Below are 55,984 nucleotides of genomic sequence, written 5' to 3' on the forward strand. Positions count from 1 at the left end.
AATCGCTTTCCGCGCGTCATGGGTATGCGTTCAGGCTATGACCCCGCCGAAGTCGACGCCCTGATCGGCCGGATCGAGTCGACCCTGGGCAGGGGCATGCCCACTGTGGAGCCCGTCACCGCGGACGACGTGCGGCGGGCCACGTTCCGAGCCAAGCGTGGCGGCTATGTCGAGACCGCCGTCGACTTCGCCCTGGAGGCGTTCGTGGTGGCGCTGGAGACCCAGGCCAAGCGGCCGGTACGCCTCGCCATGGCCGAGCCGACCGGCGAGATGCTGCGCGAGGAGTGGTTCGAGACCCAGGCGGCCCGCGTCGAACGGGTGGCCTTCCGCCCGGGTCGCATGGGCACCGGCTACAACGAGGACGAGATCGACGCTTTCCTGGACCGCATCGTGGCCACCCTGCGCGGGACGACCGACTTCCCGGTGACGGCCAAGGAGGTGCGGGCGGCGAAGTTCTCGACCGTGCTGTTCCGCTCCGGCTACCTCATCGCGGACGTGGACTCCTTCCTGGCCGGCATCGCGGACGTGCTGGAGCAGCGCCGTTAGGCGTTCTCGACCACGGAGAGCAGCCCGCCGAGGTCGGGCAGCACCTGCTGGACGACCTTCTCGTCGGCGGGCCGCTCGCCCTGGCGGTTGATCCACACGCGCGGGATGCCGAGGCGGTGCGCGGGGACCATGTCGTGGAAGTAGCTCTGCGCCACATGCACCCATCGCGCCGGCTCGTACGAGCGCCTGAACGTCTCGAAGTGGGCGTCGGCCGGCTTGTACGCGCCCACGTCCTCCGACGTCAGCACCGCGTCGAACGCCACGGGCAGCCGCCGCCGCGTCTCGGCGACGAGGTCGCGGTCGCAGTTGGTGAGCAGCGCCAGGCGCCAGCCCGCCCCGCGCAGCGCCGACAGCTCGGCGCCCACCTCGGAGAACACCGGCCAGTACGGGAGCGTCGTGCCCAGCACCGAGGCGTCGTCCTCGTTCAGCTCCACCTTCTCGTCGGCGCAGGCCCTGCGCAGCGCCTCGGCCAGCACGTGGCGGTAGCGGAGCGTCGGGGACTCGGCCTGCACCACGTGCTCGTGCCGGTTGTACGCCTCCAGCAGCCGCGCCCCCTGACCCGGCGCGATCAGCTCGGCGCTGGTGCGGATGCCGTGCCGCCAGTCGACAAGTGTTCCGAAGCAGTCGAACGTTACCCATCGCATAGATCTCATAATGAGGGACATGGCGATATCCGTGCGTCCCATCGAGCCGCAAGATCTCGCGAACGTGACCCGGGTGCTGACCGAGAGCTGGGGCGGCTCGACCGTGGTGGCCCTGGGCCGCGGGGAGCTGGTCGACGCCGCCGCGCAGCCGGGGTTCATCGCCGAGCTCGATGGCGAGCTGGCCGGGATCATCACGTACGGGCGGCGCGGCGACTCCGTGGAGATCATCACGATCGACGCGGTGATGCCCGGCAGGGGGGTGGGGGCGGCGCTGCTGGACGCGGTGCGCGCCGTCGCGGCCGAGGGCGGGGCGGCCAGGCTCTGGCTGATCACCACCAACGACAACACGCGCGCCCTGCGGTTCTACCAGCGGTACGGCTTCGACCTGGTCGCCCTGCACCGCAACGGCGTGGACCGGGCGCGGGACCTCAAGCCGGGCATCCCGGCCGAGGCCGACGGCATCCCGATCCGCCACGAGCTGGAGCTGGAGCTCCTCCTCTGACGTACATCGGGGTCAGTGGAGGATCTGGTGGAGGGCGGCAGCCAGGCGGGTCGCCGGGTCGTGCTCGCCCGCGGGGTCGTCCGAGCGCCAGGCCACGTAGCCGTCCGGGCGCACCAGGACGGCGTCGCAGCCGTACCGCGAGTCCCAGTGCCCCTCGACGTCGACCAGCTCCGACCCCACCCGGTGCACCCGCACCCCCTCGACCGCCGCCCGCGCCCACTTCTCCCCGCCGGGCCCGCACAGCAGCACGAACGAGTCGTGGAACAGGTCGTGCACGCCGATCCGCCGCCCGTCCAGGGAGAGCCAGAGGTGCGGGGCCCGGGTGCCGGGACGGGCGTCTCGTGGCACCCCGTCGCCGAACACCGACTCGGGCGGGGTCCCGGCCATCGCCGTGGACGCGTACCGCTGCCCGAGGACGCACGTGACCGGGTCGACCGGGTCCTCCTCCGGGGCGGAGCTGAACCTGGCGGCCTGGCTGCGCACGGTCAGGTCGGCCAGCTCCAGCGCCACCGGGCGGCGCTCGGCCTCGTACGTGTCGAGCAGCGCGTCCGAGGCCCGCCCCGCGAGCACGGCGGCGAGCTTCCAGGCCAGGTTGTGCGCGTCCTGGACGGCCGAGTTGGCCCCCAGCCCCTGGGCCGGCGGCCACACGTGCGCGGCGTCCCCGACGAGGAAGACCCGGCCGGAGCGGTAGCTGTCGGCCACGCCCACCGCCTCGGTCCAGGACGCCTTGCTGACGATCTCGACCGGTACGTCGCGGCCGATGACCGCCTTGGCCGCGGCGACGCAGCGCTCGTCGGTGAAGTCGTCGGGGGACTCCTGGTCCGGGTCGTAGATCAGGGACAGACCCCAGTGGTCGCGCAGCGCGTGGGAGATGAAGGCCGCCGAAGGGGTGACCCCAGGTTCGCCGACGATCCAGAACAGGGCTCTCTTGGTGATGATCTCCGACAGGTCCGCCTTGATGACGAAGGTCACGAAGTGGCGCACGGCGCCGAGGCCGGTGCGGGCGATGCCGAGCCGCTCCCTGGTGGCGCCGCCGTAGCCGTCGGCGCCGATCACGTACTGGGCCCTGATCGTGTGCCGCTCGCCGGTGGTGCGATTTTCCACCACGGCCGTCACGCCGTCGGCGTCGGGCTCGATCGACTGGCACTGCGTGTCGAACCACAGCTCCGCGCCCCTGGCGCGGGCCGCCTCGATCAGGATGGGCTCGACCGTGCTCTGGTCGGCCAGGCAGAACTCGCCCGCGGTCAGCTCGGGCAGCGCCCGCGGGGAGTCGTTGTCGAACAGCCACTGCCACTCGCCCGCCAGCGTCGCGCAGCGGGCCAGGCCGGCATCCTCGTCGAAGGGCCGGCCCGCCTCCTTCACGAGTTCGTCCAGGCCGAGCGGCCGGTAGATCTCCAGGGTGCGCGGGTTGATCCCCCGCGCCCGGCCCAGGAGCGACGCGCCGGCGTGGCGGTCGACCAGCAGGCAGGGCACGCCCTGGTGGGAGAGGAAGAGGGCCGAGGCCAGGCCGGCGTAGCCGCCGCCGACGATCAGGACGGGGGTCTGCTTCATGATGCCTTCTCCAGGGTGCGCGCGGGGTCGTCGACGGTCGGGCGGGTGCCGTTGCGGTGGGCCTGGCGGACGTCGCGTACGTACTCGGGGGACAGCATCGCGGTGAGGATCGCGACGCCGCCGCGGCGGACGCGGATCTCGCTGCCGGCGGCCCTGCCCACCAGGCGGATGCGCCGCCCTGGGCCCTCCGCTGGGCCCGCCGCGGGCGCCTGGTGGTCCTTGACCTGGCCCCGGCCGCTCCAGCGCAGGTCCTGGTGCTCGACGGTGGCGTCCTCGGGGACCAGCAGCTTCACCACGCCGCGGTCGAGGTCGAGGCGCAGCTCGATCTCGGCGGGCAGGCCGGGGGAGCGCAGGTCGAGGGTGGTCTGGCCGTAGCGGGTGCGGACCTCGAAGCGGCCCGCGGTGGTCCAGTTGCCCAGGCGCCGGGTGACGGCGTGGTCGGTGTGGATGCGTTCGATGTCGCTCATGGATGGGATAGTTGCAGTGAAACTAGTCTCTCGTCAACTAGTAATGGCGAAGCTAGTATTGGCCCATGGCTCTCGACCGTGGCTCGCCGCTCGCCCTGACCGTGCTGGCCCTGCTGCGCCACCAGCCGCTGCACCCGTACGGGATCCAGCGCCTGCTCAAGCAGTGGGGCAAGGACCTGGTGGTCAACGTGGGCCAGCGGGCCGGCCTCTACCGGACCATCGACCGGCTGCTGGAGGCCGGCCTGATCAGCGTCCGGGAGACGGGGCGCGACCAGCAGTACCCCGAGCGCACGGTCTACGAGATCACCGCGGAGGGCACGACGGCGCTGCTCAAGTGGCTGGACGAGATGCTGAGCACGCCCAAGCAGGAGTTCCCGCAGTTCCCGGCCGCGCTGGCGAACGCGCTCATGCTCGCGCCGGAGGACCTGGCGGGGGCGCTCGAACGGCGCGAGCGGGCGGTCGCCGAAACCCTGGCCTGGCTGGAGGCGGGCCTGGCGGAGGAGCCCGGGCTCCCGCGCGTCACCATGCTGGAGATCGAATATCTGCGCGAGGTGACGGCCGCGGAGGCCCGGTGGCTGCGCGGGGTCATCGACGACCTGCGGGCCGGGCGGATCACGTGGTCGCGGGAGTCGCTGGAGGAGGCCGCGGCGGAGCGAGAGTGACCGGGGTGGGCTCGGCCCGCGGCCTGTGCAGCAGGGCCACGATCACCGCCGTCACCGGGGCGGCCAGGAAAGCGCCGACGATCCCCCAGAGCAGGCTGCCCACCGCGATCGCGATCAGGATGATCGCGCTGGGCAGGGCGAGCGCCTTGCCGTAGATCTGCGGCGCCAGCACGTGTCCCTCGAGCTGGCCTATCGCCACGGTCACCCCGACCACGATCAGCATCACGATCCAGCCCTTGGCCACGAGCGCCACCACCGCGGACAGCAGCCCCGCCGTGAACGCCCCCACGATCGGCAGGAACGCCCCCACGAACGTCAGCACCGCCAGCGGCAGCGCGATCGGCACGCCCAGGATCCACAGCGTCATGCCGATCAGGAACCCCTCCACCGCGCCCACGATCGCCACGCCGCGGATGTAGCGGCCGATCACGCCGAAGGCCAGGCGAGCGGTCTCGGTGATGTGCGGCCTGGCCGACGGGGGCGCGAGCTCCACGAGCCAGCGGAAGAGCCGGTCACCGCCATGCACGAAGTACACCGACAGGACGAACGCCACCACCGCCCCCACCACGATCTCGCCCGCCGTCCTGACCCCGGCCAGCGCCCCCGTGGCGATCTGGCGGCCCTGGGCGGACAGGTACTGCTCGGCCTGCGCGGCGAGCTTGCGCGGGTCGAACCCGAACTCGTGGGTCAGCTTGTACAGGTTGTCGAGCACCTTGCCGAAGCTGACCCGCAACTGTTCGACGCTGTCGATGGTGGGCGGCACCAGCAGCGCGATCAGCCCCGCGGCCACCACGAGCCCGCCGACGTAGACGATCGCGGTGGCCGGCGCCCGGCTCAGCCCGCGCTTCCTGAGCCAGCGGGCCGGGGGCAGCACCAGCGCCGTGATGAACACGCCGACGACGATCGCCACGACGATCGTGCCGACCTGGTAAAGGCAGAAGCCGACCACCGCCGCCAGCGCGATCCACCCGAGCAGCCGCCACGGCTCCATCCCCTGCCCCCTATCGTGCCTGGTCAGAGGCCTTCCCCGTGGGGGTTCAGGGCAACCCTGGTCAGTCGGGCGGCGTCAGGTGGAGGTGCTGGGAGCGCTTGCTCTCCTCGTACGTCTCCCGCGCCGCGCCGGTCGTGCCGCCGACCTCCGCGACCGGCACGTCCCACCACGCCTCGGAGGACGGGGCGTCGTCCGCCATCGGGTCGGTGCGCACGTAGATCACCGTGGTCCCGGTCCCCGAGCGGGCCTCCTCGAGCGCCTTGCGCAGGTCGGCGACCGACTCGGGGCGCAGCACCGTGGCGCCGAGGCTGGCCGCGTTGGCGGCCAGGTCGACGGGCAGCGGCCCGCCGTCGCGATGCCGGTAGGAGGTGCCGAGCCGCTCCGCGCCCACGCTCTCCGACAGGCGGCCGATGGAGGCGAAGCCGGAGTTGTCCACCAGGACGACCACCAGCTTGATCCCCTCGGAGATCGCGGTGATCAGCTCCTGCGCCATCATCAGGTACGAGCCATCGCCCACCAGGACGAACACCTCGCGCTCCGGCACCGCCATCTTGACGCCCAGCCCGCCGGCGATCTCGTAGCCCATGCAGGAGTAGCCGTACTCGACGTGGTAGTTGCCCGGCCCGCTCGGCCGCCAGAGCTTGTGCAGGTCACCGGGCATCGACCCGGCCGCGCACACCACCACGCCGTCCTCTGCCGCCGCCGCGTTGACCGCGCCGATCACCGCGGACTGGGGCAATGGCGAGCCCTCCAGCGAGTAGGCCCGGTCCACCGCCGCGTCCCACTCCCGGGTCAGCTCGGCGGCCCGCGCGCGGTAGTCCGCCGGCGCGCCCCTCCAGCCCGCGAACGCCTCGACCAGGTCCGCCAGCCCCTCGCGGGCGTCGCCGACCAGTTGCAGGCCCGACAGCTTGGCGGCGTCGAAGGCGGTGATGTTGAGGTTGAGGAAGCGGGCGTCGAGGGCGAAGATCGTCCGGGAGGCGGTGGTGAAGTCGCTGTAGCGGGTGCCCACGCCGATGATCAGGTCGGCCTCGCGGGCCAGCGCGTTGGCGGCCGTGGTGCCGGTGGCGCCGATCGCGCCCACGGCGAGCGGGTGCCCGTACGGGAGCGCGCCCTTGCCGGCCTGCGTCTCGGCGACCGGGATGCCGTACGTCTCGGCGAAGACCCGCAGCTCCTCCGTGGCCTCGCTGTAGATCGTCCCGCCGCCCGCGACGATCAGGGGGCGCACGGCCGACTTGGCCAGCTGGGCCGCCCGGAACACGGCGGCCCGCTCGGGCAGCGGCCTGGGGACGTGCCAGACGCGGCGCGCGAACAGCTCCTCCGGCCAGTCGTGGGCCTCGGCCTGCACGTCCTGCGGCAGCGCCAGCGTCACCGCGCCGGTCTCGGCCGGGTCGGTGAGCACGCGCATGGCGGCCAGCAGCGCCGACGGGAGCTGCTCGGGGCGGTTGATCCGGTCCCAGTAGCGGGAGACCGGCTTGAAGCAGTCGTTGACCGAGATGTCGTAGGAGCGCTGGTCCTCCAGCTCCTGCAGCACCGGGCCCGCCACCCGGGTGGAGAAGATGTCGCCGGGCAGCAGCAGCACCGGCAGCCGGTTGATCGTCGCGCCCGCCGCGCCCGTGATCATGTTGGTCGCGCCGGGGCCGATGGAGGTGGTGCAGGCCAGGGTGGCCAGGCGGTTGCTGGCCCGGGCGTAGGCGGCGGCGGTGTGGACCATGGCCTGCTCGTTGCGGCTCAGGTGGTAGGGGAGGTCCTCGGTGGAGGTGGCCAGCGCCTGGCCGAGCCCGGCCACGTTGCCGTGGCCGAAGATGCCGGAGCAGCCGCCGAAGAACCTGCGCTCCACGCCGTCGCGCTCGCTCCACTGCTGGGCCAGGAAGCGCACGACGGCCTGGGCGACGGTCAAGCGAATCATGAAGTCCTCCCGAACGGCAGTCTCGGGTCTGTGGCCTGGCTTTCCCAGGAGGAGCGGATCCACGCGTGGCGCGGGTCGTCGCAGAAGGCCATCGAGCGCTCCTCCGCCGGGCCCGCCAGGACGTTCAGGTAGTAGAGGTCGTAGCCGGGGGCGGCCATGGCGGGGCCGTGGTATCCGTACGGGACGAGGACGACGTCGCCCGAGGAGACCTCGGCCAGGGTGTCGATGTGGCCGCGTTCGGAGGAGTAGACGCGCTGGTAGGCGTTGCCCTGGCCGGCCACCTCGAAGTAGTAGATCTCCTCCAGGACCGCCTCGCCGGGGTTGTCGGTGTCGTGTTTGTGCGGCGGGTACGACGACCAGTTGCCGCCCGGTGTGATGACCTCCACGGCCATGAGCCTGTCGCAGTCGAAGGCGTCGGGGGAGCAGAAGTTGTTCACCTGGCGGGTGGCCTGGCCCGCGCCGCGGATCTCGACCGAGACCTGGTCGGCGGGCACGTGGCGGGGCTCCAGGGCGCGGGTGGCCAGGGCGGAGGGCAGGGCGATGCGCCCGGCGCCCCGGAGCGTGACGTGGGAGCCGATCGGGACGTAGGCGAAGTCGCTCGGCCCGCTGAAGACCGACGGCCGTCCCGCCAGCTCGAACGTCGCGGCGGAGGTGGTGACCGTGCAGGATCCCGACAGCGGGAGCACCAGCGTCTCCTCGTCGCCGGTGTCGAACGAGACCGGCGTGTCAGCCAGGTCCACGATGCGCAGGCCCGAGTACGTCCAGCCCGCCAGGGACGGGGTGATCTCGACGGACCAGGGGCCGTTCGCGGCCTTGCCGAACGGAACGTATGTCATGCGCGGGTCTCCCGTACCAGTGCCGCGGCGTTGTCCACCGCTTTCGCCACGTCGTCATCCGGAGGGTAGAGCAGGGCGCGGCCCACGACGAGGCCGCGCACGCCGGGCAGGCTCAGGGCGCGGTCCCAGTCGGCGTAGGCGGCGTCGATGTCCGGCGGATCGCCGCCCAGCAGCAGCGCGGGCAGCGTGGTGGCGGCCATCACGCGCTCCATCTCCGCCACCGCCGGGATCTTGAGCCAGGTGTAGGCGGAGGTGGTGCCGAGCGCCTGGGCGACGCTGATCGCGCGGATCACGGCCTCGGGGGACAGGTCGTTGCGCAGCGCCCCCGACTCGGAGCGCCGCGCCCAGAAGGGCTCCACCATGGCCGGCAGGCGGCGGCGGGCCAGGTCGGTGACGGCACGTGCGCAGGACTCCAGGGTGACCGCCGTGGCGGGGTCGGCCGGGTCGATGCGGAGCAGCATCTTGCCGCCGTCCAGGCGCATCTCGTCGATCGAGGCCGCGTCGAACCCGGTGAAGCGGTCGTCCACCTCGAAGACCGAGCCGAGCAGGCCGCCCCGGTTCATGGAGCCGAAGGCCAGCTTGCCCTCCAGGGCGCCGAGCAGGAGCAGGTCCTCCATGACGTCGGGGGAGGCGAGGATGCCGTCCACGCCGGGGCGGGAGAGCGCCACCTGGAGGCGGTCGAGCAGGTCGGCGCGGCCGGCCATGGCCAGCGGCCGGTCGCGGACGCCCAGGGCGCCGCGGGCCGTGTGGTCGGCGGCGATGATCAGCAGCCGCTCGCCCTCGCCGGGCAGGCCGCGCCGCTGCCGCCGGGCCGCGGCCTCGGCGATCTCCTCCGGCCGGGTGGCCCGGATCTGGGTGAGCCGCTCGTAGCCGGCGGTCCTGGACAGGGTGAGGTCGCTCAAGAGACGGCTCCGTTCAGCAGGTCCTCCACCTCGGCCGTGGACGGCATGGCGTCGGCGCAGGCCAGCCGGGCGGCCACGAACGCGCCCGCCGCGTTGGCGAAGCGCACCGTCCGCTCCAGCGGCCAGCCGCGCAGCAGCCCGAGGCAGATCGCCCCGCCGAACGCGTCGCCCGCTCCGATGCCGTTGACCACCTTCACCTCCACCGGTTCCGCCACCACGCTCTCCTCGGAGGTACGCGCGAGAACCCCTTCAGGGCCCATTTTCACGATCGCGACTTTCACCCCCGCGTCCAGGAGCGCCTGCGCGGCGGCCTCCGGGTCGCGCACGCCGACCGCGTTCTCCACCTCGTCGAGGTTGCCGACCGCGACGTTCGCGTACGGGAGCATCCGCCGCACGGCCTCGGGGGCCGCCTCCCGCGACTTCCAGAGCGACGGCCGCCAGTCGAGGTCGAAGACGGTCCAGCCCGACGTGCGCGCCGACAGCGCGGCGGCGTGGGCGGCGGCGCTCGGCTCCTGGCTCAGCCCGGTCAGCGAGAACCAGAACAGGCTCGCCTCCGCGATGGCGTCCAGGTCGAGATGGGAAGGGGAGATCTGCAGGTCCGGCGGGTGCTCGCCCCGGTAGAAGTAGATCGGGAAGTGGTCGGGCGGGAAGATCTCGCAGAACGTCACGGGGGTGGGCGGGCCCTCGATGGTGCTCACGAAGGCGTCGTCCACGCCGAAGCCGCGGATCGCCCTGCGGACGAACTCTCCGAAAGGGTCCGCTCCCACGCCGGTGATCACGGCGGAGCGCAGCCCGTGGCGCGCCGCGGCGACGGCGACGTTGGTCGGGCTGCCGCCGAGGAACTTGCCGAAGGACTCCACGTCGGCCAGGCCGACGCCGGTCTGCAGCGGGTAGACGTCGACGCCGGAGCGCCCGAACGTGATCAGGTCGTACAAAGCACCTCCAGGAATGGAGCTTACCTGCGACACTATGGCATATTGTCATGACATACGGATGTCCGCTATGTAACCTAATGTCCCTCGACTCAAACCCCTGCGCCCTCACAACCCTCCGTGTCGAACGGTTAGCTCCCGGCCCGTTGAGCAAAAACACAGCATGCGGGCACTCTCCGTAAATTTGGCCAAGCCTTTACGTCATATGGATGTCATGACATATTGGCCCAGTGGCGTTACCTCCTTACGGACCTGTCGGAGGGTTTGCATGGCATTGCGGAAACGGTCTATGGGTGTGGTCGCGGTCATCACCGCGGCCGGGCTGGGGCTCGCGGCCTGCGGCCAGTCGTCCGGCGGCGGAGGCGGCGGAGGCGGTGACGCCATCGAGCTGACGATCACCCAGAACGCCATCGCGGGCGGGAAGAACGCGGCCGGCGCCAACTTCATCGCGAACTGGGTGATCCCCAAGTTCGAGGCGGCGCAGAAGGCGAAGGGCAAGAACGTCAAGGTCAAGTTCGTCCCCAGCGGCGTCGACGACGAGCAGTACAAGACCAAGCTCTCCCTCGACCTCAAGTCAGGCAAGGGCGCCGACGTGATCGACATCGACGGCATCTGGGCCGGCGAGTTCGCCGAGGCCGGCTACCTCAAGCCGCTGGCGGACCTGGTCGGCACGGACGCCGACGGCTGGGACGGCTGGTCGCAGATCCCCGAGGCCGTCCAGGGCCTGGCCACGTTCAACGGCAAGAAGTACGCGCTGCCCGTCGGCACCGACGGCCGGGTGCTCTACTTCAACAAGACGCTCTTCCAGAAGGCCGGGCTGCCGGCCGACTGGCAGCCGAAGAGCTGGCAGGAGATCCTCGACGCCGGGACGAAGCTGAAGTCCTCCGGCGTGCCCGTGCCGATCCAGATCAACGCCGGTACGGCGATGGGCGAGGCCACCTCCATGCAGGGCGTGCTGCCGCTGCTCGCGGGCGCGGGCGGCGAGGTGCAGAAGGACGGCAAGTGGGCGGGCGCCACGCAGCCGCTGAAGGACGCGCTCGGCCTCTACCAGAAGATCTACGGCGGCGGCCTCGGCGACCCCAAGCTCCAGCAGGAGGCCAAGGGCCGCGACAAGTCGTTCCAGCAGTTCGCCGCGGGCAAGATCGGCATCCTGATGGAGGGCGACTACTTCTGGCGCGGCGTCGTCAACCCCGCGACCGGCGTGGCCAAGATGGCCGACCGCGACCAGGTCGTCGGCTATGCCATGATCCCCGCGATGGAGCCCGGCAAGGGCATCCGCGGCCAGGACTTCGTCAGCATGTCGGGCGGCGCGCTGCGTACGGTAAACCCCAACAGCAAGCACCCGAAGGAGGCCTTCGAGCTGGCGACCTTCACGCTCTCGCCGGAGGGGCTGAAGGAGGAGACCAAGGACGGCAACGTCCGCATCACGCCCCGCACCGACGTCAACAAGGAGATCCTCGCCGGTGAGCCGCTGCTGACCTACATCTCGGAGAAGGTGCTGCCGCTGACGGCCTACCGGCCGCCGGTGGCCGTCTACCCGCAGGTGTCGGTGGCGCTGCAGGAGGCCACGGCCGCGGTGGTGGGCGGCACGGCGCCCGACCAGGCGGCGGCCGACTACCAGAAGAAGCTCGAAGGAATCGTCGGTGGCCCTGGCAACATCGCCTCCTGAGGCCGGCGAGGCCGGCGCGCCGGGCCGCTACAGCTCGGACGCGGCGGGCCTGGGCAGGCTGCGGGCAGGGGTCTTCGTGGCCCCCGCCCTGCTGCTCATCGCCGCGTTCCTGGTCTTCCCCGCGCTCTGGGTGCTCTACCTCGCCCTCACGAACTACCGCCTGACCGGCGCCGCCGCCGCCGAGCCGCAGTTCGTGGGGCTCGCGAACCTCCTCGACGCGGCCGCCAACCCCGAGTTCTGGAGCTCCACCTGGCTGACCGTCGAGTTCGTGCTGGGCTCGGCGGTCATCGGGCAGGTCGGGCTCGGCTTCACCATCGCCTGGCTGCTGCGCGACCGGCGCGGCCCGCTGAAGCGGCTGGTCGAGGGCCTGGTCATCCTGGCCTGGATCCTGCCCGGCGCGATCGTGTCGTTCCTGTGGGTGGCGCTGCTCGACCGCGACGGCGGCACGCTCAACGCGCTGCTCGGCATCCAGGGCTTCGCCTGGCTGCTCGACCACCCCATGCTCTCGATCATCGTGTTCAACATCTGGCGCGGCACAGCGTTCTCGATGATGCTGTACGGCGCCGCGCTCGGGAACGTGCCGCCCTCGCACCTGGAGAGCGCCCGCCTGGCCGGGGCCTCCGGCTGGCAGCAGCTCAGAGACGTGGTGTTCCCGCACATCAGAGGGCACGTCCTGACCAACCTGCTGCTGATCAGCCTGTGGACGTTCAACGACTTCACCCCGTTCCTGCTGACCGCGGGCGGCCCCGACGGCAGGTCCGAGGTGCTGGCCGTGCACGTGTACAAGGTCGCGCTGCAGAGCGGCGAGCTGGGCTACGGCGCCGCGGTCTCCGCGATCATTCTGCTGATCAACCTGGTCGTGGCCGTGTTCTACCTGCGGCTGCTCCGGAGAAGGAAATGACCCGTTTCGTGCTGGGCCGGATCGGCTTCTACACGCTGATCGCGGTGCTGCTGGCCTTCTTCACGATCCCGCTGCTGTGGCTGGTGACGGCCCCCTTCACCTCCGACCCGACCTACGAGATCAAGATCCCCGGCTTCACCTCCGACCCGACCTCCGAGGTCAAGGCCCCCAGCTTCACTCTGGACAACTTCAGGGCGGTGGCCGAGCATCCGTACGCGCTGCCGTCCCTCTACAACTCCCTGGTGCTGTCCGTCGGCACGGCCGTGCTGGTGGTGATCCTGGCCTCGCTGGCCGCGTACGCGCTGAGCCGGGTGCGGCTGCCCGGCCGGGACGCGCTGCTCTACGCGTTGCTGCTGCTGTCGTCGATCATCACGGGGACGGCGGCCATGGTGCCGCTGTTCCAGCTCGCGGTGGAGCTCAACCTCATCGACTCGCAGCTCGGGCTGATCCTCATCCTGACCGGCGGGCTGCTGCCGGCGGCGATCTTCATGCTCAAGGACTTCATGGACTCCACGCCGAAGTCGTACGAGGAGTCGGCGCGGGTCTTCGGGGCCACGCCGCTGCAGATCGTGCGGCACGTGGTCGTGCCCCTGGTGCGGCCCGGCCTGGCGACGGTCGGGGTCTGGGCGGTGGCCAACGTGTGGGGGAACTTCCTCATGCCGTACCTGCTGCTGAGCGACGTCGAGAAGCAGCCGGCGGCGGTGATCACCTACACCCTCTACACCGAGGGCGGCCAGGCCAACCTCAGCATGTTGTCCACGTTCGGCCTGCTGTACTCGGTCCCCGTGGTGCTCATGTACCTGTTCGTCAGCAAGAAGTACGGCTTCCGCTTCCACGGAGGGATCAAGCGTTAATGGCCGGAATCGAACTACGCGGGCTGACCAAGGTCTATCCCGGCGGGGTGAAGGCGCTCGACTCGCTCGATCTGGTCATCCCCGACGGCGAGTTCTTCGCCCTGCTCGGCCCCTCCGGCTGCGGCAAGACCACGCTGCTGCGCACGATCGCCGGCCTGGAGACCGCCACCGGCGGCGCCGTCGTCATCGGCGAGCGGGACGTGACGGGCGTGCAGCCCGGCGGCCGGGACGTCGCCATGGTCTTCCAGGACTACGCGCTCTTCCCGCACATGGACGTCACGGACAACATCGCCTACCCGCTGCGCATCAAGAAGGTCGCCAAGGGCGCCCGCCGCGACAAGGCCGCCGAGGTGGGGGCGCGGCTCGGGCTCGAACAGCTCATGGACCGGCGGCCGGGCCAGCTCTCGGGCGGGCAGCAGCAGCGGGTGGCGCTGGCCAGGGTGATGGCCACGCAGGCGCAGGCGTTCCTGTTCGACGAGCCGCTGTCCAACCTGGACGCCCGGCTGCGGCTGGAGGCGCGTACGTTCCTGAAGAAGCTCCAGCGCGAGCTGGGCGTCACCACCGTCTTCGTCACCCATGACCAGGCGGAGGCGCTGGCCATGGCCGACCGGATGGCGGTCATGGAAGCCGGGCACATCCGGCAGATCGGCACGCCGGCCGAGGTCTTCCAGCGGCCCGCGAACACGTTCGTGGCCGGATTCATCGGCTCGACACCCATGAACCTGCTGGACGGCGTCGTACGAGGTGACACGCTGGAGGTGGCAGGGTGCAAGGTGGCGGTCCCGGCCTCGGCCGAGGGGCGGCTGTCCGACGGGGAGAAGATCGTGTACGGCGTGCGACCCGAATACCTGGCCTACTCGGCGGAGCCCGGCGAGGGCGCGCTGGGCGGCAAGGTGGCCATCGTGGAGAACCTCGGCGCGTCCCATCTGGTGACCCTCGACGTCAACGGCGTGACCGTGCAGGCCGTCGTGCCCGAGGGGAGCGAACCCGAGATCGGCGCCGACGGCCACGCGGCGCCCCGGCGCGACCGCGCCCTCGTCTACCGGGACGGAGAGCTCGTGTGAGAGGCCACTGGAGCCTGGACGACCGGCTGGAGCGGATCCTGCGCGAGGTGCCCTTCGAGGTGCCCGCGGGGACCGCGGCCGTGACCGTGCGGCTGGCCTACGACCGCTCGCAGGGCGTGATCGACCTCGGCTGCGGCGCGCCCGGCGGCTTCCGCGGCTGGTCGGGCGGCGCGCGCGACGAGTACACGATCACCCCGGACTGGGCGACGCCCGGCTACCTGCCGGGCGAGCCGGAGGCGGGCACGTGGCACGTGTGGCTGCGCCTGCACCGCATCCCGCCGCAGGGCCTCGACTACTCGCTGGAGATCACCACCTCGGCCGCCGCCCCCGCCGAGCCGGTGGCCGAGGAGCCGCCGCACGGGCAGCGCCCGCCCCGGCGGGACGTGCCCTCCGTCGACGGCCTGCGGTGGTTCGCGGGCGACTTCCACGCCCACACCCTGCACAGCGACGGCAGCCTGACCATCGCCGAGCTGGCCGAGCTGGCCCACGGGCGCGGCCTCGACTTCCTGGCCGTCACCGACCACAACACCGTCAGCCACCACCCCTGGCTGGGCAAGATCGACCGTGGGATCACGCTCATCCCGGGGCAGGAGGTCACCACCGACCGGGGCCACGCGAACGTGTTCGGCGAGGTCGGCTGGGTGGACTTCCGGCAGCCGGCCGACTCCTGGGCCGAGCACGCCGAGCGCGCGGGCGGGCTGATCTCGATCAACCACCCGCTCGGCGGGGACTGCGCCTGGCTGCTGCCCATCGCCCGGCGTCCCCGGATAGCCGAGGTCTGGAGCTCCGGCTGGTGGGACCGCCGCTGGGGCGCGCCGCTGGCCTGGGCGGACGCCTGGCGCGACGACGTGATCGCGATCGGCGGCAGCGACTTCCACCGCCACGGCTCCGACGGCCTGCCCGGCGGGCCGACCACGTGGGTGCTGGCCGAGGACACGAGCACGGTGCTGGACGGCGTGCGCGCCGGGCGCACCGCCGTCTCCACCGGCCCCGACGGGCCGCTGCTGCTCAGGCTGGGCGACGAGCTGCTCGCCCTGGACGCCGACGGCCTGGTCCTGGTACGCCCCGACGGCACCCGGCAGGTCGTACGCGGGGAGCGCGCGCTGTTGCGGGCCATCGACGGACGCCACCGCCTGGAAACTTACGAGAACGAGGTGATCGCACTATGCGAGTGAAAGTCGCCAACGCACCCGTGAGCTTCGGTGTCTTCGAGCTGGCCACGGAGCCGCCGCCGCTCAGCGCCGACGAGATGGTCCGGGCGCTGTCCGAGGCCGGTTACGAGGGCATCGACTCGGGGCCGATCGGCTACCTGGGCACCGGATTCCGGCTGACCGACCGGCTGGCGGGGAACGGGCTGCTGCTCGCGGGCGGCTGGGTGGACCTGCCCTACAGTGACGCGGCGGCGTATGAGACCGGGCTGTCCGCGCTGGAGGCCGCGCTCGACGTGTTCGCCGTCGCGCCGCCGGCGCCCGAGGGGTTCGGGCCGCGGCCCACGCTGGCCTGCTCGGGGTCGCCGGAGCGGTTCGCGCGCCCGGGTGGGAGCGTTCCAGGTCTGGCGGCGTCCGAGTGGGCGGCCTACGCGGCCCGGGTGCAGGACGCGACCGACCGGTGCCGCGAGCGCGGGCTGGAGCCCGCGTTCCACCACCACCTCGGCACCTACGTCGAGACCCCTGACGACGTCGAGCGGCTGCTGGAGCTGACCGACGTGCAGCTCTGCCTGGACACCGGCCACCTGCTGCTGGCCGGGGGCGACCCGGTGAGCGCGCTGCGCGACTGGTCGGGCCGGGTCGGGCACGTGCACATCAAGGACGGCGACACGAAGATCCTCGCCCAGGCCCTGGCCGACGGCGTGGACCTGCGCGAGCTCATGGGGCGCGGCGGGTTCGCCCCGCTCGGGGAGGGCGAGCTGGACCTGCCCGCCGTGGTGCGCGTCCTCGACGAGATCGACTACGCGGGCTGGGTGATCATCGAGCAGGACACCCTGCCCGGACGCCGCTCCGTCGCCCAGAACATCGCCGACCAGGCGGCCAACCGCCGCAGGCTGGAGGACTTGGGACTGTGAGAATCGCGCTGGTGGGATGCGGCGCCGTCACGCAGGCGGTCTACGTGCCGCTGCTGTCGAGGCGGCGTGACCTGTTCGAGGTGGTCGCGGTCTGCGACCTGTCGCGGACGCTCGCCGACGCGGTGGGTGACCGGCTGGGCGCCGCCGGGCGTTTCACGTCGGTGGCGGAGCTGCTCTCGGCAGGGGGCTTCGAGGCCGTGCTCGTCCTCGCCTCGGGCTCCCACGGGGAGACGGTCGGCCGGGCGCTGGCCGGCGGGTACGCCGTGCTGTGCGAGAAGCCGCTCGCGCTGACCAGGGCGGAGGTGGCCGCCCTGCCCGAGGGGCGGCTGATGGTGGGCTACATGAAGCAGTACGACCCGGCCGTGCGCCGGGCCGAGGAGCTGCTGGCCGAGCTGGGCGGCCCAGAGGCGATCAGGTCGGTCGAGGTGACCGTGCTGCATCCGAGCGGGGAGTCGCAGCTGGCGTTCGCGAACCTGACGCAGGCGCGGGACGTGGACCCGGGGCTGCTCGACTCGCTGCGGGCCGCCGAGCGCGACCTGGTCTCGCGGGCGCTGGGGGAGTCGGCGCCGGAGCGGGTGCGGGCGCTGTACGGGGTGGCCCTGGGCTCTATATGCCACGATTTGTCGCTCTTGAGGCGCTTTACTGGGTCGCCTGCTGAAATTTCGTACGTTGAGACCTGGGGACCCGCGCCGGGGTCCATCGAGATCAGCGGGCCCCTGCCCGCCCGGGGCCGGTTCTCGATCCGCTGGCACTACCTGGAGGACTACCCGGCCTACCGCGAGACCGTGGCCGTTCACCACGACAGGGGCTCGCTGGAGCTGGTCTTCCCCTCGCCCTACCTGATGAACGCGCCCACCACGCTCACCGTGGTCTCCGGCGCCGAGAGCCGCACCGAGCACCGCGACGTGACCGAGGCATTCGAAGTACAGCTGGCCGCCTTCCATGCTTTCGTGAACGATGGCAAGCCGCCTCTCACCGACGCGGGCGGCGGGCTGGAGGACATCGTGACGGCCCAGCGGATCGCCGCTCGTTACGCCGTACAGCATGATCTGCCCATCGGAGGGGAGGCCGCATGAGCGAAGAGATCGTCGTCGTACCGCACACGCACTGGGACCGGGAGTGGTACGAGCCCTTCCAGCGCTTCCGGCTGCGGCTGGTCGCGCTGCTCGACGAGGTGCTCGACACCATGGAGCGCGAGCCCGCCTACCACTTCACCCTCGACGGGCAGCTGGCCTGCGTGGACGATTATCTGGAGGTGCGGCCCGAGAACCGCGACCGCATCGCCGCGCTCGTCGAGTCGGGGCGGCTGGCGGTGGGGCCGTGGCAGATCCTGCTCGACGAGTTCCTGTGCTCGGGCGAGAACATCGTGCGCAACCTCGAACTGGGCATGAGCCGGGCGGACAAGCTCGGCGGGGCGATGCCGGTGGGATACCTGCCCGACATGTTCGGGCACACGGCGCAGATGCCGCAGATCCTGCGCAAGGCCGGGCTGCTGCACGCCTGCGTCTACCGCGGGGTTCCGTCCTCGGTGACCACGGACGCCTTCGCCTGGGTCGCGCCGGACGGGACGGCGCTGCGCACCCAGTACCTGCCCGCGGGCGGCTACGGGAACGGGGCGCACCTGTTCTCGGACTCCGCTGGGCTGGCCGAGCGGGCGGCGGCGTTCGTCACGACCATGCGGGAGTGGCACGGGCCCGAGGGGGCTCTGCTGGCCATGTACGGCACGGACCACTCGGCGCCGGTGCGCGGGCTGCCGGAGATGGTGGCGGCGATCGGCGCCCGGATGGACACCCTGTCCGGATATATCGGGAAGTATTCCGGCGAGGTGGACGGGCTGCCGCGCGTCGAAGGCGAGCTGCGCTCCCACGCCCGCGCCAACATCCTGCCCGGCGTCATCTCGGTCCGGGCCCACGTCAAGCAGGCCATGGGCCGCGCCGAGCGGATGGTCGAGCGCTACGCCGAGCCGCTGGCCGCCCTCTGGGGCGCCGAGTGGCCGGGCCGCTTCCTCGACATGGCGTGGTGGCGGCTGGTCGACGCCAGCGGCCACGACTCGGTGACCGGCTGCGGCGTGGACGACACCGCCCAGCAGGTGGCCGCGCGCATCGCCGAGGCCGAGCACCTCGGCCAGGCCGTACGCGACATGGTGACCGCCCGGCTGGCCGGGTCGGTGCCCTCGGACGGGGTGCTGCTCGTCAACCCGACGCCCGCCGCGCGCAGCGGCGTCGTGGTCGTGGACGTGGCCGGCACCGACCCGCTGGTGGACCCCTCGGGCGCGCCGGTGCCGGTGCAGCCCCTGGAGTACGCGCCCACGCTGCTGCTGGACGAGGAGATGGACGCCGCCACGGCGCTGACCTTCGTCCACGGCACCGAGCTGTACGGGCAGCACATCACGGCGTGGTCGGTGGAGGGCGGGACGCTGACGTTCACGGTGGCGCGGGAGACGTCGGCCGTGATCGACCTGGACGACCTGCGCGCGGCGACCGGCGGCGTGCGGCGGGTGCGCATACTCGCCGAGCCCAGGCGCACGGTCGCCGCCCTGGTGGAGGTCCCGCCGCTGGGCCACACGAGCATCCGGCCGGCGCCCCGCGAACAGGTGCGGCGCCCGCCCGCCGGGCAGGGCCGGCCGGTTCCCGCGCCGGTGCGCGGCGACGAGGAGGCGCTGGACAACGGCCTGCTGCGGGTCACGATCGCCGGCGACGGCACGCTGACGCTGGTGGGCGCGGACGGCACGACGGTCACGGGAGCCGGGCGCATCGTGGACGGCGGCGACGTCGGCGACACCTACAACCACGCGCCCCCGACCGGCGACCTGCTCGTGTCGGAGCCGTCGTCCGTCGAGACGGAGCTGGTCTGCTCGGGTCCGCTGGTGGCGGCGGTGGACGTGCGGCGTACGTACCGGTGGCCGGCCTCGGGCCGCGGGATCGACGGCACTCCCGAGCTGCCCGCGCCCGCGCGGTCCCGGCGGACCGAGGAGATCGTCGTCACCACCCGCGTCGAGCTGCGGGCCGGCGAGCCGTACGTGCGCCTGCGCGTCGAGTTCGACAACCGGTGTGAGGATCATCGGGTTCGGCTGCACGTGCCGCTGCCCGCCCCGGCGACGGAGTCGCACGCCGAGGGGCAGTTCGCGGTGGTCACCCGCGGGCTGACCTCGGAGGGCGGCTGCGGCGAGACCCCGCTGCCCACCTTCCCCGCCTCCTCGTGGGTGGCGGCCGCAGGCGTGGCGGCGCTGCTGGAGCACGTGACGGAGTACGAGGTGGCGGACGGCGAGCTGGCCCTGACGCTCCTGCGCTCGGTCGGTTACCTGTCCCGCAACCGCAACGCCCTGCGCCCCGAGCCGGCCGGGCCCCAGCTGCCGACCCCCGCCGCCCAGTCGCGCGGGATCCGGTCGGTGAGCCTGGCGCTGATGCCGTACGCGGACTCCTGGCAGGAGGTCGTGCCGCAGGCCGAGACCTTCCGCCACGACCTGCTCGTGGTCCCGGGCCAGGGCGAGCGCGCCGCGGCGCTGCCCGATCCCGCGTCCGGGCTGTCGGTGACGGGCGACGGCGTGGTGATGACCTCGCTGCGGATGCGTGACGACCGGCGGGAGCTCAGGGTCGTGGCCCTCACGCCGGTCGCCACGGAGGCCGTCATCGAGGGCGCCTTCACCCAGGCCCGCCACGCCGACCTGCGCGGCCGCCCCGGCGATCCGCTGCCGGTCGCGGACGGGGTGCTCCGCCTGGCGCTGAAGCCGTGGGAGATCGCGACGGTCCAGCTCTCCGGATAGCCGCCGCTCGCCGTCAGGCCGGTCCCATGACCTTCGCGGCTTGTGGCCGGCCACAACACTCACCGTGCGACTTCGTTGGCTCGACAATTGCCGCAGGTCAGAGGCATGACGAACACTGGGCCGCATGAACCTTGGCCCTGTCGACTCCTCTCAGGTCCCGCGTTTCGCCGGGCTCGCCACCTTCGCCCGCCTGCCCAGGCTCGACCAGGTCGAGCGGGCCGGCGTGGCCGTCGTGGGCGTGCCGTTCGACACCGGCGTGTCCTACCGGCCCGGCGCCAGGTTCGGCCCGGCCGCGGTCAGGGAGGCCTCCCGGCTGCTGCGGCCGTACCACCCGGGGCTGGACGTCTCGCCGTTCGAGCGGGCGCAGGTGGTCGACGCCGGTGACATCGCGGCCAACCCGTTCGACATCGGGGCGGCCATCGAGAGCATCGAGGGCGCGGCGGACTCGATCGACGCCAAGCTCGTCGCGATCGGCGGCGACCACACGATCGCGCTGCCGCTGCTGCGCTCCGTGGCCAGGAGGCACGGCCCGGTGGCGCTGCTGCACTTCGACGCCCACCTCGACACCTGGGACACCTACTTCGGCGCCGAGTACACGCACGGCACCCCGTTCCGGCGGGCGGTGGAGGAGGGCCTGCTGGACACCGAGGCCGTCAGCCACGTCGGGATCAGGGGCCCGCTGTACGGCAAGAAGGACCTCGAGGACGACCGGCGGCTCGGGTTCGGCATCCTGACGGCGGCCGACGTGCTGCGGCGCGGCCTCGACGAGGTGATCGACGTGCTGCGGCAGCGCATCGGCGACCGGCCCCTGTACGTGTCCGTCGACATCGACGTGCTGGACCCGGCCCACGCCCCGGGCACGGGGACGCCGGAGGCGGGCGGGCTCACCAGCCGGGAACTGCTGGAGATCCTGCGCGGCCTGGCCGGGTGCGACCTGGTCGGGGCCGACGTCGTCGAGGTGGCCCCGGCGTACGACCATGCGGAGATCACCTCGATCGCCGCCTCCCACGTGGCCTACGACCTCGTCAGCCTGCTGGCGTTGCAGGAGAAACCATGAGCCTCACCGAGATCGAGACGTACGGGGTCGAGCGCATCCCCGACGCGGACCGCACCGCGCGCCCGATCGACCTGTTCCGGCTGGCGTTCGGGGGCGCGAACACCTTCGCCACCTGCGTGCTCGGCGCCTTCCCCATCCTGTTCGGCCTGTCGTTCTGGCAGGGGCTGGCCGCGACCGTGCTCGGGCTCGTGGTCGGCGCGCTGATCCTGGCGCCGCTGTCGCTGTTCGGGCCGCTCAACGGCACCAACAACGCCGTCTCCTCCTCCGCCCACCTGGGCGTGCACGGGCGGGTCGTGGGCTCGTTCCTGTCGCTGCTGACCGCGATCGCGTTCTTCTCGATCTCGGTGTGGTCGTCGGGGGACGCGCTGGTCGGCGGCGCCCACCGGCTGGCCGGGCTGCCCGACACCGACCTGTCGTACGGCGTCGCGTACGCGCTCTTCGCCGTCCTCGTGCTCATCGTCTGCGTGTACGGCTTCCGCTTCATGCTGTTCGTCAACAAGATCGCGGTCGCGGCGGCGTCGCTGCTGTTCGTTCTGGGGGCGTTCGCCTTCGCCGGGGACTTCGACCCGTCCTATCCGGGCACGCTCGCGGCCGGTGACCCGCTGTTCTGGCCGTCGTTCATCGGCGCGGCGCTGATCGTGCTGTCGAACCCGGTGTCGTTCGGCGCCTTCCTGGGCGACTGGTCCAGGTACATCCCGGCCACGACGCCGAAGTCCCGGGTGATGGCCGCGGCCTTCCTGGCGCAGCTCGCCACCATCCTGCCGTTCCTGTTCGGCCTGACCACGGCCTCGATCATCGCGACCAAGGCCGCCGACTACCTGGACCCGGCCGCCCCCAACTACGTCGGCGGGCTGCTGGCCGTCTCGCCCGGCTGGTACTTCGTACCGGTCTGCCTGATCGCCCTGATCGGCGGCATGTCCACCGGCACGACCTCCCTCTACGGCACCGGGCTCGACTTCTCCAGCGTCTTCACCCGCTTCTCCCGGGTGCAGGCGACGGTGTTCATCGGCACGCTGTCGATCGTGTTCATCTTCATCGGCCGCTTCGCCGCGAACCTCACCCAGAGCATCTCCACGTTCGCCACGCTGATCATCACGTGCACGGCGCCGTGGATGGTGATCATGATGCTCGGCTACGTGACCCGCAGGGGCTGGTACGACCCCGAGGCGCTGCAGGTCTTCAACCGGCGCCAGAGCGGCGGCCGCTACTGGTTCACACACGGCTGGAACTGGCGCGGGCTGTCGGCCTGGCTCGTCTCCGCGGGCCTGGCGCTGCTGTTCGTGAACCTGCCGGGCCAGTTCGTCGGCCCGCTGGGAGACCTGGCCGGGGGAGTGGACATCTCGCTGCCCGTGGGGCTGGCCGTCGCGGGCGTGCTCTACCTGGCGCTGCTGACGGCGTTCCCGGAGCCCCGGGAGGTGTACGGCCCCGAGGGCCCGCGCCTGGTCCGTACGGCGGACACGCCGATCCTGCCTATCGTGGAGACGGTCGGCTAGCGAGTGCCCCAGGAGTAGGTCTGTTTACGCAGCTTGAGATAGACGAACGACTCCGTGGCCCGCACGGCGGGGATGGCGCGGATCTTGCTGAGGATCTCCAGCAGGTGCCCGTCGCCCTCGCAGACGACCTCGACGATCACGTCGAAGGAGCCCGCCGTGAGGACCACGTAGTCGATCTCGTCGATGGCCGCCAGCTCGTCGGCCACGGCCTCCAGGTCGCCCTCGCAGTTGATGCCGATCATGGCCTGCCGCGGGAATCCGAGGGTCAGCGGGTCGGTGACGGCGACGATCTGCATGACGCCCGCGTCCTGCAGCCGCTGGACACGCTGACGCACGGCGGCCTCCGACAGGCCCACCGCCTTCCCGATCGCCGCGTACGGCATGCGCCCGTCGGTCTGGAGCTGCTCGATGATCTGCTTGGACAGATCGTCGAGCACCACCGGCCCGGCATTGGCGTTGTTGCGGCGTACGCGGGGCGGCGTCGTCATCGACGGAATCCTCCTACTGGTCCGGCGTTACGGGTGCGTTCCCGCTGAGTTGCCGTCCTGGTGCGACATGTTGTCAGTTCCTGGCGGCCTGTCAAGCGAATTCGTAGCAATTTGGTATCTTCACCACGAAATCCCTTGTCGAGATGCACCTGCTCTGTAAGAGTCGCGGCATCTCAGCCACCCACTTGGAGGGCGCATGATCCGTCTGCAGAACTTCATCAATGGTGAGTTCGTGGACGCCAAGAGCGGCAGGTTCTCCGACATCATCGACCCGTGCACGGGCGAGGCCTACCTGCAGGCCCCCGTCTCCGGCCCGGAGGACGTCGATGCCGCCTTCGCCGCGGCTGCCGCCGCGTTCGAGTCGTGGGGCAGGAGCACGCCGGGTGAGCGGGCCAACCTCCTGCTCAAGGTCGCCGACGCGATCGACGCGCGGGCCGATGAGATCAACGAGGCGGAGTGCCTCAACACCGGCAAGCCGCGGGCCCGGATGGCCGAGGACGAGACCCCGGTGGCCGCCGACCACTTCCGCTTCTTCGCGGGCGCGGCGCGCACCCTGGAGGGTCCCACGGCCGGCGAGTTCCTCGCCGAGCACACCAGCGTCATCCGGCACGAGCCGATCGGCGTGATCGGCCAGGTCGCGCCGTGGAACTACCCGATGATGATGGCGGTCTGGAAGATCGCCCCGGCCCTGGCGGCCGGTAACACGGTCGTGCTCAAGCCGTCCGACACCACCCCGGCCTCCACGCTCAAGCTGGCCGAGATCCTCGGCGCGGTGCTGCCCGCGGGCGTCTTCAACGTCGTCACCGGCGACCGCGAGACCGGCGCCCTCGTGGTGAGCCACCCCACCGCCTCCATGGTCGCCATCACCGGCTCGGTCGGCGCGGGCATGTCGGTCGCCAAGAGCGCCGCCGACGACCTCAAGCGGGTGCACCTGGAGCTCGGCGGCAAGGCTCCGGTCGTGGTGTTCGAGGACGTCAAGGACCTGCGCAAGGCCGCCTCCGACATCGCCACCGCCGGCCTCTACAACGCCGGCCAGGACTGCACCGCCGCCTGCCGCGTGCTGGTGCACGAGAGCGTGCACGACGAGTTCGTGGCCGCGCTCGCCGAGGCCGCCGCCGCCACCGTGACCGGCGACCTGGGCAACGAGGACGCGCTCTACGGGCCGCTCAACAACGAGAACCAGCTCTCCAGGGTCCAGGGCTTCATCGACCGGGTCCCGGCGCACGCCAAGGTCCTCACCGGCGGTCACCGGGTCGGCGAGAAGGGCTACTTCTTCGCGCCGACGATCGTCGACGGTCTCAAGCAGGACGACGAGATGGTGCAGAACGAGGTCTTCGGCCCCGTGATCACCGTCCAGACTTTCAGCGACGAGGCCGACGCGCTGGCCAAGGCCAACGACGTGAAGTACGGCCTGAGCGGTTCGGTCTGGACCTCCGACCACGGCCGGGCCATGCGGATGTCCAACCGGCTCGACTTCGGCGTGGTCTGGGTCAACACGCACATCCCGTTCGTCTCGGAGATGCCGCACGGCGGCTTCAAGCACTCCGGGTACGGCAAGGACCTGTCGGTGTTCGGCCTGCACGACTACACCCGGGTCAAGCACGTCATGCACTACATCGGCGAATAGGACAGCGGCTGGGATGACTGAGCTGAATGCGATAGAGCTTGAGGACGTCGTCAAGGAGTACCTCTCGCATGGCGAGGTCGTCCAGGCGGTCAAAGGCGTCACCCTGGGCATAGCCGAGGGGGAGTTCTTCTCCCTCCTCGGCCCGTCCGGGTGCGGCAAGACCACGACCATGAGGATGATCGCGGGCTTCGAGCCGCCCTCGAAGGGGCTGGTGCGGCTGCACGGCAAGGACGTCACGGACGTCCCGCCCAACAAACGCGACGTCAACATGGTCTTCCAGTCCTACGCCCTCTTCCCGCACATGAGCGTCTGGGACAACGTGGCCTTCGGGCTGAAGCAGCGCAAGACGCCGCAGGAGGAGATCAAGCGGCGGGTCGGCGAGATGCTGGAGATCGTCGACCTCACCGGCCGGGAGAAGCGCCGCCCGCGCGAGATGTCCGGCGGCCAGCAGCAGCGCGTGGCGCTGGCCCGCGCGCTGGTCAACCGGCCGCGGGCGCTCCTGCTCGACGAGCCGCTCGGCGCGCTCGACCTCAAGCTGCGCCAGGCCATGCAGATCGAGCTCAAGCGCATCCAGCGCGAGGTCGGCATCACGTTCGTGTACGTGACCCACGACCAGAACGAGGCGCTGACCATGAGCGACCGGATCGCCGTCATGAACGACGGCCTGGTCGAGCAGCTCGCCGGGCCGCGGGAGATCTACGAGCGGCCCGCGACCGCGTTCGTGGCCGGCTTCATCGGCACCTCCAACCTGCTCGCGGGCACCGCCAGCGGCGGCGAGCTGAAGATCGGCGGCGGCCGGGTGCTGGTGCCGGGGCAGGACGGCGACGTGACGGTCACCGTGCGGCCCGAGAAGATCACCATCGACACGGTGGAGCCCGGCCAGGGCCTGAGCGCCGTGCGCGGCACCGTCGCCGAGGTGGTCTACCTGGGGACCTACAACAGCTACGCCGTGAGCCTCGCTGACGGGGCCGAGATCACGGTGTTCCAGCAGAACGCTCTTGACGCTTCGGCCACCGCGGAGCGGGGGGACTCCGTCTGGCTGTCGTGGCAGGCGCAGCACTCATATGTGATTGGAAGTCGATAGCACCTCATGAACCACCCCATGCTCCGCTCCCGTCGCGATTTCTTCCGCGTCGCTGGGTTCTCCGCCACAGGGCTCGCGCTGGCCGCGTGCGGCGTTCAAGGACAGAAGGCCGCGCCCCCGAAGGCCGACGCGGTCAAGGATTTCTGGGCCAAGCAGACCAAGCACGGCAAGGTCGTCTTCGCCAACTGGCCCGAGTACATGCCCGGGGACAAGGCCCCCCTGGAGAAGTTCAAGCAGGCCACCGGCATCTCGTACGAGTACAAAGAGGTCATCCAGGAGAACGCCGAGTTCTTCGGCAAGGCCGACCCCGTGCTGCGGGCGGGGCAGTCGCTGGGCTACGACATCGTCGTCATGACCAACGGCGTCCAGCTCCAGCACATGATCGAGCTGGGCTACGTGACGCCGCTCGACCACTCCCAGCTGCCGAACTTCGAGGCCAACGCCGGCCAGAAGTACAAGGAGCGGGCCTACGACCCCGGCAACAAGTACACGGTGCCGTACACGTCGGGGGTGACCGGGATCGCGTACAACACCAAGTACGTCGACGAGGACATCACCAGCATCCAGGCGCTGTTCGACCCCAAGTACAAGGGCCGGGTGGGCATGATGGCCGACGCCCAGGAGATCGGGAACTTCGGCATGTTCGCGCTGGGCATCGCCCCGGAGAAGTCGACCGAGGCGGACTGGAAGAAGGCCGGGGAGAAGCTCAAGGCACAGCGCGACGCCGGAATTGTCCGGAAATATTACGATCAAAGCTACATCGACGCTGTGTCCAAGGGCGACGTCTGGATCAGCATGGCCTGGTCGGGCGACGTCTTCCAGCGCCAGCTCGCCGGCGAGCCCGTCAAGTTCGTGGTGCCCGAGGAGGGCGGCACGATCTGGACCGACAACATGCTCATCCCCAAGAACGCGGCCAACCCGGTGGACGCGCTCATGCTCATGGACTACCTCTACCAGCCGCCCGTGGCCGCCGAGCTGGACGAGTTCATCCAGTACGTCACGCCGGTCCCGGCCGTGCAGGACCTGCTGAGGGAGAAGGCCAAGACGGCCAAGGGCAAGGACAAGAAGTCCCTCGAGGAAATGATCGACAGCCCGCTCATGTTCCCCACCGAGGCCGACTACGGCAAGCTGCACAACTACACCCCGCTGACCACCCAGCAGGAGCAGGTCTACAACCCGATCTTCCAGTCCATCACCCAGGCGTAGCGCATGAGGCGGCTCACCCCCTACCTGCTGGCGCTGCCGAGCTGGATGTGGCTTGCGATCTTCCTGGTCGTGCCCATGGCCGCGATGGCCTCGGTCTCCCTGCAGACCGGCAACGCCATCGACGGCTTCGCCATGACGTTCAGCTTCTCCAACTACAGTGACGCGCTCGGCCGGTACAGCACCCAGCTGGTGCGCTCGCTGCTCTATGGCGGCCTGGCCACCGTGGCCATGCTGGTGATCGGCTACCCGGTGGCGTACTGGATCGCGTTCAAGGGCGGCACGCGCAAGTCCGTGTACCTGTTCCTGCTGCTGCTGCCGTTCTTCGTGTCGTTCGTGCTGCGGACGATCTCGTGGAACTTCCTGCTGTCGGACAACGGCATCCTGTTCGGCACGCTGAAGGGCTGGGGGCTGCTGCCCGAGGACTTCCACGTGCTGGCCACGACGGTCGCCGTGGTGGGCGGGCTGACGTACAACTTCCTGCCGTTCATGATCCTGCCGATCTACGTGTCGCTGGAGCGGGTGGACCCGCGGGTGATCGAGGCGGCCCAGGACCTGTACGCCACGCGGACGTCGGCCTTCCGGCGGGTGGTGCTGCCGCTGTCGCTGCCGGGGGTCTTCGCGGGGGTGCTGATGACGTTCGTGCCCGCCACGGCCGACCCGATCAACGCGCAGATCCTCGGCGGCACGGCCAACACGATGATCGGCAACATCATCCAGACCGAGTATCTGACGAACCTCGACTACCCGACCGCCTCGGCCCTGTCGTTCACGCTGATGGCGGTGCTGCTGGTGGGCATCTTCATCTACGCCAGGGCGCTCGGGACGGAGAACGTGCTCGAGGCGGCGGCCCGATGAGAGGGACGAGGCTCGGCGACCGGCTACTGCACATCTACACCTGGATCATCATCCTCTGGCTGTCCTCGCCGATCGCCGTGATGATCCTCTTCGGCTTCAACGACAAGCAGAGCAAGTCGAACACCTCCTGGCAGGGCTTCACGCTCCGCTGGTACGCCGAGCTGTTCGACATCTCCGACCTGACCGTGGCGCTGCGCAACTCGCTGGTGATCGCCGCGGTCAGCACGATCATCACGGTCGTGATCGGCACCATGCTGGGGCTCGCGCTCGGACGGCACCGTTTCCACGGCAAGGGGGTCACGAACTTCCTGGTCTTCGCCGCCATCTCCACACCCGAGCTGGTCATGGGCGCGTCGCTGCTGTCGCTGTTCGTCTCGGGGAACGTGCCGCGCGACGCGAACACGATCATCGTCTCCCACGTGCTGTTCTCGTTGTCCTTCGTGGTGGTGACGGTGCGGGCGCGGATCGTCACGCTGGACCCGTCGCTGGAGGAGGCGGCCAGGGATCTGGGGGCGACGGCCTGGGGGACGTTCCGGCAGGTCACGCTGCCGTCGATCATGCCGGGCGTGATGGCGGGCGCGATGTTGTCGTTCGCTCTCTCCATCGACGACTACGTGGTCACCAGCTTCGTCAACGGCTCGACCGTCACCTTCCCCCTGTGGATCGTCGGTGCGGTCAAGACCGGGATCCCACCGCAGGTCAACGTCATGGGTACGCTGATCTTCGGCATCGGGGTGCTGATCGCGATCGGAAACGCGGTGGCGGCGCGGCGCCGTACCTAAATATCCTCCACGAACTTCGTAGGGAAGTGGGATTTGTGGATCCGCTGAAGGCGCTTGCTGACGCGGAGCGCAAGCCGTACTGGCTGGACAGCCCGGCCAGACCCGAGCCGCGACCGCGGCTCGACCAGACAACGAGCGCCGACCTGGTCGTCGTCGGCGGAGGCTTCTCAGGGCTGTGGACGGCCCTGATGGCCAAGGAACGAGACCCGTCCCTGGACGTGGTCCTGCTCGAAGGACGCAGGATCGGCTGGGCCGCCACCGGCCGCAACGGCGGGTTCTGCATGGCGACCCTCACCCACGGTCTGGCCAACGGCGCGGAACGGTGGCCGGACGAGATCGGGCGCCTGGAACGCATGGGCGTGGCCAACCTCGACGAGATCGAGCAGACCCTGGAGCGCTACGGCGTCGACTGCTCCTTCGAGCGCACCGGCGAGCTGCACGTGGCCACCGAGCCGTGGCAGCTCGACGGGCTCCGTGAGCACCTGGAGCTGATCTCCGAGCTGGGGCTCGACTACGTGCCGCTCGACCAGGAGCAGGTGCGCGCCGAGCTGAACTCGCCGACCTACCTGGGCGGGCTCTGGGAGCGCAGCGGATGCGCCATGCTCGACCCGGCCAGGCTGGCCTGGGGGCTGCGGGAGGCGTGCCTGCGGCTGGGGGTGCGCGTCCACGAACGCACCCCGGTCCGCTCGCTGCGCGACGACGGCACGACGATCACGCTGCGCACGCCGTACGGCGCCGTCGCGGCGCGGCAGGTGGCTCTCGGGACCGGCGTGTTCCCGCCGCTGCTGCGGCGGCTCAAGCACTTCGTGGTCCCCGTGTACGACTACGCGCTGATGACCGAGCCCCTGACCGACCTCCAGCTCGCCGAGGTCGGCTGGCGCAACCGGCAGGGCGTGGGCGACTCGGGCAACCAGTTCCACTACTACCGGCTGACCGACGACAACCGGATCCTGTGGGGCGGCTACGACGCCGTCTACTACAACGGGGGTCTGGTCAAACCCGAGTACGAGCAGCGCGACGAGACGTTCGTCAAGCTGGCCGAGCACTTCTACGACACCTTCCCCCAGCTCGACGAGGTGCGGTTCACCCACCGGTGGGGAGGGGTGATCGACACCTGCAGCCGGTTCAGCGCCTTCTACGGGCAGGCGCACGGCGGGCGGCTGGCCTACGCCACCGGCTACACCGGGATGGGCGTGGGCGCCACCCGCTTCGGCGCGAACGTCATGCTCGACCTGCTGTCGGGCGAGTCCACCGAGCGGACCGAGCTGCGGATGGTCAAGGAGAAGCCGATGCCGTTCCCGCCGGAGCCGGTGCGGTCCGGGGTCATCCAGTTCACCCGCTGGTCGATCGCGCAGGCCGACCAGCACGAGGGCAAGCGCAACCTGTGGCTGCGCGTGCTCGACCGGATGGGGCTGGGGTTCGACTCGTGATCCTGACCACGCGAGTCGAGTTCGTGGTCGACGGCCTCACGCTCGCCGGGGACCTGCGGGTCCCCGGCGGCGCGGGGCCCCGGCCCGCCCTGGTGTTCACGGGGCCGTTCACCGGGGTGCGCTCCCAGGTCACAGGGCTGTACGCGGATCGGCTGGCCGAGCGGGGGTACGTGACGCTGGCCTTCGACCACCGGAACTGGGGCGAGTCCGAAGGGCTTCCGCGCCGGGAGGAGGATCCGCAGGGCAAGCTGCGCGACCTGCGGGGGGCGGTGTCGTTCCTGCGGTCGCGGGCCGAGGTGGACCGGGATCGGATCGGGGCGGTGGGGGTGTGTCTGGGGGGCGGCTACGCGCTCAAGTTCGCAGCTTTCGACCCCCGAGTCCGGACATTTGTCGGTATCGCGGGCGCGTACAACAACCCGTACGGCATGCGCTCCGGCATGGACTACCAGGCGACGCTGGCGGCCCTCACGGACGTCCTCGAACGCCAGGACCAGGGCGGCGCCGTGGAGTACCTGCCGGTCGTCTCCTCCCTGCCCCCGGAGGAGGGGGAGGCCGCCATGCCGGGCGACGAGCCGTACGCGTACTACGGCACCTCGCGGGGCGCCTCGCCGCACTGGTCCAACTCGGTGACCAGGGCGAGCCTGCGGGAGCTGGTCACGATGGACAACATGATGGGAGCGGACTTCCTGTCGCCCAAGCCGGCGCTGATCGTGCACGGGGTCGTCGACCGCTTCTGCTCGCCGGAGGGGGCCGAGGAGGCGTTCCGCCGCCTCGACCAGCCGAAACAGCTCGTCTGGGTGGACGCCAAGCAGCACATCGACCTGTACGACCGCGAACCGTACGTCACGCAGGCCGTGGACGCCACCGCCACCTTCCTCGCCGACCACCTCTGACCACCCCTCTGGTGCCCGGAGCGATCCCGGCCGCCGAGCCCGTCTACCGGGCTCGGCCTGACAGCAGTGCCGCCCAGATCGTGCGAGCTTCACCGATGGAGCACTGGTGGGTCTCGTGAACCACGTCCCCGGCTTCGGCCTGCACAGTGCGGCGGATGAGGGTCTGACCGCCGCCCTGGCGCAGCTCGTAGAACACGGCTCGGCAGGTGCAGGTCCACGCCACGACGCGGACGCGATGCAAGGCACCACATGGTTCCAGCCACGTCAGCCGGACGTGACCACGCCGGGCCATGGGTACGTGCGGACTCAGGCAGCCTTCGCCGGCCGTCACGACACACCTGCGGCCACAATGCTCGGTGCTTCACGGAGTTCGGCGTATCGAGCAGCGATCCTGCGCGCGGCCCGCTCCGGCGACACTCCGGGCGACGTATCGTCGACGGAGCGCTCATCTGGCATCTTGAGGTCGCACCAAACAACGCGATGCCCTCGCTCGATCAGATGCGTCCCCCAGCGCTCCGAGAGTTCGGACGCGATCTGCAGTCCCCGGCCGGATTCCTCGTCACCGCAGGGCTCACCTGGGACGAAGCGCTCCGCCGGCACATTGGCACCGGGGTCGATCACATCCAGGCGAATGAAGTCATCCCCGAAGCCCAGATGAACTCTCACCCAGTCGCGTGTGCCGCTGATCGGCACATGCAACACGCTGTTGTTCACCAGTTCGGCAACGACCTGCTCCGCGTCGAAGCACAGCGGATGCGCCTCTCCCAGCCACATCCTGACGGCCTGTCTCGCTCTCCGGGGTGCTTGGCCGTCGCGGCGCAGGACCGTGCTCTGCCACGCGCCAACGATTGGTCTTTTGGCGGACAGGGCTACCGTTGGCACGAAATCCACCGCTTCACCCACCTGTCGTCGTGATCACACGTGATCTTGGTCTGTCTGTGGTATTCAAGCCCTGCGTAGCCGCGAGCTTTTGGCCAGCGTGACAGGACAGGCGGGCTTGTAGGACATCTCTCAAGTACTTGTGTCACACGGAATCAAGGGCCAATCTGTGTGATGAATGTGTGTGATGCCTGTGGCACCAGACTGGGAAAGGGCGTCAATGCCGGGTCCCAAGCAGCTGAATCCGGACGAGAGTGCGGCAGCGCGGTTCGGTTACGAGTTGCGCAAGGCACGGGACGCCGCAGGCTTCACGCAGGGGCAACTCGGCCAGCGAATGGGCTACCACGCCAACGCCATCGGCATGGTCGAGCGCGGAGAACGCGCACCCAAGGCCGAGTTCGCTCGCCTGGCAGAGGAACACCTTGGACTGGAACCCGAAAAGTTGTCCCAGTTCCTGCCTGTTGGCTCGCGTGAGACGATCTTCAAAACTCTCGGTCCGTGGCTTGAGATCGAGGCCGGTGCACGGGAGTTGTGGACATGGGAGCCCACCATGGTCCCTGGGTTGCTTCAGACCCCTGAGTACACGAGGGCCATCGTCGCAGGAAAGCCTGGCATCACCAGCGAGAAGATAGAGGCGGCTGTCAGGGATCGGATGGCGCGGAAGGAGATCTTCCGCAAGGCCAACCCTCCTCTGCTCTACGCGGTGTTAGACGAGTCAATCCTGTATCGTCCGATCGGGAGCGAAAGTATCATTCGCGCCCAGTTGACCTATCTGATCGAGGTGGCTCGCAGTCCAATCACGATTCAGATCCTCCCCTTCGACGCCCGCGTGACGGCTGGGCTTCTCGGCGGGTGTCTGATCGCACATACGACTGGTGGGCCGACCGCTGCCTTTGTGGATAGCCCAGTGAGCGGGAAGGTGTGGGACGGAGAGTCTGAGGTCGAGATTCTTATCCGTCGCTATCAGGCATGCCGCTCCGAAGCCCTTCCCCAGAGTCTTTCTCTTCGGAAGATCAAAGAAAGGTTGGATCAAGAATGGAACTGGAGCTGAGCGAGGAACTTGCCGCCGCTGTGTGGCGCAAGTCCTCGTTCTCGGGCGACAATGGCAATTGCCTTGAAGTGGCACCACTGTCCGGTGGTCGTGTCGGCATCCGAGACACCGAGCGCCCGGACCTGCAACCCTTCGTGGTGAGTGAAGGCGTGTGGTCCGCATTCACCTGTGGGGCCAAAGCGGGAGAATTCGACTTCTAGCTCCGACGTCAAGGGGGCCCGGCGCGTTGCTGGGCTCCCTTTCTGGGGTTGATGGAAAGTATTCCGTTTGTGGTATCACATACGGGTCATGAGCGGTGACTATCTGCTGGGACTCGGGCAGACCTGGGGGCAGGTCCTGGAGAGGGGTGACTCACATGGCTGTTGGTCAACAAACGCGCCCGTGGGGCTTGGGGGCGAATGATCCCACTCTCGCCAGTCGTGCCGGAATGCCACAAGGTCGGATTCGACTCGGCGACGCAGCTCACGACCTTCTTTGAACCTTTTCCAATCGACGAGACGGTCAACATGGTCATTCGCGCTATGGGTGAGCACCAGGTACAAGTGGCTCGCATCGATCCCGCCGACACCGGCGCAGGGCTCACGCTCGGCGCTCGCATCGGCGACGGCGTGCCCGCGCGATCCGCCGGCTGATCTCCCCGCGGGCGTCCATGCCATCACCCCTGTGTCTGTCGCTCCCCGACAACGGCGTGTAGCTCCTGCATGATGCGTTCCCAGGATGGTATGCGGGACTGTGGCGGGGCGGCGGGATCGAACAGGACCCGCACGCCCATCTCCCGAAGCATGTCCAGGCTCCGCTGGAAGGCGAGATGCCGGGCTAGCGCGTCCTTCAGCAGCGGCACGGCCAGGATCGGGACGCCGAACCCCATCACCTCGCACAGCAGTCCGACGGCGAAGGTGTCGGCGATGCCGTTCGCCCACTTGTTGATCGTGTTGAACGTCGCCGGAGCCACGATCACCGCGTCTGCGGGAGGGAGACCCTTGGGATCCTGCGGCAGGCGATATGTGCTGCGGACCAGGTCACCGGTCAGCCGCTCCAACTCCGGGACATCGACGAAGCGTTCCCCCATCGGCGTGGTGACCACGTGCACCTGCCACCCGGCCGCCTGAGCCACGGCGACCAGGTGGTGGAGGTCGGCGGCAGCAGGTGCGGCACATGCGATGACGTAGAGAACGCCGCGCGTGCCCCCGTGCGGTTCCATGCTGGTGATCCTAATGAGAGGCCGGTATCCGCACTCGGTGACCGGCCTGTGGAGTCGTGCAGGGCATGTGAGCCGACCAGGGAATGACGTCACCGGTGAGTGACGATCGCCCTGGATCGACTCAGACGCCTGTGGATCTTGCCGGGCAGGTTCGGCACGGATGCTTCGCCTCGTCCACGGTGCTCAGCACCGGTCTGTGCCGGGTCGGCGAGAACTGGGATGGCGGAGCGCGGCGCGACGCGAACGGCGCTCAGCACAGCGTCTCGGCACTCGGCCGACGACCGGAAGGCCTCCCTCACGGGCTGCCGTGTGTTTGCTGGAGTGTTCGGTAGCTGCCAGAGTGACGAGGTGTCTCGCCTTGTTCCTGAATTGATCTGCTCCGACATCCAGGCCAGCTTGGCCTTCTATCGCCTGCTGGGTTTCAAGATTCGCTATGAGCGCCCCCAGGAGCGATTCGCCTACCTGGAACGTGACGGGGCGGACCTGATGTTGGAGCAGCCGCTGAGCCGGGACCGTCTCTACCCGCGCGCGGCGCTGGACCACCCCTACGGGCGTGGGATCAACCTCACTGTCGAAGTGGATGATGTGGACGAGATTCACACCATGCTGCTTGCTGCGGGCTACGAGATGTGGTTGCCGTTGGAGGAGCGCTGGTACGAGCGCAGCGTCGACGCTGTCGGCGTGCGCCAGTTCGCGGTGCAGGACCCGGACGGTTACCTACTGCGCATTTCTCAGCAAGTGGGAACCCGCTCTCGATAGCTGCTCACTTTGGCTCGGGTGCGTCCTCCGGCGGTAGGTGGCCGGCAGCCGGTCCGCCTGGCTTTGCGGTTGGGCGGATGCCGTGTGAGCCGGTGATCGTTTCTGCCGGATAACCGGCAGGTCAACGCCGACGAGCGTGCGGTAACCGGGGTCGCGTCCGAGGGGTGCGGGGACCGGCAGGGCCCCGCCTGGGGGTGTGGGGGCTCGCCCCCACAGGGCGCTGCCCGAGCGCTCCATCGCGCGTAGCGCGACTCACTGCGAGGACCGAGCCGTTGGGGGGTCGAAGGGGGGCCTGCCCCCCTGGGAGGCGCTGCCCGAGCCGTTGTTCGGCGCGTAGCGCCCCCCATTGTGAGGACCATGCTGTTACCCCCGGCTCAGGCGTGGGTCAGGACTTCTTCCGGGATGACCTTCGGGACGCCGCGGAGGCCGATCAGGGCCAGCACGGTCACTATGGCCAGGAGGGCCGCGGTGACCAGGGCGGTCATGTGCAGGCCCTCGATGAAGGCCGTCTGGGCTGCTCGCATGAGCTGATCCGCCTGCTGAGGCGGCAAGGTCGCGGCCGTGCTCACCGCGCCCGCGATCGACTCTCGCGCGGAGTCGGCGGAGGGGAGGCCGGGGGGGAGCTGCAGGTTGGACTGGTACGCGGTGTTCAGGACCGTGCCCAGGATGGCGATGCCCAGTGCGCCGCCCAGTTCGAAGGCCGTTTCCGAGACCGCGGCGGCCGCTCCCGCGCGTTCCCTGGGGGCCGTGGCGAGGACGTTGTCGTTGTTGACGGTGAAGGTGAAGCCGATTCCCACGCCGCCGATGATCATGACGGGGAGGAGTACGAGGTAGTTCAGGGTGGGGCCGAGCGTGCTGTAGTAGAGGAACGCGCCGGCGTTCATGGCCAGGCCCAGGGCGACGACGCCGTTCCTGCCGATGCGGTGGATCAGCTTGGCGGCCAGGATGCCGCCCACCGCGCCGCTCAGGCCGCCCGGCAGCTGCGCGAGGCCCGCCTGGAGCGGCGACCAGCCCAGGACGAGCTGCAGGTACCAGCCGAACATCAGCATCATGGCCGACATCGTGAAGATCGCCAGCAGGTTGGTGACGATGGACGCGCTGAACGCCCGCCGCCTGAAGAGCCGTACGTCGATCAGCGGCTCGCGCAGCCGCGTCTGGCGCCACACGAACAGGCCCAGCAGCAGGACCCCGGCCGCGCCCGCGACCAGCACGTCGGCGTGCTCCAGGCCCTGGTGCGCCGCCTCCTTGATCGCGTAGACGGCCGTCACCACGCCGGCGAACGAGAGGACGACGCTGACCAGGTCTGGGCGGCCCGCGTGCGGGTTGCGGGACTCGGGCAGCACCAGGGCCCCGCCGGCCAGCACCAGCAGCATGATCGGTACGTTGATCAGGAAGACCGAGCCCCACCAGAAGTGGTCGAGCAGGAGACCGCCCACGACCGGGCCGACGGCGAACCCGGCGGCGCTCATCCCGCTCCAGATGCCGATGGCGGCGGTGCGCTCGCCGGGTTCGGTGAACACGTTCCGGACGATCGACAGGGTGGACGGCATGATCGTCGCTCCGGCCACGCCGAGCAGGGCCCTGGCCGCGATCAGCAGCTCGGCGTTGGGTGCGTATGCCGTGACCACCGAGGCGGCGCCGAACGCGGCCGCGCCGATCAGCAGCAGGCGCTTGCGGCCGATGCGGTCGCCGAGGTTGCCCATGGTGACGAGGAGGCCGGCCAGCGCGAAGCCGTACATGTCGCCGATCCAGAGCAACTGGGTGGAGTTCGCGCCGAGGTCGGTCACCAGCCTGGGCAGGGCCAGGTGCAGGACCGTGAGGTCGAGGGAGAGGAGGAGGGTGGCCAGGCAGGCGATGGCCAGGCAGGACCATTTGTTCTTCATGCCGTCCACTGTCGGGAGCGCGGCTGACGGCCTGCCTACCGCTCGCTGACCGTCCCGCCGTCAGGCCCGGGCAGAGGTCCGGGTGAAGGCCCGGGTGGAGGCGGGTTTACGGCCTCGCTAGGAGGGGCGGTTGATGGATCGCCGGTCGGCTCGGCCGGTGGCTCGCTGACGGCCTCGTGCGGAGGTCCGGCCGGTGCCGTGCTGACGGCCTCGTGCGGAGGTTCGGCTGATGGAGTGACGGCTGAGCGGGCGTTCACCTCGTCGAGGGCGGTGGCGATGCGGGCGCGGGTGTCCTCCGCGGAGTACCAGTCTGCCGGGACCTCCTCACGCGCCTGGACGAGCAGGGCGCGGGCCTCGTCCAGGTCGCCCTGGAACAGCGCGACCCGGCCCAGCCCGAGGCGCGCCCACGCCAACGTCTCCGTCGAGCCGTTCCTGCGCGACATCCCGGCGGCCCGCAGGTAGTCGGCCCGCGCGCCCGTCGCGTCGGCCAGGTGGAGCCGGGCGTCGCCCCGCCGGCACAGGGCCTCGGCGATCTCCGTCTCGGCGCCCAGCTCGGTGGCCACCGCCAGCGCCTCGTCGGCCAGCGCGACCGCGGTCGTGAAGTCGCCCTTCTCCTCGTACAGGGAGCCGAGGCCGGACAGCGTCATCACCATGCCCCACCGCTCCCCGATGGCCTTGAACGCGGCCAGGCTCCGCTCGAAGTTGTCCAACGCCTCGGCGACCCGGCCGACCGACTGGAGCAGGAACCCCACACCGCCGGAGGACAGCGCCTCCTGCCAGGGCTGGAGGTCGTTGGCGCGGTTGATGAGCGCGGCGTGGACCTCGTCGTACTCGCCGGGCGGCCCCGTGTAGGCCGAGAGCAGCATCGAGAGGAACTCCAGCCGCAGCGGCAGGCTGTACGCCGGCAGCAGTTGCCGCGCCTCCGCCAGCCGGGCGCGCAGCTCGTCGTCGATGTCGCCGGTCCACGCCCTGATGAGCACGCACATGACGTACTCCTCCTCCATGCCCGGCGGAGGCCGGAAGGCGAGCGTGGTCAGCAGGTCGGCGGCCAGGTGGGCGCCGGTGACGCGGTGGCCGCGCATCCACCAGTAGCAGGCGCAGTGGGCCAGCAGCCGCAGCCCCAGCTCCGGCCGCCCGGAGGCGGTCGCCCAGCGGATCGCGGCGTCGAGCTCGGCGCTCTCCTCGTCGAGCCGGACCAGCCACTCCAGCTGCTCGCGGGTGCGCAGCCGCGGGTCGGCCGTCATGACCAGGTCGAGGTAGTAGCGGGCGTGCGCCTCGGAGATCGGTTCGGCCTCGCCCGACTCCGCCAGCCGTTCCGCGCAGAACGCCCTGATCGTCTCCAGCATCCGGAACCGGCCGCCCACGAACTCCACCAGCGACTTCTCCGCCAGCGAGAAGAGCACGTCCTCGGACAGCCCGCACACCTGCTCGGCCGCCTCCGGCCGGGCCCCGCCGACGAACACGCTCAGCCGCCTGGCCAGCCGCTGCTCGCTCTCGTCCAGCAGGTCCCAGCTCCACGCGACGACCGCGTGCAGCGTCTGGTGCCGGGGCAGCGCCGTACGGCTGCCCCTGGTCAGCAGCCCGAACCGGTCGTCGAGCCGGGCCGCCACGTCGGACACCGGCAGGGTGCGCAGCCGCGCCGCGGCCAGCTCGATGGCCAGCGGCAGCCCGTCGAGCGCCCGGCAGATGCGTACGACCGCCGCGGCGTTGCCCGCGTCGACGGCGAAACCAGGCCGTACGGCGGCGGCGCGGTCGGCGAACAGCCGGACCGCCGGATAGTCCAGGGGGTCGCCGGTCTCGGGCGGCGGCAGCCGCAGCGGCGCCACGGGCAGGATCGACTCGCCGGTGATGCCGAGCGCCTCGCGCCCGGTCACCAGCACGCGCAGCTCGGGGCAGGAGGCCAGCAGCAGGTCGGCCAGCTCGGCGGTGGCCGCGACGACGTGTTCGCAGTTGTCCAGGACGAGGAGCAGGCTGCGGCCGGCCAGCGCGGTGACGAGCCTGGTGGCCGGGTCGACGGTGAGCCGGTCGGGGGTGGGCGGGGCGTCGCGGATGTCCAGGGCGGACAGGACGGCCCCTGGGACGCCGGCGTCGTCGGAGACCGGCGCGAGCGCCACGAAGCACACGTCGCCGGGCTCCTGCTCGGCCGCCTCGGTCGCCAGCCGCGTCTTGCCCGCGCCGCCTGGCCCGATCAGCGTGACGAGCCGGTTGGCGCGCAGCCTGGCGGCCACCTCCTCGATCTCCTCGGCCCTGCCGACGAAGCTGGTGAGCTGGGCGCGCAGGCCCTGCCGCCGCCGGGCCGCGGGGGCGGCGTCGGGAGCGGCGGCGCCGAGCGCAGGGTCGGCCCTGAGCACGGCCAGGTGGGCGGCGGCCAGCTCGGCTCCCGGCTCGACGCCCAGCTCCTCGTCCAGGATCTTCCTGGCCTCGTCGTAGACGGTCAGCGCCTCGGCCTGCCGGCCGCTGCCGTAGAGGGCGCGCATGAGCTGGGCGCGCAGCCGCTCGCGCAGCGGGTGGGCGGCGGTGAGCTGGCTGAGCTCGGCGACCAGCTCGCGATGCCGGCCCAGGTCGAGGTCGGCTTGCACGCGGTCTTCGACGGCGGCCAGCCGCAGCTCGGCCAGCGCCGCCGCGGCGGCCTCGGCGTGCGGGGCGTCGGAGAGCGGCGCGCCCCGCCACAGCTCGAGCGCCTCGCGCAGGAGCGTGGCCGCCCGGCCGGGGTCGCCGCCGGCGAGGGCCTGCCTGCCCTGCTGCGCCAGCAGCTCGAACCTGCGCGCGTCCACGTCCTGGGGGTCGGCCACCAGCCGGTATCCCGCCGGATGGAACTCCACCAGGTCCCTGCCCAGTGCCCGGCGCAGCCTGGAGACCTGCGACTGCAGCGCGTTGGCCACGCCCTCGGGCGGTCTCGGGCCGTACATGCCGTCCACGAGCTGCTCGCCGCCGACGATGCGGCCGGCGTGCAGGGCGAGCAGCGTCAGCAGCGCGCGCACCCGGGGACCGCCGAGCGCGACCGGCTCGCCGTCCTCGCCCAGCGCGCTGGTGGGCCCGAGGATCTGGAAGCGCATGCGTCGATTATCGCGGTTGCGGCAGCAGCGCGGCGATCTCCGCGTAGGTCGGCAGCGCAGGAGCCTGCCTGCCCTGGGCGGCCGACAGCGCCGCGACCGCCCCGTGGAGCGCGGCCCGGTACAGCAGCGAGCCGGTGCTCACCCTGGCCACGCCGGCCTCGGCGAGCTGGGCGAGCGTGGGGCCGTCCGGCTGGTAGAGGACGTTGAGGGGCAGCGGCGTGCTCGCGGCGACCTCGGCGATCTCGCGCAGCTCGCTCATGCCGGGCACGAAGATCCCGTCGGCGTGGCCGTAGGCGGCCACCCGTTCGCGCGTGTCGCCGGTCTTCAGCCAGTACGTGTCCGTACGGGCGTTGACGAACACGCCGTGGCCCCTGGCCGCCTCGATGATCCGCTGGTGCAGCTCGATCGGGCGCAGCGTGCCGTCGGGGCGGCCGTCCTCCAGGTTGACCCCCGCCACTCCGAGCGCGGCGAGGGCCGCGACCAGGTCGGACACCTCGGCGGGGTCGTCGCTGAAGCCGCCCTCGATGTCGACGGTGACCATGACGCCCAGGTCCTTGATCGACTCGGCCAGCTCGATGGTCTCCGCCCTGGTGGCGCCGGCCGCGTCCGGCTTGCCGTACGCGGCGGCCACGCCGAGGCTGGTCGTGCCGATCGCGGGGAAACCCTCCCGGGCCAGGAGGGCGGCCGAGCCGTAGTCCCAGGCGTTCGGCAGCAGCAGGGGGTCGCCGGGGCGGTGCAGGTCGTGGAAGTTCATGAGCGGCTCAGGTGGAGAAGGGCTTCGAGCACGCCGGCGGCCAGCGCGAGCGCGTAAGCGGGCGCGGGGCAGGGGCGCACGCCGTGGCCGAAGGTCAGATGGGGGGTACGGCCGCGCGAGGGATCGAACCGGTCGGGGTCGGCGAACACGTCAGGGTCGCGGTTGGCCGACACCAGGTCGATGGTCACCTCGTCGCCGGTCCGCGTGTCGAGCCTGCGGGTGGCCTTGAGCGGCGGGTCCTGCCTGAGCGTCTCGTGCAGCAGCGCCTCGGGATCGGCGTTCTCGAAGGCGTGCCCGGGGGCGTGCCCGAGGGCGTTCTCGATGAGCGCCTCCGTGGCGGCGTGCCCCTGCAGCAGCAGGGTGATCTCGGGGATCGGAGCCTGGCCGAGCAGCCGGGCGACGGCGGCGTCGGCCTCCGGGCTCTCCTCGCCGGACAGGTAGCCGGTCGCGGCGGCGGCCACGGCGCTCGTGTCCTTCACGCCCAGCGCGGCGCCGAGCACGGCCGTGGGGACGCCCCGCCAGTCACCGCCCCGCTCCAGCGTCATGGCCCTGGCCGCCGGCCTCAGCTCGGCGGGGTCAAGGGCGGCCAGCCGCTCCTCCAGCAGGCGGCGCCGCCCGGCGTGCGTCTCTCCGGTGCTGAACCTCGACACCTGGGCGCGCAGCCAGGCCAGCGTGCCCTCCTCGGCGTCCTGTCGTACGGGAGGCGGCACGTACCTGGGGTCGGCGAGCACCGCCTCAGCGGCCGCGTGGCGTGTGATGAGCATGGTTCCACGCTAGAACGGCGTCATTTCGTCGCGGGTCGAAGGGTGGGGGCATCAGGCCGCCAGGCGATCGGACCGCTCGGGGCGTTCGGTCGCGGCCGGAACGGCCTGGGTGCGCACGGCGGGCCGCTTCGCGACCGACACCAGCGCCATCGCGACGAGCAGCGCCATCTCGGCCAGCACCACGCCCCGCTCCAGCGGGCCGTAGTAGCCCGCGCCGCCGATCAGCGGCGAGGTGATCGAGGCCGGGTGGGCCGCCAGGTAGAAGGCCAGCATGGCCGCGGAGGTCACGCTCAGGGCCCGGACGGCGTTCCACCGGGGCGCCGCCTCCCGGCCCCTGGCCAGGGTCCAGCCGGCGACCGGCAGCGAGGTGAACACGACGGCCGCCGCCCACCGGTGGATCTCGCCGGTCAGCGAGCCGACCTGCGAGTTGCCGGGGTCCGTGGGGAAGATCGCGCTCATCATCAGCCCCGCCGCCCCCGCCAGGAGCAGCACCCGGGTGGCCGCGGTGCGCGCCGGCTCGCTCGCCGCCAGCCCGTACGCGAGGCACAGGCACGCCCCCGCCAGTGCCAGCATCCCCACGAGGACGGGCACGAGCCCGCCGGAGACCAGGGCGTAGTCGCTGAGCAGCGGCTGCGTCGGCAGGGCGACCTGCGCGTACGCCAGCGCGCACGCGGACACCACCGTGCCGGAGACAGCGCCCCAGGCGCTTTGGACTGGGGTCATCGGGCCACCTCATCGTAGATCTGCTCGAACCGGGCCAGCGACGACCGGTCGTCGTGGGTGAGCGCCAGCTCCCTGCTGGTCTTGCCCAAGCGGGCCCGCAGGTCCTCGTCGGTGAGAATGCTCGTCAGGTGCCTGGACAGGGAGATCACGTCGCCCGGCTGGAACAGGTATCCGTTCTCGTCCACCAGGTGCGGCAGCGCCATCGCGTCGGCGGCCACCACGGGCAGCCCCATGGCCATGGCCTCCAGCGTGGCGATGCTCTGCAGCTCGGCGACGCCCGGCATGGCGAACACGTCGGCGGCGGCGAACGTCTGGGGCATGAGCTCGTCGGGCACGAAGCCGAGGAAGAAGACCCGCTCGCCGACGCCGATGCGGGCGGCCAGCCGCTCCAGTTCGGCCCGCTGGTTGCCGCGGCCGACGAAGACCGCCTGGGCGTCGGTCTGGTTCAGCACGAGCGGCAGGGCGCGGACGATCTCGTCCAGGCGCTTCTCCTCGTCCAGGCGGCCGACGAACAGGATGGTGGGCCTGTCGGGCAGGTCGAACAGCTTGCGCGCCCACGCCTTGGGCTCGGCGCGCGGGTGGAACCTGGTCAGGTCGATCCCGCAGGAGACCGCCTCCACCTCGCGGCCGAAGCCCTGGTCGGCCAGCAGCTTGGCGGCCAGCGGGGTCGGGGTGGTGATGCGGTCGGCGCGGTTGAAGATCCGGCTGAAGTCGCGCCACGCGAGCCGGCCGGCCTTGGCCCGCAGCCGCTCGGGGATGTGGCAGAACTGGAAGAGGTTGTCGGGCATGAAGTGGTTGGTGGCCACGATGGGCACGTCGGCGCGCCGGGCGGCGGCGATGGCGGCCCTGCCGACCACGAAGTGGCCCTGGGCGTGCAGCACGTCGGGGCGGATGTCGGCGATCAGCCGGTCGAGCCTGGCCGGCACCGTGAACCGCATCGAGGGGTGGACCGGTATCGGCGCGGAGCGCAGGCGGTGCACGATCACGTCGTCCACGACGTCGGCGGTGGGCGGGCCCACGTCCGACTGGCAGACCACGTGCACCTCGTTGCCGCGCGCGGCCAGGCCGGTGGCCAGGCGGTGGGTGAAGTAGGCGGCGCCGTTGACGTCCGGCGGGTAGGTGTCGGTCGAGATCAGGATCCGGCGGGGCCGTTCGGGGGCGGGGGCGGGGGCGGTCTCGGCGATCTTGGGGAGAGAGCGCAGGGGCATGGCCATGGAAGTGACTCCGGTTTCACAAAGGGGTGGGGGAATGAGCCGGGGGATTGTTGCGGGACTCCAGCGGGCTGGTGCGGGCCAGCGCGACGGTCCCGGCCGCGGTCAGGAGCGCCGCCGCGACCGGCAGGACGCCGGTCGGCACCGGCTCGCCGAGCAGCAGCGCGCCGAACGCCACCGCGGTCAGCGGGTCGGCGATCTGGAGCGAGGCGAACGAGACGCCGAAGTGCCCGGCCGCGTAGGCCCGCTGGAGCATCACCAGCGCCAGCAGCAGGGGCACCGGCAGCGCCAGCACGTACCACCAGTTCCAGGTGCCGTCCAGCAGCACGCGCATGAGCGTGGCCGTCGCGCCGTAGAGCACGCCCGAGCTGGTGGCGAGCAGGGCGGCCCGGCCCGCCGGTGAGACCGCCCGCGAGGCGGCCCACAGCAGGACCGCCGCGACTCCGGCCACGCCGAGCAGCGTGAGCACCCCGTTCGGGCTGAGGTAGGTGGGACCTTCGGAATCGGGGACGAGCAGGACGAGCCCGACCAGCCCGGCCGCCACCACACCCGCGGCCGCCAGCTCCTTGGGGGAGGGCTTGCGGCCGTGCAGCGTGGCGGCGAGGGGCAGGGCGAACAGCAGGCTCGCCACGCCCATCGGCTGGACGACGGTCAGCGGCCCTAGTCCGAGTGCGACGATGTGCAGGCCACCACCCGTCAGAATGGACGCGCCGCCGAGCAGCCAGCGCGGCTTCCGCAGCAGCGCGAGCAGCCCCGGCTTGGCCGACCCGACTGCCTCGAACTGCTGGAGAGCGGCTCCGAGCGCGAAGAACAGCGAACCGACCAGGGCGATCGCCGCGGCCAGCACAGTCATGCGCACTCCTTTCAGACGGATGGTTGCCAGGTAGGGTCAAACGGACGTGTCCGCCGGAAGACGTTCTGGGGAAGCCTGGATGGCGCGTCGCTTCCTGAGCCATCTCACGAGCTCGACGAGCCCGGTGATGGACACCGCGATGCCCAGGCCGAGGAGCAGGCCCTTGATCGGGTCGTTCTCGAAGGCCATGCCGCCGAAGAAGCCGATCAGCCCCGAGTACACCGCCCACGAGCTCGCCGCGATCGCGTCGAAGAACGTGAACGAGCGCAGCGGATGCCGTACGGCGCCCATGGTCAGCGTGGTCGCGGTGCGCCCGCCGGGGATGTACCTGGCGACCACGAGGACGAGGCCGCCCCGCTCGGCCAGCGTGTCGCGCGCCCAGACGAACGCCTTCTTCTCCCGCAGCCTGCCCGCCGACTTGTTGCCGATCAGGTAGGAGATGTGGTCACCGGCGAAGGCGCCCAGGGCGGCCGCCACGATGACCAGGGCCAGGTTCGTCTCGCCGGAGGCGGCGAACACCGCGGCGGTGATCACTGACGTCTCGGCCGGCACGATCGGGAAGAACCCGTCGAGCAGCGCGAGGCCGAACAGCGCCGCGTATAACCAAGGTGAGGTCATCACCTGCTGGACCAGGTCGAGAATGGCGTGCGACATGAGCGTTGACTCCGATCGTTAGGGCACCCACACAGCGTGTCTGCGTGGCACGGCCGGGGGCATCGGGGATGCCCCGGGTCGAACGCGGACCCATCCCTTACGCGGATCAGGGCCGGTACCCCATGAAGGTAGAAACTCCGCAGGTCACGGCACATCGGACGATCGGCACGCACGGCCCCCTACTTTCGTCGGGGGCCCGGTTCCGACCTCCGGGTGACACCATCGATCAAACCGGTTTCCGCAGGCCGAAACAGGAGTGGAGGTAGGCGCTTTCGGGGTGGGGCTAGCCCTACTGCGACAGGGGCCGCCGCCCTACCCTGACTTTCGTCAGGGTCGCCGCCTGACTTCCGGCGGCACTGGCGGGCGCGGGAGGCGGCTACCGTCGGTGCGGTGAGACGTCTTCGCCGGGAGAGCCGCCGCCAGGTGGTCTACGACCTGCTGCTCTGGGCCGTGCTCGGCATCTTCGTGGCGGCCATGGGCCCTGACCCGTTCGTGGATCCGGCCGCCTTCGCCATGGTGAGCCTGCCCAGGATCGGGCTGGCCACGGTCGCGGTGCTGGTGGGCCGGCGCTGGCCGCTGGCCGCGCTGGTGCTGCTGCTGCCGCTGGGGCCGTGGCAGTTCAGCGAGGGGTTCGCGACCGTGGACCTGAGCTGGCTGCTGCCCAGGCGCAACGTGAAGATCCTGCCGCTGCTGGCCAGCTCGCCGTTCATCATGTGGTACGCCTACCTCACCGGGCGGCGCCTGGCCGTCCTCTGGCCCGCGCCGCTGGCGTTCTGCCTGATCTCGGCCGTCGGCGTGGGCGTGGTGCTGGCCAAGGGCGGCGACCTCGCCCTGTGGGTGTCCATGGTGACTGCGCTGCTCGGCACGTACGTGGTGCCGTACCTGCTGGGGCTGCTCAGGCGCAGGCTGCTGCAGGGGCGCACGCAGGCGAGGCTGGCCGCCGAGGCGCAGGCGCGGCTGCGCGAGCGGGCCCGGATCGCGCGGGAGATGCACGACTCCCTCGGCCACGACCTGGCCCTGATCGCCGTGCGGGCGGCCGGGCTGGAGATGGCCCCGGGGCTGGCCGAGACGCAGGTCAGGGCGGCGGGGGAGCTGCGGCTGGCGGCGGCCGACGCCACGGACCGGCTGCGCCAGATCATCGGGCTGCTACGGGAGGACTCCGACGCGGCGCCGCTGTCACCCGTGAACGAGGACGTGACCGAGCTGGTGCGGCGGGCCAGGGACTCCGGCATGCCGATCACCCTGGACCTGGCGCCGGGGCCGGTGCCCGGCCTGGCGCACGCGGTGATCCAGGAAGGGCTCACGAACGCCGCCAAGCACGCCCCCGGGGCCCCGGTCGGGGTGCGGGTCTCGCCGGAGCGCGTCACCGTGCGCAGCGGCCGGCCGCGCGCCCGGCCCCTCGCGCTGCCCGGCGGGCTGGGGCTGGCGGGCCTGCGCGAGCGCGTCCGGCTGGCCGGGGGCACCTTGACCGCCGGTCCGGTCGGCGACGGCTTCGAGCTGGACGTGAGCATCCCCCGCGCGGGGGAGCGGGATCCCCGCGGCTCGGGAGGGAATCGACGGCCCGCCGGGCGACGCTCGGAGCATGACTGAACGCAGACCGGGGATAGGCCGCGTCACCGCCGCGATCGTCGCGATCGCCGCGATGCTGCCGTACCTCACGCTGAAGGCGCTCTGGCTGACGGGACACCCGGTCGGGGTCGCCGATCCGGCCTTCATGAACGACCCGGCGATGATCGGGCTCAACACGATGACGTTCGGCATGGAGGCCGTCGGGCTGGTGCTGGCGCTGGCGTTCACCACGCGGTGGGGGCGGCGGCTGCCGGCCTGGCTCGTGCTGCTCCCGCTCTGGGTCGGCACCGGACTGCTGGCCGTGGTGATCGTCACGGCGCCGATCATGGTGCTGACCGGGGGACTTGCGGTCTTCGAGACCGGCGGGGCGATCGAGCCGTGGATCTACATGATGGTCTACGGCGGGTTCGTCGCGCAGGGTGCCGGCCTCATGACGGCCTTCGTGCTCTACTCGCGCGACCGGTGGCCGGGCGTTTTCACCACCCGGATCGATCGCGCGTTCGCCAGCCCGACCCGGTCGTTCCAGACGGTCGTGGCCTGGGGCGCGCTACTGGTGGCCGGGCCGATCGGCGCGGTCAAGCTCGCCGGTGGCCTGCAGGACCGCGTCGAGGGCCTGCTGGCCGTCGCCGGGGCCGTCGCGCTCGTGGTGGCGGTCCGGCGGCGCGGGCGCGGCCCGTTCTGGGCGCCGCTGGTGGCGGCCTGGCTCGGCTCCGGCTCGCTGTTCAGCGGCGGCCTCTACGCGATGATCATCAGCTCCGTACGGGCGCCGCTCGGCGCGCCGGGGGCGGAGCTGGCCGAGCTGTTCGGCATGCTGGCGGGGCTGGTCATGGGGATGTGCGGGGCGTTCCTGCTGGCCGAACGGTCAGGTGTGGGCGACGTTCAGCCGGCGGAGCACCCGCTTGAAGGCGAAGATGGAGAACGCGATCGCCAGCCCGCTGATCACGGCCACCGCTGACGTCCGCAGCACCATGAACCCGCCGAGCGACCCGGCCACGTACTCGTGGACGGCCAGAGCGATGCTGAGCGTCGAGTTCATGAGCAGCACGAACGCCCACAGCAGCGTGATCCTGGCGAAGAACCTGCGGACCCGCTCGTGCTTGAGCACCGCCGACGGCAGATGGATGTAGTCGAGCGTGAGCTTCTGCACGAGCGGCCGGTTGAGCCGGACGGAGGCGAGGAACGCGATGCTGATGCAGATCGTGCCCATCTCCGGCTGGATGAAGAACCACATCCACGTGCCGGTCCAGAACGCCACGAGGGCGCGGACCGTGATCGCGAACGCGGCCAGGAACATGGTCGCGGGCACCTTGACCCGCCTGATCAGCCGCCACCCCACCCCGATGTAGACCCAGGCGACGGTGGCGATGAGCGCGCCCTTGAACCCCAGGACCATCATGGCCAGGTAGAACACCGCCAGCGGCGCCACGACGCCTTCGAGCAGCCGGGGGGCCGCCTGCCGGGCGAGTGCGGTCAGGCGTGGAAGGTGGACCGGGGGATGGTTCAAGGCTGCTCCGCAGATAGGCCGACGATCAGCGTCTACCCGGGCTTCGGGGGACAAGGCTTGCCAGATGGACCGCTCGCCGTAACCAGCGCGGCATCAGCCGCGTCCCGGGAAGCACGCCGGTGGCTTACCGTACCCGAGGAGAGGTGATGCGACTGCCTCTTTTGACGCGTTCCATCTGATTCCACGAAAACAGCGAGGTCTTACGGCAGGCTTTCAACTGAGTGACGAGGTGGCGAGCTTCGCGCCGAATCCGAGGAACAGGACGCCGACTCCGGAGGTCAGACCGGCGCTGAGCTTCCTGCGCCGGCGGAACTGGTTGGCCAGGAAGGTCCCGCCGAAGATCAGCGCCGTCAGATAGAGGAAGCTGAACACCTGGATCACCGCGCCCAGGATGAGGAACGACAGCGCGGGATTGGCGTAGCCCGGGTCGACGAACGCGATGAAGAACGAGACGAAGAAGAGGATGGCCTTCGGGTTCAGCAGGCTGATCAGCAGGGCCTTGCGGAACGGGTGCGGCTGGCGTTCCAGCTTGACCTGCGGCTTCTCCTCCTTGGTCGCCTTCCTCGATCGCCAGGCGCCCCTGATCATCTGGAAGCCCATCCACGCCAGGTAGCCGGCGCCCGCGTACTTGACGATCGTGAAGAGCAGCGGGTTGGAGCGGAGCAGGGACGCGGCGCCGGCGGCGGCCAGGAACATCAGCACGGTGTCGCCGATGAAGACGCCCGCCGCGGCCCGGTAGCCCTGGCGGACGCCGTTCTGGGCGGCGAAGCTGAGTACGTACAGGGAGTTGGGGCCGGGCAGCAGGATGATCAGCAAGGCGCCGATGGCGTAGGCCCAGAAATCGGTGATGCCGAAGAACATGACGTCTCACTCCAGGGGGGAGGACCAACCGCACATCACGATATCTCGCATCGCGCGTTTGGGCTTTACCCTCAATACCTATTTGTTTACTATGGAATGCAGGTGGGCTCGCTGATGCGCTGGGGCTGGCGGCGCTGCTGTCCGTGGGTTCGCCGATCGAGATGGGCGCGGTTCGCGCGGCTAGGGGTGGCCGCGTGGACCGCGCCCTTTGACTGTTCGCGTCAATTTGGGTCTTGTCCTCCGGTGGAGGTCCGATCTACGCTCCCCATACTCGTTAGTAAGGTTTCCTAATGAACGAGTGAGGAGCTCACCCCCATGCATCGATCCGTGCGGCTCGCCGCCATCGGCGCGATCGTCGCCGCCTCCTTGCAAGCAGCCCCAGCCCAGGCCGCGACCACGTACGAGGCCGAGAACGCCACCGTCTCCCAGGGCGTCGTCGAGTCGAACCACGCCGGCTACAGCGGCACCGGGTTCGTCAACTACGACAACACCACCGGCTCGTACGTCGAGTTCGCCGTGGACGCCGCCACCGCCGGCCCCGCCACCCTCACCCTGAGGTACGCCAACGGCACCACCGTGAACCGTCCGATGACCATCGCCGTGAACGGCACCGCCACCACCAGGGACTTCCCCGGCACCGGCGCGTGGACCACCTGGCAGGAGGCCACGCTCACCACCACGCTCAACGCCGGGACCAACACCGTCCGCGCCACCGCCACCACCGCCAACGGCGGCCCGAACCTCGACCGCCTCGTCCTCGGCACGCCCTCCAGCGCCGGCACGCCCGTCCAGGCCAACGGGCAACTGCAGGTGTGCGGGGTCAGGCTCTGCAACCAGAACGGCAAGCAGATCCAGCTGCGCGGGATGAGCAGCCACGGCCTGCAGTGGTACTCCCAGTGCCTCAACACCGCCTCCCTGGACGCGCTGGCCAACGACTGGAAGGCCGACGTCCTGCGCATCTCCATGTACATCCAGGAGGACGGTTACGAGACCAACCCCCGGCTGTTCACCGACCGGGTGCACAACCTGATCGAGCAGGCCACCGCCCGCGGCATGTACGCCATCGTCGACTGGCACATGCTCGACCCGGGCGACCCCAACTACAACCTGTCGCGGGCCAAGACGTTCTTCACCGAGATCGCCCAGCGGCACAACGGCAAGAACAACCTGCTCTACGAGATCGCCAACGAGCCCAACGGCGTCTCCTGGTCCACCATCAGGAACTACGCCAACCAGCTCATCCCGGTGATCAGGCAGTACGACCCGGAGACCCCGATCCTGGTCGGCACCCGCGCCTGGTCGTCGCTGGGCGTCTCCGACGGGGCGACCGAGTCCGAGATCGTCAACAACCCGGTCAGCGCCACCAACATCATGTACACGTTCCACTTCTACGCGGCCTCTCATGGCAGCGAGTACCTCAACACGCTGTCCAGGGCCGCCGACCGGATCCCGATCTTCGTCACGGAGTTCGGCACCCAGACGGCCTCCGGGGACGGGTCGAACAACTTCACGCGGTCGCAGCAGTACCTCGATCTGCTGGCCCAGAAGAAGATCAGCTGGGTGAACTGGAACTACTCGGACGACTTCCGCTCGGGCGCCGTCTTCACCGAGGGCACCTGCCCGAACGGCTCCTTCTCCGGCACCTCCCGCCTCAAGCCCGCCGGGGTCTGGGTCCGCGACCGCATCCGCACCCCTGACGACTTCTGACCCGCGCCCGTCCAGCCAGGGTCCTCCCCGGACCCTGGCTGTCCCCTTCTCCGGGCGCTTGGGGCGTGCGGCCGGGCGCGGGGTGGTGGGGGGCAGGGCAGGATGTGACATGTGCGGATTTGCATTCTCGGGCCGCTGGAGGTCGAGGGCGACGGGGGACCGATCGCGGTCGGTGGGTTCCGGCTGCGGGCGCTCCTGGCCGTGCTGGCGCTCGAAGCCGGCCGTACCGTCACGGCCGAGCGGCTGATCGACGCCCTCTGGCCGGACGCCCCGCCCGCCAACGCGGCCAACGCCCTCCAGACCCTGGTCAGGCGGCTGCGGGTGGCGCTTCGCCCGTACGAGGTGGTGGAGAGCAGGCCGGGCGGTTACACGCTGGCCGTGGCCCCCGACGACGTGGACGCCCTGCGGTTCCGGCGGACGGCCGCGCAGGGGGCCGGAAAAGGGGAGGGCCTGGAGCTCTGGCGGGGGCCCGCGCTGGCCGACCTGACCTCCGTGCCGCTCCTGGCGAACGCGGCCGCCGCCCTGGAGCAGGACCGGCTCTCCGCCGTCGAGGCCCGCGCCGAGGCCGGGCTGGCGGCGGGCGCGCCGGTCGATCTGACGTCGGAGGTCGCCGCGCACCCGCTGCGCGAGCGGCTGGGCGCGCTCGCCATGCGGGCCCTGGCCGCGCAGGGGCGGCAGGCGGAGGCGCTGGAGCTGTTCGAGCGCACCCGCCGCACGCTCGCCGACGAGCTCGGCGTCGATCCCGGGCCCGAGCTGCGCGCCGCCCATCTGGCCGTCCTGTCGGGAGACGTCCCGGTACGTCCCGCGCCCCCGACGGCCCGGGTCAGGCAGCGGGGCAACGTACGGACCCCGCGCACCAGCTTCATCGGCCGCGAGGCCGAGCTGGACCAGCTGGGCACCCTCCTCGGCCGGGCCAGGATCGTCACGCTCGTCGGCCCCGGCGGCGCGGGCAAGACCCGGCTGGCCACGGAGGTGGCGCTCCGGTCGGCCGAGGCGGTCTGGATGGTCGAGCTGGCCCCGGTCAGCGACCCGGCCGACGTCCCGGGCGCCGTGCTCGACGCGCTCGGCCTGCGTGGCGACCGCCCGCCGTACCGGCTGCCCGCCGAGGGGGGCGGCCCGGTGGAGCAGGTGGCCGAGGCCCTCGCGGGCCGCCCGGCGCTGCTCGTCCTGGACAACTGCGAGCACCTCGTCGACGCCGCCGCCGAGCTGGCCGAGCGGCTGCTGACGGAGTGCCAGGACCTGAGGGTGCTGGCCACCAGCAGGGAGCCGCTCAACCTGCCGGGCGAGCACCTCGCCCCCGTCCCGCCGCTGGAGCCGCCGCCCGTGGGGGCGAGCGCCGAGCAGGCGGGGGCCTACCCGTCGGTCCGGCTGCTGCTCGACCGGGCCGGGGCCGCGCGGCCGGGGTTCGCCGTGGACGGCGGGAACGTGGCCTCGGTGGTGGCGCTCTGCCGCAGGCTGGACGGCATGCCGCTGGCCATCGAGCTGGCCGCGGCCCGGTTGCGCACCATGACGCCGAGGCAGCTCGCCGACCGCATCGACGACCGGTTCAAGCTGCTCACCGGCGGCAGCAGGACCGCGCTGCCGCGCCAGCAGACGCTCAGAGCGGTCGTGGAGTGGAGCTGGGAGCTCCTGGGCGAGCAGGAACGGGTGCTGGCCAGGCGGCTGGGCGTGTTCGCGGGCGGCGCGACGCTGGAGGCCGTCGAGGCGGTCTGCGGGGGAGCGGCGGACGTGCTGGGCGCGCTGGCCGACAAGTCGCTGGTCCAGGTCTCGGCCGAGGGCCGCTACTCGATGCTGGAGACCATTCGCGCCTACGCGCTCGAACGGCTGGCGGAGGCGGGCGAGGTCGACGAGTACCGGCGGCGGCATGCGGCGTACCTGCTGGAGCTGGCCGAACGGGCGGTGCCCGAACTGCGGACGGCCGCGCAGACCGCCTGGATCGAGCGGCTGTCCCAGGAGCGCGACGACTTCGCCGCGGCGCTGCGCTACGTCATCGACGAGCGGGACGCCGGGTCGGCGCTGCGGCTGTGCGCGGCGCTGAACTGGTACTGGTGGATGACCGGCTACCGGAAGGAGGGCGCGACCTGGGCCACGCAGGTGATGGAGCTGGTGGGCGACGACCCGCCCGCCGGGCTGACCGCGGCGTACACGGCGTGCATGTTCGCGTACGGCGTGGACAAGTTCGGCACGATCGTCAACGACCGGCCCGCCATGCTGGCGCTGTCGGAGCTGATGGACCGGCTGATCGAGCGGGCCGAGCGGGAGGGGCCGCTGCATCCGATGATCAAGCTCAGCAGGGCCGTCATGGCCGCCGCCGCGGGGGAGGACGACCGCGCCGCCGGCCTGATCGAGCAGTACATCGAGAGCGACGATCTCTGGTTGTCCAGCTCCGCCCTCATGGTCGGCGGCCGGCTGCGCAGCGAGGAGCGGCTGGAGCGGTCGGTGGCCGGGTTCAGGCAGCTCGGGGACCGGTGGGGGTTGAGCGAGGCGCTGCTGGGCCTGGCCGAGATGCGGGCCGCCAGGGGAGCGCCGGCGGACGACCTGATCGCCGAGACCTGGTCGCTGACCAGCCGTTGGGTCGGGTCGGACGAGGCGATCTCGACGCTGCTCAGGCTGGCGGAGCTGCGGCTGCGGACCGGCGACCTGGACGGCGCGCGGGATGACCTGGACAGGGCCAGGGCCAGCATCGACGGGGAGACGACGGCGTACACGCGGCTGCTGCTCGGCCTGGCCGAGGCCGCGCACGCCTGCCACCTCGGCGACCTGGACCGGGGCCTGGAGATCTACCGCGGGCTGTTCCCCCTGCTCGACGAGGCCCCGCCGATGGTGCAGCTGGCCGCCGCGCTCAGGACCGCTTATGGCCGGGCGCTGGCGCGCGGCGGCGACCTGGACGCCGGGCTCGAACAGCACCGCCTGGCCCTCGAAGTGCTCGGCACGAGCAGCCCGGACCGGCCGCTGCTGTCGCAGGTGCTGGCCGGGTTCGCGCTGGCCGCGCAGGTCGAGGGCGACCAGGAGCGGGCGGCCGTGCTGTTCGGGGCGTCGGCGGCGGTCGAGCCGCACGACGTCTCGCCCGACACCCTGGAGGGCGCCCGGACGGCCAGGGCCGCGCTCGGTGACGAGCACTACGACGAGTGCTTCGCCAAGGGCGCGGCCATGTCCAGGCAGGAGGTCTACGGGATGGTCGGCAGCACGACGTAGGAGGGACCGTGCAGCGTGGTGGTGCCCTTGTCGAGATTGCGCCCGAATCGGGGGAAGTTCGAGCCCGCCACGTCGATCCTGATCCGGTGTCCGGGCAGGAAGGCGTTCGAGATCGCCCCCAGCCGTACGGTCACCTCGCGCACCTCGCCGGGCACCAGGCCCGTCAGCCTGGCGACGCCGTCGGTCAGCAGCTCGGCCCGCCCGTCGGGGTGGACGTCGATGAGCTTGGCCGTGACGTCGGCGCTCGCGGCGGTCGAGGAGACCCGCGCGACCAGCTCGACCGGGCCGCTCACCTCCACCCGCTCGGTGAGAGGCGCCGTCCGGTGGCGCAGGACGTCGCCGCGCCCGTCGAGCGGCCGCTGGTCGAGCGGGCCGAACGCCTCGAACGTCATGACCGCCCCGCCGAGCGTCGGCACCGGGTCGCCGGGGTCGCTGACGAACTCCGCCGCCCCGCCCTCCCCGGGCGTCACGCTGAGCCCGCCGTCGAAGCCCAGGTGGTACGGCACGGGCCTGGCCCGCCGGATGGGCCAGTCGTCCTCCTCGCGCCACGCGTCGTCGCCCATCACGAAGATCTTCACCTTCGCCCGGTCGCGCAGGGGCGCCCCGCGCAGCCAGTGGCCGAACCAGTCGAGGTGCACCCCGGTCCAGTCGATCGCCTCCTGGCTCGCCTGGTCGCCGTAGTCGCGCCCGCAGATGTCCCGCTCGTGCGTGAAGTGCGTCCACGGGCCCACGACCAGCCGGGACTCGCCGCCCAGCCACTCGAAGTGCTCGATGGAGCCGTCGCGGAAGTAGTCGTACCAGCCGGTGCTGACCAGCGCGGGCACCTCGATGTCGGCGTGCCGGACGATCCCGCCCCGCCAGAGCGGGTCGAGGGGGTCGGGGGTGTCCATCCACGCCGAGTAGAAGGGCACCAGGTCGGCCAGCAGCGGCTGGTCGCTGAGCGGCAGCCGCTCCGCCAGCTCCCGCAGGCGCTCGTCGATCCCGTGGGGCAGGCCGATGGCCGCCAGGTACCGGCCCTTGTCCTCCTCCGTGGCCGTGCCGAGCGCGATGCGGCGGTCCAGCTCGTCCACGGCCAGCACCATCGCGCTGACGGTGAGGATGATGTTGAGGTTGGGGACACCGCCCGGCTGGTAGACGCACTCGTACAGGCCGGCGGGGGAGACGTGCGGCGCGATGGCCTTCAGGCCCTCGGGGCGCTCCTGGGCCGCGAGAAGCTGCGTGATGGCCAGGTACGAGTCCCCATACATCCCGACATTTCCGTCGGACCAGGGCGCGGTCGCCGCCCACCGGACCGCGTCGTAGCCGTCGGCCGCCTCCCCGCTGATGAACCGGAGCTCGCCCTGCGAGGCGCCGGTGCCGCGGACGTCCTGGATGGCCACCGCGTACCCGGCCGCCACCAGGCGGGGCACGTCGAGGTGGTACCCGGGACCCGTGGCGGCCCGGCCGTACGGGGTGCGCGACAGCAGCACGGGGAAGCGGCCATCCTCGGCCGGCCGCCACAGCGTCGCCACCAGCTCGGCGCCGTCCCGGGTGGTCATGGTCTCAGTGGTCTCGATCATCGGACTCTCCTGTTGTAAGCACGAAGGGCAAGAGGGGCGAAGAGGACGAGCAGGGCGGCGGTCCAGCCGAGCGTGATCCACACGTCGGAGGCGTGCGGGCCGCCGGTCAGCAGCCCGCGCAGGGCGCCGGCCAGGTGGGAGACGGGGTTGACGCCCATCCACCAGCTCAGCCAGCCGGGCATGTCGGTGGCGGGGACGAAGGCGCTGCTGCCGAACGTGAGCGGCAGCAGAACGGCCGTCGCCATCCCCTGCATGGACGTGACGGACTTGGCGATCAGCCCGATCCAGGCCGAGCCCCAGCTCAGCGCCATGGCCAGCAGCAGCACGAGCCCGAGCCCGGCCAGCGCGCTCAGCGGGCCGGTCGTGACGCGGAAGCCGACGGCGTACCCGACGACCATGGACATCACGACGGTGATCAGCAGCGTGAGCAGGTCCGCCAGGATGCGGCCCGTCAACGGCGCGGACCTGGCGATCGGCATGGTCCTGAACCGGTCGAACACGCCGTTGCCGATGTCGGTGGCCAGGTTCATGCCGGTGGTGATCGTCGACATCAGCGCCACCTGGACGAGCACGCCGGGCAGCATGTACGCCACCGCGTCCGCCCGGTCGCCGCCGGCCGCCCCGCCGAACAGGT

Annotated in this window: 51 protein-coding genes (2 of these 51 running past the window's edge); 28 read left to right on the plus strand and 23 right to left on the minus strand. The window is 71.1% G+C overall.

What is annotated here, in order from left to right:
• A protein-coding gene (locus H4W80_RS45770) for a DivIVA domain-containing protein (protein ID WP_264086029.1) crosses the window boundary here: on the plus strand, positions 1 to 546 show its 3' portion. The gene continues 36 nt to the left of window position 1, outside the view; the window shows 546 of its 582 coding nt (coding positions 37–582); the start codon falls outside the window, past its left edge; its stop codon occupies positions 544 to 546.
• On the opposite strand, the gene H4W80_RS45775 is transcribed toward H4W80_RS45770, so the two are convergent.
• Positions 543 to 1,190, minus strand: a complete 648-nt coding sequence (locus tag H4W80_RS45775; RefSeq protein ID WP_192790783.1) for an HAD-IA family hydrolase — start codon at positions 1,188 to 1,190, stop codon at positions 543 to 545. The genes H4W80_RS45770 and H4W80_RS45775 overlap by 4 nt on opposite strands.
• 19 nt (positions 1,191 to 1,209) lie before the next feature.
• Here H4W80_RS45775 and H4W80_RS45780 point away from each other — a divergent pair, with 19 nt between their 5' ends.
• Positions 1,210 to 1,692 (plus strand): GNAT family N-acetyltransferase, encoded by a 483-nt coding sequence (locus H4W80_RS45780; protein ID WP_192790784.1) that lies wholly within the window; start codon positions 1,210 to 1,212, stop codon positions 1,690 to 1,692.
• 12 nt (positions 1,693 to 1,704) lie between these two features.
• Here the strand turns inward: H4W80_RS45780 and H4W80_RS45785 are convergent, their stop codons facing one another.
• Complete coding sequence (locus H4W80_RS45785; protein WP_192790785.1) at positions 1,705 to 3,243, minus strand: FAD-dependent monooxygenase; 1,539 nt, start codon at positions 3,241 to 3,243, stop codon at positions 1,705 to 1,707.
• Positions 3,240 to 3,710 carry a hypothetical protein gene (locus H4W80_RS45790; RefSeq protein WP_192790786.1) on the minus strand — a complete coding sequence of 157 codons (471 nt, stop codon included), beginning with the start codon at positions 3,708 to 3,710 and terminating at the stop codon, positions 3,240 to 3,242. Before H4W80_RS45790 ends, H4W80_RS45785 begins: the two co-directional genes overlap by 4 nt.
• 65 nt (positions 3,711 to 3,775) lie before the next feature.
• On the opposite strand from H4W80_RS45790, the gene H4W80_RS45795 reads away from it, so the two are divergent.
• Positions 3,776 to 4,372, plus strand: coding sequence for a PadR family transcriptional regulator (locus tag H4W80_RS45795; protein ID WP_192790787.1), 597 nt, complete (start codon positions 3,776 to 3,778; stop codon positions 4,370 to 4,372).
• On the opposite strand, the gene H4W80_RS45800 is transcribed toward H4W80_RS45795, so the two are convergent.
• The 5 genes from H4W80_RS45800 to iolC all read right to left on the minus strand — a co-directional run bounded on the left by H4W80_RS45800 (position 4,323) and on the right by iolC (position 9,942).
• Positions 4,323 to 5,363: an AI-2E family transporter gene (locus H4W80_RS45800; RefSeq protein WP_225964020.1), complete on the minus strand. Its 1,041-nt coding sequence runs from the start codon at positions 5,361 to 5,363 to the stop codon at positions 4,323 to 4,325. The two genes, H4W80_RS45795 and H4W80_RS45800, sit on opposite strands and share 50 nt — an antisense overlap.
• A 61-nt stretch (positions 5,364 to 5,424) precedes the next feature.
• On the minus strand, positions 5,425 to 7,269 hold the full coding sequence (iolD, locus tag H4W80_RS45805; protein ID WP_192790788.1) for a 3D-(3,5/4)-trihydroxycyclohexane-1,2-dione acylhydrolase (decyclizing): 1,845 nt from the start codon (positions 7,267 to 7,269) through the stop codon (positions 5,425 to 5,427).
• The gene (iolB, locus tag H4W80_RS45810) at positions 7,266 to 8,105 is read right to left on the minus strand and encodes a 5-deoxy-glucuronate isomerase (protein ID WP_192790789.1); all 840 of its coding nucleotides are present in this window, start codon (positions 8,103 to 8,105) and stop codon (positions 7,266 to 7,268) included. The genes iolD and iolB overlap by 4 nt, the downstream gene beginning before the upstream one ends.
• Positions 8,102 to 9,007 (minus strand): Cgl0159 family (beta/alpha)8-fold protein, encoded by a 906-nt coding sequence (locus tag H4W80_RS45815; RefSeq protein WP_225964021.1) that lies wholly within the window; start codon positions 9,005 to 9,007, stop codon positions 8,102 to 8,104. Before H4W80_RS45815 ends, iolB begins: the two co-directional genes overlap by 4 nt.
• A complete protein-coding gene (iolC, locus tag H4W80_RS45820; protein WP_192790790.1) occupies positions 9,004 to 9,942 on the minus strand; it encodes a 5-dehydro-2-deoxygluconokinase in 939 nt (312 codons plus the stop codon). Before iolC ends, H4W80_RS45815 begins: the two co-directional genes overlap by 4 nt.
• A 286-nt stretch (positions 9,943 to 10,228) precedes the next feature.
• On the opposite strand from iolC, the gene H4W80_RS45825 reads away from it, so the two are divergent.
• The 10 genes from H4W80_RS45825 (at position 10,229) to H4W80_RS45870 (ending at position 22,802) form a co-directional block, all read left to right on the plus strand.
• The gene (locus tag H4W80_RS45825; RefSeq protein WP_225964022.1) at positions 10,229 to 11,608 is read left to right on the plus strand and encodes an extracellular solute-binding protein; all 1,380 of its coding nucleotides are present in this window, start codon (positions 10,229 to 10,231) and stop codon (positions 11,606 to 11,608) included.
• Entirely contained in the window at positions 11,583 to 12,509 is a 927-nt protein-coding gene (locus H4W80_RS45830) for a carbohydrate ABC transporter permease (RefSeq protein WP_318787362.1), read from the plus strand. The genes H4W80_RS45825 and H4W80_RS45830 overlap by 26 nt, the downstream gene beginning before the upstream one ends.
• The gene (locus H4W80_RS45835; protein ID WP_192790791.1) at positions 12,506 to 13,363 is read left to right on the plus strand and encodes a carbohydrate ABC transporter permease; all 858 of its coding nucleotides are present in this window, start codon (positions 12,506 to 12,508) and stop codon (positions 13,361 to 13,363) included. The genes H4W80_RS45830 and H4W80_RS45835 overlap by 4 nt, the downstream gene beginning before the upstream one ends.
• On the plus strand, positions 13,363 to 14,427 hold the full coding sequence (locus tag H4W80_RS45840) for an ABC transporter ATP-binding protein (RefSeq protein ID WP_192790792.1): 1,065 nt from the start codon (positions 13,363 to 13,365) through the stop codon (positions 14,425 to 14,427). The genes H4W80_RS45835 and H4W80_RS45840 overlap by 1 nt, the downstream gene beginning before the upstream one ends.
• Positions 14,424 to 15,602 (plus strand): CehA/McbA family metallohydrolase, encoded by a 1,179-nt coding sequence (locus H4W80_RS45845; RefSeq protein WP_192790793.1) that lies wholly within the window; start codon positions 14,424 to 14,426, stop codon positions 15,600 to 15,602. The genes H4W80_RS45840 and H4W80_RS45845 overlap by 4 nt, the downstream gene beginning before the upstream one ends.
• Positions 15,593 to 16,489, plus strand: coding sequence for a TIM barrel protein (locus tag H4W80_RS45850; protein ID WP_225964023.1), 897 nt, complete (start codon positions 15,593 to 15,595; stop codon positions 16,487 to 16,489). Before H4W80_RS45845 ends, H4W80_RS45850 begins: the two co-directional genes overlap by 10 nt.
• A complete protein-coding gene (locus H4W80_RS45855; protein WP_192790794.1) occupies positions 16,486 to 17,565 on the plus strand; it encodes a Gfo/Idh/MocA family protein in 1,080 nt (359 codons plus the stop codon). The genes H4W80_RS45850 and H4W80_RS45855 overlap by 4 nt, the downstream gene beginning before the upstream one ends.
• On the plus strand, positions 17,562 to 20,252 hold the full coding sequence (locus H4W80_RS45860; RefSeq protein WP_192790795.1) for a glycoside hydrolase family 38 N-terminal domain-containing protein: 2,691 nt from the start codon (positions 17,562 to 17,564) through the stop codon (positions 20,250 to 20,252). The genes H4W80_RS45855 and H4W80_RS45860 overlap by 4 nt, the downstream gene beginning before the upstream one ends.
• A 124-nt stretch (positions 20,253 to 20,376) precedes the next feature.
• A complete protein-coding gene (gene speB / locus H4W80_RS45865) occupies positions 20,377 to 21,309 on the plus strand; it encodes an agmatinase (protein ID WP_192790796.1) in 933 nt (310 codons plus the stop codon).
• Positions 21,306 to 22,802 (plus strand): purine-cytosine permease family protein, encoded by a 1,497-nt coding sequence (locus H4W80_RS45870; protein ID WP_192790797.1) that lies wholly within the window; start codon positions 21,306 to 21,308, stop codon positions 22,800 to 22,802. The genes speB and H4W80_RS45870 overlap by 4 nt, the downstream gene beginning before the upstream one ends.
• Here the strand turns inward: H4W80_RS45870 and H4W80_RS45875 are convergent.
• Positions 22,799 to 23,290, minus strand: a complete 492-nt coding sequence (locus H4W80_RS45875) for an Lrp/AsnC family transcriptional regulator (protein ID WP_185071603.1) — start codon at positions 23,288 to 23,290, stop codon at positions 22,799 to 22,801. The two genes, H4W80_RS45870 and H4W80_RS45875, sit on opposite strands and share 4 nt — an antisense overlap.
• Positions 23,291 to 23,486: 196 nt before the next feature.
• On the opposite strand from H4W80_RS45875, the gene H4W80_RS45880 reads away from it, so the two are divergent.
• The 7 genes from H4W80_RS45880 to H4W80_RS45910 are packed head-to-tail and all read left to right on the plus strand — an operon-like array spanning position 23,487 to position 31,167.
• Positions 23,487 to 24,917, plus strand: a complete 1,431-nt coding sequence (locus tag H4W80_RS45880; protein WP_192790798.1) for a gamma-aminobutyraldehyde dehydrogenase — start codon at positions 23,487 to 23,489, stop codon at positions 24,915 to 24,917.
• Positions 24,918 to 24,930: 13 nt separating this feature from the next.
• The gene (locus H4W80_RS45885) at positions 24,931 to 26,001 is read left to right on the plus strand and encodes an ABC transporter ATP-binding protein (protein WP_192790799.1); all 1,071 of its coding nucleotides are present in this window, start codon (positions 24,931 to 24,933) and stop codon (positions 25,999 to 26,001) included.
• A gap of 18 nt (positions 26,002 to 26,019) precedes the next feature.
• Entirely contained in the window at positions 26,020 to 27,207 is a 1,188-nt protein-coding gene (locus H4W80_RS45890) for an ABC transporter substrate-binding protein (protein WP_225964024.1), read from the plus strand.
• Between the two features lie 3 nt (positions 27,208 to 27,210).
• Positions 27,211 to 28,062: an ABC transporter permease gene (locus H4W80_RS45895; RefSeq protein ID WP_192790801.1), complete on the plus strand. Its 852-nt coding sequence runs from the start codon at positions 27,211 to 27,213 to the stop codon at positions 28,060 to 28,062.
• The gene (locus tag H4W80_RS45900; protein ID WP_192790802.1) at positions 28,059 to 28,844 is read left to right on the plus strand and encodes an ABC transporter permease; all 786 of its coding nucleotides are present in this window, start codon (positions 28,059 to 28,061) and stop codon (positions 28,842 to 28,844) included. The genes H4W80_RS45895 and H4W80_RS45900 overlap by 4 nt, the downstream gene beginning before the upstream one ends.
• Positions 28,845 to 28,879: 35 nt before the next feature.
• Positions 28,880 to 30,274 (plus strand): NAD(P)/FAD-dependent oxidoreductase, encoded by a 1,395-nt coding sequence (locus H4W80_RS45905; RefSeq protein WP_192790803.1) that lies wholly within the window; start codon positions 28,880 to 28,882, stop codon positions 30,272 to 30,274.
• Positions 30,271 to 31,167: an alpha/beta hydrolase gene (locus H4W80_RS45910; RefSeq protein ID WP_192790804.1), complete on the plus strand. Its 897-nt coding sequence runs from the start codon at positions 30,271 to 30,273 to the stop codon at positions 31,165 to 31,167. Before H4W80_RS45905 ends, H4W80_RS45910 begins: the two co-directional genes overlap by 4 nt.
• A 327-nt stretch (positions 31,168 to 31,494) precedes the next feature.
• On the opposite strand, the gene H4W80_RS45915 is transcribed toward H4W80_RS45910, so the two are convergent.
• The gene (locus H4W80_RS45915) at positions 31,495 to 31,941 is read right to left on the minus strand and encodes an ATP-binding protein (RefSeq protein WP_192790805.1); all 447 of its coding nucleotides are present in this window, start codon (positions 31,939 to 31,941) and stop codon (positions 31,495 to 31,497) included.
• A gap of 325 nt (positions 31,942 to 32,266) precedes the next feature.
• Between H4W80_RS45915 and H4W80_RS45920 the strand changes: the two genes are divergently transcribed.
• The 3 genes from H4W80_RS45920 to H4W80_RS45930 all read left to right on the plus strand — a co-directional run bounded on the left by H4W80_RS45920 (position 32,267) and on the right by H4W80_RS45930 (position 33,729).
• The gene (locus H4W80_RS45920; protein ID WP_192790806.1) at positions 32,267 to 33,097 is read left to right on the plus strand and encodes a helix-turn-helix domain-containing protein; all 831 of its coding nucleotides are present in this window, start codon (positions 32,267 to 32,269) and stop codon (positions 33,095 to 33,097) included.
• A complete protein-coding gene (locus H4W80_RS45925) occupies positions 33,082 to 33,297 on the plus strand; it encodes a DUF397 domain-containing protein (RefSeq protein ID WP_192790807.1) in 216 nt (71 codons plus the stop codon). The genes H4W80_RS45920 and H4W80_RS45925 overlap by 16 nt, the downstream gene beginning before the upstream one ends.
• A gap of 219 nt (positions 33,298 to 33,516) precedes the next feature.
• The gene (locus H4W80_RS45930; RefSeq protein WP_192790808.1) at positions 33,517 to 33,729 is read left to right on the plus strand and encodes a hypothetical protein; all 213 of its coding nucleotides are present in this window, start codon (positions 33,517 to 33,519) and stop codon (positions 33,727 to 33,729) included.
• Between the two features lie 23 nt (positions 33,730 to 33,752).
• On the opposite strand, the gene H4W80_RS45935 is transcribed toward H4W80_RS45930, so the two are convergent.
• Entirely contained in the window at positions 33,753 to 34,298 is a 546-nt protein-coding gene (locus H4W80_RS45935) for a flavoprotein (protein WP_192790809.1), read from the minus strand.
• Positions 34,299 to 34,646: 348 nt separating this feature from the next.
• On the opposite strand from H4W80_RS45935, the gene H4W80_RS45940 reads away from it, so the two are divergent.
• Positions 34,647 to 35,057, plus strand: coding sequence for a bleomycin resistance protein (locus H4W80_RS45940; protein WP_318787363.1), 411 nt, complete (start codon positions 34,647 to 34,649; stop codon positions 35,055 to 35,057).
• A 374-nt stretch (positions 35,058 to 35,431) separates the two neighbouring features.
• Here the strand turns inward: H4W80_RS45940 and H4W80_RS45945 are convergent, their stop codons facing one another.
• Genes H4W80_RS45945 through H4W80_RS45980 form a run of 8 tightly spaced genes read right to left on the minus strand, consistent with a single transcriptional unit; the run spans position 35,432 to position 44,955 of the window.
• On the minus strand, positions 35,432 to 36,940 hold the full coding sequence (locus H4W80_RS45945; RefSeq protein WP_192790811.1) for a DHA2 family efflux MFS transporter permease subunit: 1,509 nt from the start codon (positions 36,938 to 36,940) through the stop codon (positions 35,432 to 35,434).
• A 35-nt stretch (positions 36,941 to 36,975) separates the two neighbouring features.
• Complete coding sequence (locus H4W80_RS45950) at positions 36,976 to 39,996, minus strand: BTAD domain-containing putative transcriptional regulator (protein ID WP_225964025.1); 3,021 nt, start codon at positions 39,994 to 39,996, stop codon at positions 36,976 to 36,978.
• A gap of 7 nt (positions 39,997 to 40,003) precedes the next feature.
• Complete coding sequence (locus tag H4W80_RS45955) at positions 40,004 to 40,750, minus strand: isocitrate lyase/PEP mutase family protein (RefSeq protein ID WP_192790812.1); 747 nt, start codon at positions 40,748 to 40,750, stop codon at positions 40,004 to 40,006.
• Positions 40,747 to 41,514 (minus strand): cytochrome P450, encoded by a 768-nt coding sequence (locus H4W80_RS45960; RefSeq protein ID WP_192790813.1) that lies wholly within the window; start codon positions 41,512 to 41,514, stop codon positions 40,747 to 40,749. Before H4W80_RS45960 ends, H4W80_RS45955 begins: the two co-directional genes overlap by 4 nt.
• A 51-nt stretch (positions 41,515 to 41,565) precedes the next feature.
• Complete coding sequence (locus H4W80_RS45965) at positions 41,566 to 42,237, minus strand: DUF998 domain-containing protein (RefSeq protein ID WP_192790814.1); 672 nt, start codon at positions 42,235 to 42,237, stop codon at positions 41,566 to 41,568.
• Positions 42,234 to 43,451, minus strand: coding sequence for a glycosyltransferase (locus tag H4W80_RS45970; RefSeq protein ID WP_378525695.1), 1,218 nt, complete (start codon positions 43,449 to 43,451; stop codon positions 42,234 to 42,236). The genes H4W80_RS45965 and H4W80_RS45970 overlap by 4 nt, the downstream gene beginning before the upstream one ends.
• Positions 43,452 to 43,467: 16 nt before the next feature.
• Entirely contained in the window at positions 43,468 to 44,301 is an 834-nt protein-coding gene (locus H4W80_RS45975) for a DMT family transporter (RefSeq protein ID WP_225964026.1), read from the minus strand.
• A 36-nt stretch (positions 44,302 to 44,337) separates the two neighbouring features.
• Positions 44,338 to 44,955 (minus strand): DedA family protein, encoded by a 618-nt coding sequence (locus H4W80_RS45980; RefSeq protein ID WP_192790815.1) that lies wholly within the window; start codon positions 44,953 to 44,955, stop codon positions 44,338 to 44,340.
• Positions 44,956 to 45,345: 390 nt separating this feature from the next.
• Between H4W80_RS45980 and H4W80_RS64025 the strand changes: the two genes are divergently transcribed.
• Both H4W80_RS64025 and H4W80_RS45990 read left to right on the plus strand, forming a co-directional pair.
• Positions 45,346 to 46,545, plus strand: a complete 1,200-nt coding sequence (locus H4W80_RS64025; RefSeq protein ID WP_192790816.1) for a sensor histidine kinase — start codon at positions 45,346 to 45,348, stop codon at positions 46,543 to 46,545.
• Entirely contained in the window at positions 46,538 to 47,479 is a 942-nt protein-coding gene (locus tag H4W80_RS45990) for a hypothetical protein (protein ID WP_192790817.1), read from the plus strand. The genes H4W80_RS64025 and H4W80_RS45990 overlap by 8 nt, the downstream gene beginning before the upstream one ends.
• Here the strand turns inward: H4W80_RS45990 and H4W80_RS45995 are convergent.
• Together H4W80_RS45995 and leuE are read right to left on the minus strand one after the other, a co-directional pair.
• Positions 47,387 to 48,028 carry a VC0807 family protein gene (locus H4W80_RS45995; RefSeq protein WP_192790818.1) on the minus strand — a complete coding sequence of 214 codons (642 nt, stop codon included), beginning with the start codon at positions 48,026 to 48,028 and terminating at the stop codon, positions 47,387 to 47,389. The two genes, H4W80_RS45990 and H4W80_RS45995, sit on opposite strands and share 93 nt — an antisense overlap.
• 213 nt (positions 48,029 to 48,241) lie before the next feature.
• Positions 48,242 to 48,889 (minus strand): leucine efflux protein LeuE, encoded by a 648-nt coding sequence (leuE, locus tag H4W80_RS46000; protein WP_192790819.1) that lies wholly within the window; start codon positions 48,887 to 48,889, stop codon positions 48,242 to 48,244.
• Between the two features lie 315 nt (positions 48,890 to 49,204).
• Between leuE and H4W80_RS46005 the strand changes: the two genes are divergently transcribed.
• Both H4W80_RS46005 and H4W80_RS46010 read left to right on the plus strand, forming a co-directional pair.
• A complete protein-coding gene (locus H4W80_RS46005; RefSeq protein ID WP_225964027.1) occupies positions 49,205 to 50,596 on the plus strand; it encodes a cellulase family glycosylhydrolase in 1,392 nt (463 codons plus the stop codon).
• Between the two features lie 111 nt (positions 50,597 to 50,707).
• Entirely contained in the window at positions 50,708 to 53,791 is a 3,084-nt protein-coding gene (locus tag H4W80_RS46010) for an ATP-binding protein (protein WP_192790820.1), read from the plus strand.
• Here H4W80_RS46010 and H4W80_RS46015 read toward each other — a convergent pair.
• Positions 53,764 to 55,350 (minus strand): CocE/NonD family hydrolase, encoded by a 1,587-nt coding sequence (locus tag H4W80_RS46015; RefSeq protein WP_192790821.1) that lies wholly within the window; start codon positions 55,348 to 55,350, stop codon positions 53,764 to 53,766. The genes H4W80_RS46010 and H4W80_RS46015 overlap by 28 nt on opposite strands.
• Positions 55,347 to 55,984, minus strand: partial view of an ABC transporter permease gene (locus H4W80_RS46020; RefSeq protein WP_192790822.1) — the 3' portion only. Its footprint extends 124 nt past the window's final position; only the last 638 of its 762 coding nucleotides appear in the window; the start codon falls outside the window, past its right edge; its stop codon occupies positions 55,347 to 55,349. The genes H4W80_RS46015 and H4W80_RS46020 overlap by 4 nt, the downstream gene beginning before the upstream one ends.

The sequence above is a fragment of the Nonomuraea angiospora genome (assembly GCF_014873145.1).
In the GTDB taxonomy this organism is placed as follows: domain Bacteria; phylum Actinomycetota; class Actinomycetes; order Streptosporangiales; family Streptosporangiaceae; genus Nonomuraea; species Nonomuraea angiospora.

Excerpts from the sequence above, each read along its gene's own strand:
- H4W80_RS45900 (WP_192790802.1), top strand. The coding sequence starts at position 28,059 with ATGAGAGGGACGAGGCTCGGCGACCGGCTACTGCACATCTACACCTGG.
- H4W80_RS45860 (WP_192790795.1), top strand. The coding sequence starts at position 17,562 with ATGAGCGAAGAGATCGTCGTCGTACCGCACACGCACTGGGACCGGGAG.
- H4W80_RS45775 (WP_192790783.1), bottom strand. The coding sequence starts at position 1,190 with ATGCGATGGGTAACGTTCGACTGCTTCGGAACACTTGTCGACTGGCGG.
- H4W80_RS45795 (WP_192790787.1), top strand. The coding sequence starts at position 3,776 with ATGGCTCTCGACCGTGGCTCGCCGCTCGCCCTGACCGTGCTGGCCCTG.
- H4W80_RS45850 (WP_225964023.1), top strand. The coding sequence starts at position 15,593 with ATGCGAGTGAAAGTCGCCAACGCACCCGTGAGCTTCGGTGTCTTCGAG.
- H4W80_RS46005 (WP_225964027.1), top strand. The coding sequence starts at position 49,205 with ATGCATCGATCCGTGCGGCTCGCCGCCATCGGCGCGATCGTCGCCGCC.
- H4W80_RS45920 (WP_192790806.1), top strand. The coding sequence starts at position 32,267 with ATGCCGGGTCCCAAGCAGCTGAATCCGGACGAGAGTGCGGCAGCGCGG.
- H4W80_RS45875 (WP_185071603.1), bottom strand. The coding sequence starts at position 23,290 with ATGACGACGCCGCCCCGCGTACGCCGCAACAACGCCAATGCCGGGCCG.
- H4W80_RS45935 (WP_192790809.1), bottom strand. The coding sequence starts at position 34,298 with ATGGAACCGCACGGGGGCACGCGCGGCGTTCTCTACGTCATCGCATGT.
- H4W80_RS45825 (WP_225964022.1), top strand. The coding sequence starts at position 10,229 with ATGGGTGTGGTCGCGGTCATCACCGCGGCCGGGCTGGGGCTCGCGGCC.
- speB (WP_192790796.1), top strand. The coding sequence starts at position 20,377 with ATGAACCTTGGCCCTGTCGACTCCTCTCAGGTCCCGCGTTTCGCCGGG.
- H4W80_RS45785 (WP_192790785.1), bottom strand. The coding sequence starts at position 3,243 with ATGAAGCAGACCCCCGTCCTGATCGTCGGCGGCGGCTACGCCGGCCTG.
- H4W80_RS45915 (WP_192790805.1), bottom strand. The coding sequence starts at position 31,941 with ATGTGGCTGGGAGAGGCGCATCCGCTGTGCTTCGACGCGGAGCAGGTC.
- leuE (WP_192790819.1), bottom strand. The coding sequence starts at position 48,889 with ATGTTCTTCGGCATCACCGATTTCTGGGCCTACGCCATCGGCGCCTTG.
- H4W80_RS45880 (WP_192790798.1), top strand. The coding sequence starts at position 23,487 with ATGATCCGTCTGCAGAACTTCATCAATGGTGAGTTCGTGGACGCCAAG.
- H4W80_RS45835 (WP_192790791.1), top strand. The coding sequence starts at position 12,506 with ATGACCCGTTTCGTGCTGGGCCGGATCGGCTTCTACACGCTGATCGCG.
- H4W80_RS45970 (WP_378525695.1), bottom strand. The coding sequence starts at position 43,451 with ATGGCCATGCCCCTGCGCTCTCTCCCCAAGATCGCCGAGACCGCCCCC.
- H4W80_RS45980 (WP_192790815.1), bottom strand. The coding sequence starts at position 44,955 with ATGTCGCACGCCATTCTCGACCTGGTCCAGCAGGTGATGACCTCACCT.
- H4W80_RS45965 (WP_192790814.1), bottom strand. The coding sequence starts at position 42,237 with ATGACCCCAGTCCAAAGCGCCTGGGGCGCTGTCTCCGGCACGGTGGTG.
- H4W80_RS45950 (WP_225964025.1), bottom strand. The coding sequence starts at position 39,996 with ATGCGCTTCCAGATCCTCGGGCCCACCAGCGCGCTGGGCGAGGACGGC.
- iolD (WP_192790788.1), bottom strand. The coding sequence starts at position 7,269 with ATGATTCGCTTGACCGTCGCCCAGGCCGTCGTGCGCTTCCTGGCCCAG.
- H4W80_RS45955 (WP_192790812.1), bottom strand. The coding sequence starts at position 40,750 with ATGAACTTCCACGACCTGCACCGCCCCGGCGACCCCCTGCTGCTGCCG.
- H4W80_RS45975 (WP_225964026.1), bottom strand. The coding sequence starts at position 44,301 with ATGACTGTGCTGGCCGCGGCGATCGCCCTGGTCGGTTCGCTGTTCTTC.
- H4W80_RS45780 (WP_192790784.1), top strand. The coding sequence starts at position 1,210 with ATGGCGATATCCGTGCGTCCCATCGAGCCGCAAGATCTCGCGAACGTG.
- iolB (WP_192790789.1), bottom strand. The coding sequence starts at position 8,105 with ATGACATACGTTCCGTTCGGCAAGGCCGCGAACGGCCCCTGGTCCGTC.
- H4W80_RS45790 (WP_192790786.1), bottom strand. The coding sequence starts at position 3,710 with ATGAGCGACATCGAACGCATCCACACCGACCACGCCGTCACCCGGCGC.
- H4W80_RS46015 (WP_192790821.1), bottom strand. The coding sequence starts at position 55,350 with ATGATCGAGACCACTGAGACCATGACCACCCGGGACGGCGCCGAGCTG.
- H4W80_RS45885 (WP_192790799.1), top strand. The coding sequence starts at position 24,931 with ATGACTGAGCTGAATGCGATAGAGCTTGAGGACGTCGTCAAGGAGTAC.
- H4W80_RS45945 (WP_192790811.1), bottom strand. The coding sequence starts at position 36,940 with ATGAAGAACAAATGGTCCTGCCTGGCCATCGCCTGCCTGGCCACCCTC.
- H4W80_RS45840 (WP_192790792.1), top strand. The coding sequence starts at position 13,363 with ATGGCCGGAATCGAACTACGCGGGCTGACCAAGGTCTATCCCGGCGGG.
- H4W80_RS45800 (WP_225964020.1), bottom strand. The coding sequence starts at position 5,363 with ATGGAGCCGTGGCGGCTGCTCGGGTGGATCGCGCTGGCGGCGGTGGTC.
- H4W80_RS45990 (WP_192790817.1), top strand. The coding sequence starts at position 46,538 with ATGACTGAACGCAGACCGGGGATAGGCCGCGTCACCGCCGCGATCGTC.
- H4W80_RS45960 (WP_192790813.1), bottom strand. The coding sequence starts at position 41,514 with ATGCTCATCACACGCCACGCGGCCGCTGAGGCGGTGCTCGCCGACCCC.
- H4W80_RS45890 (WP_225964024.1), top strand. The coding sequence starts at position 26,020 with ATGCTCCGCTCCCGTCGCGATTTCTTCCGCGTCGCTGGGTTCTCCGCC.
- H4W80_RS45870 (WP_192790797.1), top strand. The coding sequence starts at position 21,306 with ATGAGCCTCACCGAGATCGAGACGTACGGGGTCGAGCGCATCCCCGAC.
- H4W80_RS45925 (WP_192790807.1), top strand. The coding sequence starts at position 33,082 with ATGGAACTGGAGCTGAGCGAGGAACTTGCCGCCGCTGTGTGGCGCAAG.
- H4W80_RS45895 (WP_192790801.1), top strand. The coding sequence starts at position 27,211 with ATGAGGCGGCTCACCCCCTACCTGCTGGCGCTGCCGAGCTGGATGTGG.